The sequence below is a fragment of the Herbidospora galbida genome, from assembly GCF_005233835.1.
Taxonomy (GTDB): domain Bacteria; phylum Actinomycetota; class Actinomycetes; order Streptosporangiales; family Streptosporangiaceae; genus Herbidospora; species Herbidospora galbida.
The window spans coordinates 56556-110795 of the sequence record NZ_SZQA01000032.1 but is presented as its reverse complement, the minus strand read 5'-3'; the positions used below and the strand labels follow the sequence as shown (position 1 = coordinate 110795).

General features: G+C 71.7%; 58 protein-coding genes, 1 pseudogene and 1 riboswitch (2 of these 60 running past the window's edge). Of the genes and pseudogenes, 31 read left to right on the top strand and 28 right to left on the bottom strand.

Going from position 1 to position 54240, the window contains the following annotated elements; all coding sequences use genetic code 11:
* A pseudogene (locus FDA94_RS28475) lies at positions 1-288 on the bottom strand (hypothetical protein) (its annotated part extends 117 nt beyond the left edge of the window); the annotation flags it as partial.
* Positions 289-759: 471 nt separating this feature from the next.
* Between FDA94_RS28475 and FDA94_RS28470 the strand changes: the two are divergent.
* Complete coding sequence (locus FDA94_RS28470; protein ID WP_137250146.1) at positions 760-1896, top strand: hypothetical protein; 1137 nt, start codon at positions 760-762, stop codon at positions 1894-1896.
* Here FDA94_RS28470 and FDA94_RS28465 read toward each other — a convergent pair.
* Together FDA94_RS28465 and FDA94_RS28460 are read right to left on the bottom strand one after the other, a co-directional pair.
* Positions 1893-2351, bottom strand: coding sequence for a hypothetical protein (locus FDA94_RS28465; protein ID WP_137250145.1), 459 nt, complete (start codon positions 2349-2351; stop codon positions 1893-1895). The two genes, FDA94_RS28470 and FDA94_RS28465, sit on opposite strands and share 4 nt — an antisense overlap.
* A 12-nt stretch (positions 2352-2363) precedes the next feature.
* Complete coding sequence (locus FDA94_RS28460; RefSeq protein ID WP_137250144.1) at positions 2364-3128, bottom strand: alpha/beta hydrolase; 765 nt, start codon at positions 3126-3128, stop codon at positions 2364-2366.
* Positions 3129-3251: 123 nt separating this feature from the next.
* Between FDA94_RS28460 and FDA94_RS28455 the strand changes: the two genes are divergently transcribed.
* The gene (locus FDA94_RS28455; protein WP_137250143.1) at positions 3252-3959 is read left to right on the top strand and encodes a lysophospholipid acyltransferase family protein; all 708 of its coding nucleotides are present in this window, start codon (positions 3252-3254) and stop codon (positions 3957-3959) included.
* A 51-nt stretch (positions 3960-4010) separates the two neighbouring features.
* Here the strand turns inward: FDA94_RS28455 and FDA94_RS28450 are convergent, their stop codons facing one another.
* Positions 4011-6377: a VIT domain-containing protein gene (locus FDA94_RS28450; RefSeq protein WP_137250142.1), complete on the bottom strand. Its 2367-nt coding sequence runs from the start codon at positions 6375-6377 to the stop codon at positions 4011-4013.
* Positions 6374-7006: a helix-turn-helix domain-containing protein gene (locus tag FDA94_RS28445; RefSeq protein WP_137250141.1), complete on the bottom strand. Its 633-nt coding sequence runs from the start codon at positions 7004-7006 to the stop codon at positions 6374-6376. Before FDA94_RS28445 ends, FDA94_RS28450 begins: the two co-directional genes overlap by 4 nt.
* Positions 7007-7114: 108 nt before the next feature.
* Between FDA94_RS28445 and FDA94_RS28440 the strand changes: the two genes are divergently transcribed.
* Positions 7115-7582, top strand: coding sequence for a Dps family protein (locus FDA94_RS28440; protein WP_137250140.1), 468 nt, complete (start codon positions 7115-7117; stop codon positions 7580-7582).
* Between the two features lie 138 nt (positions 7583-7720).
* On the opposite strand, the gene FDA94_RS28435 is transcribed toward FDA94_RS28440, so the two are convergent.
* On the bottom strand, positions 7721-10546 hold the full coding sequence (locus FDA94_RS28435; RefSeq protein WP_137250139.1) for a KAP family P-loop NTPase fold protein: 2826 nt from the start codon (positions 10544-10546) through the stop codon (positions 7721-7723).
* 151 nt (positions 10547-10697) lie between these two features.
* On the opposite strand from FDA94_RS28435, the gene FDA94_RS28430 reads away from it, so the two are divergent.
* Entirely contained in the window at positions 10698-11678 is a 981-nt protein-coding gene (locus FDA94_RS28430; RefSeq protein ID WP_137250138.1) for an alkaline phosphatase PhoX, read from the top strand.
* Positions 11679-11693: 15 nt separating this feature from the next.
* On the opposite strand, the gene FDA94_RS28425 is transcribed toward FDA94_RS28430, so the two are convergent.
* Genes FDA94_RS28425 through FDA94_RS28405 form a run of 5 tightly spaced genes read right to left on the bottom strand, consistent with a single transcriptional unit; the run spans position 11694 to position 16188 of the window.
* A complete protein-coding gene (locus tag FDA94_RS28425) occupies positions 11694-12446 on the bottom strand; it encodes an ABC transporter ATP-binding protein (RefSeq protein ID WP_137250137.1) in 753 nt (250 codons plus the stop codon).
* Positions 12433-13425 (bottom strand): taurine ABC transporter substrate-binding protein, encoded by a 993-nt coding sequence (locus FDA94_RS28420; protein ID WP_137250136.1) that lies wholly within the window; start codon positions 13423-13425, stop codon positions 12433-12435. The genes FDA94_RS28425 and FDA94_RS28420 overlap by 14 nt, the downstream gene beginning before the upstream one ends.
* Before the next feature lie 11 nt (positions 13426-13436).
* Positions 13437-14198 (bottom strand): ABC transporter permease, encoded by a 762-nt coding sequence (locus FDA94_RS28415; protein ID WP_137250135.1) that lies wholly within the window; start codon positions 14196-14198, stop codon positions 13437-13439.
* Entirely contained in the window at positions 14195-15259 is a 1065-nt protein-coding gene (locus tag FDA94_RS28410; RefSeq protein WP_137250134.1) for an LLM class flavin-dependent oxidoreductase, read from the bottom strand. The genes FDA94_RS28415 and FDA94_RS28410 overlap by 4 nt, the downstream gene beginning before the upstream one ends.
* 17 nt (positions 15260-15276) lie before the next feature.
* A complete protein-coding gene (locus FDA94_RS28405; protein ID WP_137250133.1) occupies positions 15277-16188 on the bottom strand; it encodes a bifunctional helix-turn-helix transcriptional regulator/GNAT family N-acetyltransferase in 912 nt (303 codons plus the stop codon).
* Positions 16189-16276: 88 nt separating this feature from the next.
* Here FDA94_RS28405 and FDA94_RS28400 point away from each other — a divergent pair, with 88 nt between their 5' ends.
* Entirely contained in the window at positions 16277-17236 is a 960-nt protein-coding gene (locus tag FDA94_RS28400) for a lactonase family protein (RefSeq protein ID WP_137250132.1), read from the top strand.
* Between the two features lie 13 nt (positions 17237-17249).
* Here the strand turns inward: FDA94_RS28400 and FDA94_RS28395 are convergent, their stop codons facing one another.
* Positions 17250-18704, bottom strand: coding sequence for an FGGY family carbohydrate kinase (locus tag FDA94_RS28395; protein ID WP_137250131.1), 1455 nt, complete (start codon positions 18702-18704; stop codon positions 17250-17252).
* A 107-nt stretch (positions 18705-18811) separates the two neighbouring features.
* Here FDA94_RS28395 and FDA94_RS28390 point away from each other — a divergent pair, with 107 nt between their 5' ends.
* Positions 18812-19837: a 6-phosphofructokinase gene (locus FDA94_RS28390; protein WP_062342535.1), complete on the top strand. Its 1026-nt coding sequence runs from the start codon at positions 18812-18814 to the stop codon at positions 19835-19837.
* A 235-nt stretch (positions 19838-20072) separates the two neighbouring features.
* On the opposite strand, the gene FDA94_RS28385 is transcribed toward FDA94_RS28390, so the two are convergent.
* Entirely contained in the window at positions 20073-20909 is an 837-nt protein-coding gene (locus FDA94_RS28385; RefSeq protein ID WP_137250130.1) for an MHYT domain-containing protein, read from the bottom strand.
* A gap of 101 nt (positions 20910-21010) precedes the next feature.
* On the opposite strand from FDA94_RS28385, the gene macS reads away from it, so the two are divergent.
* From macS to thiI, 3 genes are read left to right on the top strand one after another with little or no spacing between them, the layout of a single operon-like run.
* Complete coding sequence (macS, locus tag FDA94_RS28380; RefSeq protein ID WP_137250129.1) at positions 21011-22117, top strand: MacS family sensor histidine kinase; 1107 nt, start codon at positions 21011-21013, stop codon at positions 22115-22117.
* Positions 22114-22764: a response regulator gene (locus FDA94_RS28375; protein WP_137250128.1), complete on the top strand. Its 651-nt coding sequence runs from the start codon at positions 22114-22116 to the stop codon at positions 22762-22764. Before macS ends, FDA94_RS28375 begins: the two co-directional genes overlap by 4 nt.
* 42 nt (positions 22765-22806) lie before the next feature.
* Positions 22807-24003, top strand: coding sequence for a tRNA uracil 4-sulfurtransferase ThiI (thiI, locus tag FDA94_RS28370; RefSeq protein WP_137250127.1), 1197 nt, complete (start codon positions 22807-22809; stop codon positions 24001-24003).
* Here thiI and FDA94_RS28365 read toward each other — a convergent pair.
* A complete protein-coding gene (locus FDA94_RS28365) occupies positions 23992-25179 on the bottom strand; it encodes an MFS transporter (RefSeq protein ID WP_137250126.1) in 1188 nt (395 codons plus the stop codon). The two genes, thiI and FDA94_RS28365, sit on opposite strands and share 12 nt — an antisense overlap.
* Before the next feature lie 11 nt (positions 25180-25190).
* Positions 25191-26237 (bottom strand): 3-deoxy-7-phosphoheptulonate synthase, encoded by a 1047-nt coding sequence (gene aroF, locus FDA94_RS28360; protein WP_137250125.1) that lies wholly within the window; start codon positions 26235-26237, stop codon positions 25191-25193.
* Positions 26238-26512: 275 nt separating this feature from the next.
* Here aroF and FDA94_RS28355 point away from each other — a divergent pair, with 275 nt between their 5' ends.
* Together FDA94_RS28355 and FDA94_RS28350 are read left to right on the top strand one after the other, a co-directional pair.
* Entirely contained in the window at positions 26513-27055 is a 543-nt protein-coding gene (locus FDA94_RS28355; protein ID WP_137250155.1) for a molybdopterin-dependent oxidoreductase, read from the top strand.
* A 28-nt stretch (positions 27056-27083) separates the two neighbouring features.
* On the top strand, positions 27084-27725 hold the full coding sequence (locus tag FDA94_RS28350) for a LytR/AlgR family response regulator transcription factor (RefSeq protein ID WP_246060206.1): 642 nt from the start codon (positions 27084-27086) through the stop codon (positions 27723-27725).
* A gap of 96 nt (positions 27726-27821) precedes the next feature.
* On the opposite strand, the gene FDA94_RS28345 is transcribed toward FDA94_RS28350, so the two are convergent.
* Entirely contained in the window at positions 27822-28658 is an 837-nt protein-coding gene (locus FDA94_RS28345) for a deoxyribonuclease IV (protein ID WP_137250124.1), read from the bottom strand.
* Between the two features lie 128 nt (positions 28659-28786).
* Here FDA94_RS28345 and uraD point away from each other — a divergent pair, with 128 nt between their 5' ends.
* From uraD to alc, 9 genes are read left to right on the top strand one after another with little or no spacing between them, the layout of a single operon-like run.
* Positions 28787-29260: a 2-oxo-4-hydroxy-4-carboxy-5-ureidoimidazoline decarboxylase gene (uraD, locus tag FDA94_RS28340; protein WP_137250123.1), complete on the top strand. Its 474-nt coding sequence runs from the start codon at positions 28787-28789 to the stop codon at positions 29258-29260.
* Complete coding sequence (gene uraH / locus FDA94_RS28335) at positions 29257-29598, top strand: hydroxyisourate hydrolase (protein ID WP_137250122.1); 342 nt, start codon at positions 29257-29259, stop codon at positions 29596-29598. The genes uraD and uraH overlap by 4 nt, the downstream gene beginning before the upstream one ends.
* 3 nt (positions 29599-29601) lie before the next feature.
* Positions 29602-30456 carry a factor-independent urate hydroxylase gene (pucL, locus tag FDA94_RS28330; RefSeq protein WP_137250121.1) on the top strand — a complete coding sequence of 285 codons (855 nt, stop codon included), beginning with the start codon at positions 29602-29604 and terminating at the stop codon, positions 30454-30456.
* Positions 30456-31310: an FAD binding domain-containing protein gene (locus FDA94_RS28325; protein WP_137250120.1), complete on the top strand. Its 855-nt coding sequence runs from the start codon at positions 30456-30458 to the stop codon at positions 31308-31310. The genes pucL and FDA94_RS28325 overlap by 1 nt, the downstream gene beginning before the upstream one ends.
* Entirely contained in the window at positions 31307-31780 is a 474-nt protein-coding gene (locus FDA94_RS28320; protein ID WP_137250119.1) for a (2Fe-2S)-binding protein, read from the top strand. The genes FDA94_RS28325 and FDA94_RS28320 overlap by 4 nt, the downstream gene beginning before the upstream one ends.
* Positions 31777-33105, top strand: coding sequence for an 8-oxoguanine deaminase (locus FDA94_RS28315; protein ID WP_246060205.1), 1329 nt, complete (start codon positions 31777-31779; stop codon positions 33103-33105). The genes FDA94_RS28320 and FDA94_RS28315 overlap by 4 nt, the downstream gene beginning before the upstream one ends.
* Positions 33106-33112: 7 nt before the next feature.
* On the top strand, positions 33113-34264 hold the full coding sequence (locus FDA94_RS28310) for a glycerate kinase (protein WP_137250118.1): 1152 nt from the start codon (positions 33113-33115) through the stop codon (positions 34262-34264).
* A complete protein-coding gene (gene allB, locus FDA94_RS28305; protein WP_137250117.1) occupies positions 34261-35541 on the top strand; it encodes an allantoinase AllB in 1281 nt (426 codons plus the stop codon). The genes FDA94_RS28310 and allB overlap by 4 nt, the downstream gene beginning before the upstream one ends.
* On the top strand, positions 35538-36479 hold the full coding sequence (gene alc / locus FDA94_RS28300) for an allantoicase (protein WP_137250116.1): 942 nt from the start codon (positions 35538-35540) through the stop codon (positions 36477-36479). Before allB ends, alc begins: the two co-directional genes overlap by 4 nt.
* Here the strand turns inward: alc and pknB are convergent.
* From pknB to thiO, 4 genes are all read right to left on the bottom strand, one after another.
* Complete coding sequence (gene pknB, locus FDA94_RS28295; protein ID WP_137250115.1) at positions 36476-38392, bottom strand: Stk1 family PASTA domain-containing Ser/Thr kinase; 1917 nt, start codon at positions 38390-38392, stop codon at positions 36476-36478. The two genes, alc and pknB, sit on opposite strands and share 4 nt — an antisense overlap.
* A 72-nt stretch (positions 38393-38464) precedes the next feature.
* A complete protein-coding gene (locus tag FDA94_RS28290) occupies positions 38465-39235 on the bottom strand; it encodes a thiazole synthase (RefSeq protein WP_137250114.1) in 771 nt (256 codons plus the stop codon).
* A gap of 5 nt (positions 39236-39240) precedes the next feature.
* Entirely contained in the window at positions 39241-39441 is a 201-nt protein-coding gene (gene thiS, locus FDA94_RS28285) for a sulfur carrier protein ThiS (protein WP_137250113.1), read from the bottom strand.
* A complete protein-coding gene (gene thiO, locus FDA94_RS28280) occupies positions 39442-40488 on the bottom strand; it encodes a glycine oxidase ThiO (RefSeq protein ID WP_137250112.1) in 1047 nt (348 codons plus the stop codon).
* A riboswitch (TPP riboswitch) is annotated at positions 40478-40592 on the bottom strand. Its footprint overlaps the gene before it by 11 nt.
* A gap of 124 nt (positions 40593-40716) precedes the next feature.
* Between thiO and FDA94_RS28275 the strand changes: the two genes are divergently transcribed.
* Genes FDA94_RS28275 through thiE form a run of 3 tightly spaced genes read left to right on the top strand, consistent with a single transcriptional unit; the run spans position 40717 to position 42985 of the window.
* Positions 40717-41886: an NAD(P)/FAD-dependent oxidoreductase gene (locus tag FDA94_RS28275; protein WP_137250111.1), complete on the top strand. Its 1170-nt coding sequence runs from the start codon at positions 40717-40719 to the stop codon at positions 41884-41886.
* 43 nt (positions 41887-41929) lie between these two features.
* Positions 41930-42304: an Rv2175c family DNA-binding protein gene (locus tag FDA94_RS28270; protein ID WP_062342571.1), complete on the top strand. Its 375-nt coding sequence runs from the start codon at positions 41930-41932 to the stop codon at positions 42302-42304.
* A 24-nt stretch (positions 42305-42328) separates the two neighbouring features.
* On the top strand, positions 42329-42985 hold the full coding sequence (thiE, locus tag FDA94_RS28265; RefSeq protein ID WP_137250110.1) for a thiamine phosphate synthase: 657 nt from the start codon (positions 42329-42331) through the stop codon (positions 42983-42985).
* Here the strand turns inward: thiE and FDA94_RS28260 are convergent.
* Positions 42982-44049 (bottom strand): polyprenyl synthetase family protein, encoded by a 1068-nt coding sequence (locus tag FDA94_RS28260; RefSeq protein ID WP_137250109.1) that lies wholly within the window; start codon positions 44047-44049, stop codon positions 42982-42984. The genes thiE and FDA94_RS28260 overlap by 4 nt on opposite strands.
* 129 nt (positions 44050-44178) lie before the next feature.
* Here FDA94_RS28260 and metF point away from each other — a divergent pair, with 129 nt between their 5' ends.
* Positions 44179-45099 carry a methylenetetrahydrofolate reductase [NAD(P)H] gene (gene metF, locus FDA94_RS28255; RefSeq protein WP_137250108.1) on the top strand — a complete coding sequence of 307 codons (921 nt, stop codon included), beginning with the start codon at positions 44179-44181 and terminating at the stop codon, positions 45097-45099.
* Positions 45100-45151: 52 nt separating this feature from the next.
* Here the strand turns inward: metF and FDA94_RS41205 are convergent, their stop codons facing one another.
* From FDA94_RS41205 to FDA94_RS28245, 3 genes are all read right to left on the bottom strand, one after another.
* A complete protein-coding gene (locus FDA94_RS41205) occupies positions 45152-45283 on the bottom strand; it encodes a hypothetical protein (RefSeq protein ID WP_269750654.1) in 132 nt (43 codons plus the stop codon).
* 71 nt (positions 45284-45354) lie between these two features.
* Positions 45355-45912, bottom strand: a complete 558-nt coding sequence (locus FDA94_RS28250; RefSeq protein ID WP_137250107.1) for a GNAT family N-acetyltransferase — start codon at positions 45910-45912, stop codon at positions 45355-45357.
* An 18-nt stretch (positions 45913-45930) separates the two neighbouring features.
* Positions 45931-46407, bottom strand: a complete 477-nt coding sequence (locus FDA94_RS28245) for a YbaK/EbsC family protein (protein ID WP_137250106.1) — start codon at positions 46405-46407, stop codon at positions 45931-45933.
* Between the two features lie 132 nt (positions 46408-46539).
* On the opposite strand from FDA94_RS28245, the gene FDA94_RS28240 reads away from it, so the two are divergent.
* From FDA94_RS28240 to FDA94_RS28225, 4 genes are all read left to right on the top strand, one after another.
* Positions 46540-47313: a L,D-transpeptidase family protein gene (locus FDA94_RS28240; protein WP_137250105.1), complete on the top strand. Its 774-nt coding sequence runs from the start codon at positions 46540-46542 to the stop codon at positions 47311-47313.
* Between the two features lie 334 nt (positions 47314-47647).
* Positions 47648-48109: an SAV_6107 family HEPN domain-containing protein gene (locus tag FDA94_RS28235; RefSeq protein WP_137250104.1), complete on the top strand. Its 462-nt coding sequence runs from the start codon at positions 47648-47650 to the stop codon at positions 48107-48109.
* A gap of 128 nt (positions 48110-48237) precedes the next feature.
* Positions 48238-48654, top strand: coding sequence for a winged helix-turn-helix transcriptional regulator (locus FDA94_RS28230; RefSeq protein WP_246060204.1), 417 nt, complete (start codon positions 48238-48240; stop codon positions 48652-48654).
* A gap of 132 nt (positions 48655-48786) precedes the next feature.
* Positions 48787-49350 (top strand): NADPH-dependent FMN reductase, encoded by a 564-nt coding sequence (locus FDA94_RS28225; RefSeq protein ID WP_137250103.1) that lies wholly within the window; start codon positions 48787-48789, stop codon positions 49348-49350.
* On the opposite strand, the gene FDA94_RS28220 is transcribed toward FDA94_RS28225, so the two are convergent.
* From FDA94_RS28220 to bldD, 4 genes are all read right to left on the bottom strand, one after another.
* Positions 49347-50231, bottom strand: a complete 885-nt coding sequence (locus FDA94_RS28220) for a universal stress protein (RefSeq protein WP_137250102.1) — start codon at positions 50229-50231, stop codon at positions 49347-49349. The two genes, FDA94_RS28225 and FDA94_RS28220, sit on opposite strands and share 4 nt — an antisense overlap.
* Before the next feature lie 6 nt (positions 50232-50237).
* Positions 50238-51461 (bottom strand): arginine deiminase, encoded by a 1224-nt coding sequence (locus FDA94_RS28215; protein ID WP_137250101.1) that lies wholly within the window; start codon positions 51459-51461, stop codon positions 50238-50240.
* A 37-nt stretch (positions 51462-51498) separates the two neighbouring features.
* The gene (locus FDA94_RS28210) at positions 51499-51717 is read right to left on the bottom strand and encodes a DUF3040 domain-containing protein (RefSeq protein ID WP_137250100.1); all 219 of its coding nucleotides are present in this window, start codon (positions 51715-51717) and stop codon (positions 51499-51501) included.
* Between the two features lie 103 nt (positions 51718-51820).
* Positions 51821-52315 carry a transcriptional regulator BldD gene (gene bldD / locus FDA94_RS28205; RefSeq protein WP_030450384.1) on the bottom strand — a complete coding sequence of 165 codons (495 nt, stop codon included), beginning with the start codon at positions 52313-52315 and terminating at the stop codon, positions 51821-51823.
* 390 nt (positions 52316-52705) lie between these two features.
* Here bldD and pyrR point away from each other — a divergent pair, with 390 nt between their 5' ends.
* The 3 genes in view from pyrR to FDA94_RS28190 are tightly spaced (each overlapping or abutting the next) and all read left to right on the top strand, a layout consistent with a single transcriptional unit that may run on beyond the window.
* A complete protein-coding gene (gene pyrR, locus FDA94_RS28200) occupies positions 52706-53278 on the top strand; it encodes a bifunctional pyr operon transcriptional regulator/uracil phosphoribosyltransferase PyrR (RefSeq protein WP_137250099.1) in 573 nt (190 codons plus the stop codon).
* Positions 53275-54189, top strand: a complete 915-nt coding sequence (locus FDA94_RS28195; RefSeq protein WP_137250098.1) for an aspartate carbamoyltransferase catalytic subunit — start codon at positions 53275-53277, stop codon at positions 54187-54189. The genes pyrR and FDA94_RS28195 overlap by 4 nt, the downstream gene beginning before the upstream one ends.
* Positions 54186-54240: the 5' portion of a dihydroorotase gene (locus FDA94_RS28190; RefSeq protein ID WP_137250097.1), read on the top strand. The gene runs 1235 nt beyond the window's last position; only the first 55 of its 1290 coding nucleotides appear in the window; its start codon is at positions 54186-54188; the stop codon falls past the right edge of the window. Before FDA94_RS28195 ends, FDA94_RS28190 begins: the two co-directional genes overlap by 4 nt.

Genomic DNA, 54240 nt, shown 5'->3' with positions numbered 1-54240 from the left:
GGTGCTGACGGCCGGACGGATCGCCGAGCGGGTCGCCGAGGGCGTCGGCCGCTCCGGCCGGGCCTCCCGAGAAGGACTGGGCGAACCCAGGTCGGCCGACCCGCCCCGCCGATCACCCGGCCATCCGGTCACCGAGAGACCCGTGTCGGAGACCAGGCCGCCGATCACGATCGCCAGCAGTGCCACGAGCGGGACGCCCGACCCGATCGACACCATCGTCATCAACCGGCGGCGGCGGCCGCTGTTGTCGAGAAAGACGGCTTTTGTCGGATATTTATCAGGAAGCACGAGTAAATGGTAGTGACACGGATAACCCGGTGATGACCGATCCCATTCGAGAAAGGGTGGCGATTCGGATAGCCGGGCGTTTCCGGGTACCGATCCGCGGTCTTACTTCGCCGGCCCCGGCCATCGTGCTTGTGCTGGTCAGAGGGCCAGGCTGGCGTGGAACGGATGCGCATTACGTCATGGTTTTGGCGGTATTCTCCGTGTCATTGCGCGAAATGGCGAATCCGTCGGTGGCGGAGACGATTCCGGGCGGAGACCCGTCCCCCAGGTGGGCGCCGATTCGGAGGCGCGGCCGACGGGGCGTCCGCGCCCCGCTGTCTCGCATTTGCCGAAGTCCTTCCCCGGACCTGGGCCGCTCTGGGGTTTGGGGTTGGCGATCTAGGCTCCGATGAGGGCTCTCGGGGGCGGTCTTGACCGGGGGAATTCCGTCCTATCGCCCGCGAGGGCCGCGCGTCCCCGTACGATTTGTTCATGCCCCGCCGCTTGATGCGGTGTGCGGTGCCGTTGTGTGTGTTCCTCGCCGGTCTGCTGGCCGGCCAGCTCCCGCTCGCACCATCGCTCGCGCACGTGTCCACCGCCTCCGCCTGGTCCGCGACCGTTCCCGAAGAGGTCGTGCGGCAGGCGTCGTCGGCGCGCCTGGGCCGGGACGCCGCGCTCGCCGACGTCAGCGGGGTGTCCGGCACGGCCGTGTGGGCCGTCGGGCAGACCGGGCTCTGGGACGTCTGGCGCAACCGCGGCATCGTCACCCGGTGGAACGGCGCGTCCTGGGCCGAGGTGCCCACGCGGGGCGACGCCACCGGGGCCGGGCCGCTGCGGTCGGTCAGCGCGGTCTCCGACAACGAGGTCTGGGTGGTCGGCGACGGCCACGACGGCGTGCCCTACGTCGGGCGGGGCGGCGGCAGCGGCATCGACCGCGTCGTGGTGCCCCAGGTCCGGGCGGGCGACTGGCTGCGCGCGGTGGCGGCCGAACCCGGCAAGGCGGTGATCGTCGGCAGCCGCGGCGGGCGGGTGCTCGTGGTGACGAGCGGGCCCGCGTGGAAGGTGCACGAGGGCCCCGACGGCGTCCTGCACGGCGTCGCGCTGCACGGCAAGGACGGCTGGGCCGTCGGCAACAACGGCGACGAGCCGCTGATCCTGCGGATGGCGGGCGGCGCCTGGAAGCCGGTGAGCCTGCCCGGCATCGAGGGCGGCTACCTGCGCGACGTCTACATCACCAGCGCCAGGCGCGCGGTCGCCGTGGGCGGCGTGTTCACCGAAGACGGCACCACCGTCCCGCTGATCCTGCGCTGGGACGGCAAGAAGTGGCAGCGCGAGACCCTGCCCGACGGCGAGGCCGAACTCTACGGCGTGACCGGCGACGGCAAGGGCGGCTACTGGGCGTCGGGCTACGACGCCGAACGCCCCGGCGAGGCCTTCCTGCTCCGCTACACCGACAAGAAGTGGAAGCCGCTGCGCGGCGACGCCGGCGCCGGCGACCGGTCGGTGCGGCTCCAGTCGGTCGTCCGGGCCGACGACGTGACGATGGCCGTCGGCCACGTGCTCGCCGACGACCATTACAGCGATCTGGTCGAGACCTTCGGCCCGGTGGCCGACTCGCCCGTCCGCTAGATCACGGCGCCGTCGTCCCAGCCCGAGTCGTTCGGGGGGCCGTCGCCCATGCGGACCACCAGGGCCACGAAGCCGCCGATGAACGAGGCCACCGCCGTGAAGACGATCCACGGGTCCATCGGGAGCTTCAGCATCGCGGCCAGCAGCAGGTAGGCCGGCCCGCCGAACAGCGCCGTCCAGGCCACCCGGGTCACCAGGTCGGCCTTCGGCAGCGGCGGCGGGGGCGGCGGGATGTAGTGGTCGTGGTCGTGGTCTTCGCCCTCGTCGCCGGACGGTTCCTCGCGCGTCTCGTCGCGGGGCTCGTCGGACTCCTCGGGTTCGGGCGTCGGCTCCTGGCCGTCCGGGACGTTCTCCCGGTCGGGCCATGGCCGGTCGGCCGGATCGTCTCCGGCGGTCTCGTTGAATGAGGCGACGATTTGACGCCAGACCTCGTCTTCGTCACTCTGCGGCGTCACATCGATCCCAGGTCACAGGTCTTTGGTCAAGGGTACCGAGGCGTGCGCGCGGACGAAGTCGAGGCTCCCCGAGAAGATGAGCGGGGCGTCGTTGTCGAGCGTCGCCACGTGATAGCTGTTCACGCACTCCCGGATTTCCAGGTTGTCTCCCATTCTGTCGCGCAGGAACGCCACGCTGGCCGCTTTGACCACATGATCTTCCGGAGACCTGTAGACGAGCACCGGCTGGGTGATCGCCGACAGCTGCGACTGGGTGAGCCGCCACAGTTTCGGCAGCGTGGCGGCCGCCTTCACGGGAGTCCTCGCGTACGCGAGCTCGGTCGCCCCCGCCTTCTTGATGTCGTTGGCCACCCCCGCCACCGAGGGCAGCACCCACTTGAGGACGGGCGCGAAGTTGAGCGCCGGGTTGTCGTTCACGACCGACGGGTTGACCAGCACCAGGCCCCGCACGGCGGGGCCGTGGACCTCGGCCAGCCGCAGGCCCATGCAGCCGCCCATCGACAGGCCCATCACGAAAACGTCCGCGCACTTGGACTTCAGCACCGTGAAGGCCCGGTCTATTTCGGCGTACCAGTCTTCCCAGCGCGTGCGGTTCATTTCCTGCCAGGTGGTTCCATGCCCCGGCAACCGGGGCAGTGAGACCGTCAGCCCGGCATCCGCGAGGTGTTCACCCCACGGGCGCAGCGACTGTGGCGTCCCCGTGAAGCCATGGCAGAGCAGCACCCCGACCGGTCCGCCCTCGTGATGGTAGGGCTCCGCGCCCGGCAACAACGGCATGGCACCTCCCGTGGGAAATATGCCCGATAGTCGCACGTTAAGCCGTAGTCGTGCGAGGGGAGTGAGCGTGGCAAGATGACACGAACAGATGGCATAGGCAATGCCGAGAGAAGGAGCCCCTGAGTGTTCTACTGGGTGGTCAAGGCCATCCTCTGGCCCTTCCTCCACTTCGTCTTCCGCCCGTGGGCGGAAGGGGTGGACAACGTGCCCAAAGAGGGGCCGGTCATCCTGGCCGGAAATCACCTGTCGTTCGCCGACCACTTCTTCGGGGCGCTGTTCCTGCCCCGCAAGGTCATCTCCCTCGGCAAGTCCGACTACTTCACCGGTTCCGGCCTGAAGGGCCTGGTCAGCCGGGCGTTCTTCTCCGGGGTCGGCACCGTCCCGATCGACCGTTCGGGCGGCAAGGCCAGCGAGGCCGCGCTCAACACCGGCCTGCGGGTGCTGGGTGAAGACAACGTCCTGGGCATCTACCCCGAGGGCACCCGCTCGCCCGACGGCCGCCTCTACAAGGGCAAGACCGGCGTGGCCCGGCTCGCCCTCGAGTCGCGGGCGCCGGTCATCCCGTGGGCGATGGTCAACACCTTCGAGATGATGCCCCCCGGCCGCCTCATCCCCAAGCTCGGCATCCGTCCCGGCGTCCGCTACGGCAAGCCGCTCGACTTCTCCCGTTACTACGGGATGGAGAACGACTTCCACGTGCTGCGGGCGGTCACCGACGAGATCATGTACGCCCTCATGGAACTCTCCGGTCAGGAATACGTCGACAAATACGCGGCCAGCGCGAAGGTCGAAATGGTCCGCGCCGCGAAGGCGGCCAAAGAAGGCTCGTGATCTACTTTGTAAAGGGCCCGGACTTCTCGAAGTCCGGGCCCTTTACCGTGGTCAGCGCTTCCAGAACGGCTTCGGCTCCGGGGCGCCGCCCGCCAGCCGGGTCAGCAGCTCCTCGGTCTTGGCCCAGCCGCGGGCCAGGTCGAAGTCGGCCCGTTCGGCCCATTCGAGCTCGCTGGCCAGCGCCGTCAGCTCGTGGTGCCCGCCGACCATCTGGGCGGCCACCCGCAGCCGGCTGGCCAGGTCGGCCAGGTAGCGGCGGCGCTCGTCGTCGGGCCGCCCCTTCGCCCGGGCCAGCCGGGTCAGCTCACCCTGCAGCAGCGGGACGATCCCGCTCAGGTCGGTCTGCGGCGCCTGCTCCCGGCCCGGGTGCGGCATCATGCGGTCGGCCCCTCCCGCGCCGAACGCCCGGCGCAGCCGGCTTCCGGGCTTGGGCGCCGGTGCCGAGCGCGGCGCCGGCATGGGCGGGGACATCGGCGCCGGCATCGGCGGGGGACCGCCGGGCGCGGCGGGCGGCGGGGGCGGGGCGCTGAACCCGAGGCTGGCCTGCGCCATCATGGGCATCGCGCCGCCGGCGGCGGTCAGGTGGACGGACGAGGCCGTCTCCCAGCCCGCCGGGGTCTCCACCGGCTGGATCACCTCGTGGACGGGCGGGCCGTCGCCGACCACCCGCGCGTCGACCGCCACGAACGCGGTGAACCGGCACAGCACCCCGAACGCCAGCGACGTCTCGACGATGCGCTTCTCCAGGGTGTGCTCGCCGATCGTGTACCTGTCCTCCAGCCGCCGCAGCTCGGCGCGGGCCCAGATCGACCGGACGGCCGGGTTGGCCGTCTCCCGTGCGGTCACGGTCTGCGACCAGGGGGCGGCCGCGTGGCCGCGTACGGAGATCGAGGCCTGTGCCGAGGCCGCGCGGTAGCGGCCGTGGGCGGTGAGCGGGACGCCGGGGAACAGCGAGCCGACGTGGGTGACGTCGGAGACGGTCAGGCCCTCCGGGTGGAGGGTCACGTCGGTGACCAGCGGGGCGCCGATGCGGCGGTGGATGTGCTCCATCGCGGCGTCGAGACGGTCCTCCGACTCGACGAGCTCGCACCGGCCGCCGCCGAGCAGCGCCAGGCGGCCCAGGAAACCGGCGTTGACCGCCTGGTCGATGCCGACCGTGTGGACGCGGACGTCGCCGGTGAGGCGGGCGCCGACGCGCTCGATGATCTGGTCTTCGTTGCCGACCTGGCCGTCGGTGACCATGACCAGCACCCGGTCGCGGCCGTCATCGGCCAGCAGGGCCAGCGCGGTCTCCAGCGGCTGGAGCATCTCGGTGCCGCCCCGGGCCTCCAGGCGGGCCAGGTGCTCGATCGCGCGGTAACGGGTGCGGTCGGTCGCCTCGGCCAGGCCCGGGAACGGCTGCTCGGCGACGTGGTCGAACGAGATGACCGCGAACCGGTCGCCGGCGGTGAGGGTGTCGACGATCCGGGCGGCGGCCCGGCGGGCGGCGACCATCTTCCAGCCCGACATGCTCCCCGACCGGTCGAGCAGCAGCACCACGTCGCGCGGCGTGCGCCGCCGCTCGACCTCGGGCGGCAGGACGGTCAGCGCGAAGGTGCCCTCCTCGCCCTCTGCGTCTGGGGTGAGCGTGAGGGAGGTCGACTCGGCGTAGCGGAAGCGGAGGACGAAGTCGCGGTCGAGCCGTTCGCCCGGCCGGACCGTGAGGGTGTCGCCCTCGCGGTCGACGTCGTGCAGGCTGCTCTGGATCTCGGTGATGTCCAGCCCGGCCGGGTCGACGGTCGCGCTCAGGCCGAGGCGGACCGGGCTCGGGAAGCCCGGCAGCAGCACCGGCGGCGTGATGCGGGAGGCGTCGGGGACCGCGTCGGTGTCGGGTTCGACGCCGGCCCCGGCGGCCGCGCCGTCGAGGGGGGCGCCCGGGATGTAGCGCGGCGCCACGACCAGCGGGAAGCGGAACTCGGCGGCGCCGTCCTCGTAGGGGAGGGGCTGGCTCAGGTCGAGGTGGACGGTCACCCGCTCGCCCGGCACGATGTTGCCGACCCTGATGGCGAAGACGTCGGGCCGGTCCTCCTCGGCGATGGCGGCCCGCCTGCCCTCCCGGAGGGCCTGCGTGTAGTCGGCCCTGGCCTGGCCGCGCTCCTTCAGCACGCCCTCCACCACGTGCCCGTCGGCCTCCATGCGGAACGCGGTGACGGCCGCGCGCGGCGGCAGCGGGAAGACGTAGGTGGCCTCAAGGGGCACGTCGTGCGGGTTGCGGAACCCCTGCACGACCTCGACCCCGGCGGTGAGCGCCGAGATCGAGGCCCGGACGTCGACCGACTCCAGGGGCAGGTTGCCCTTCTCGGTCTCCAGGGCGCCGAACCCCGCGTCGGGAACCGGCAGCACCTCATCGGGCCTGATCGGCGTGATGGGAACGGTCATGACGGGATCCCTTCGGTGAAGCCAAGGTCGGTCAGGAGGTCGATCAACGGCTGGGCGGCGCGGGCGACGGCCGCGAGTTCGTCGTCGGTGAGCGGGCGGGTCAGGAACAGCGCCGCCTCCGGGGTCAGGGCGACGCCGTGGAAGGTGGGCGGGAAGGCCGCGCGAGCCGGTGCCCCGACGGGTGCGGCGGCGGGCGCGGCGGTCCAGAACCGGGGCCGGGATTCGGCGCCGGCGGCCGGCGCGGACAGCGGACGGTTCGGCGAACAGCCCCCCGGCACGCCGGTGTCGGGGGCGGAGCCGTTGGACGCGCTCAGGGAGGCCGTGCCGCCGGCGGCCAGTTCGGCGAGCCGGTCGTCGGTCGCGCCGAGCAGTTCGCGCTGGATGGCCGCATTGGACACTCCTTCGGCCTGGCGGCGCTTGACCGCCACGAGCTGGAGCAGGTGCCGTCTGCCGTAGAGGGCGATCCGGCCGCGGCGGGCGAGCGGCGGGTCGAGGAGGCCGATCGTCGTGTAGTAGCGGATCAGGCGTTCGTTCGGCACGTCGCTGACCCGGCCGTTGGCAGGCGCCAGCCCGGCGAGCGCGGCGGTGGCGCGCTCGGCCAGTTCGGCGATGGTCCAGGTCTCGTCCATGCCTCTACAGTGACACTGTCATGATGACACTGTCAACTGGGGAATATGGGCGATTCGTCCGCTGTTGTGCGGAATAGACCGACTTATCTGGGAGGGAGATCCGCTTTCATGGCTTCGATCACCAGCCTCTTGAGCGCGGAGGACAAGAAGGTCACGGCTGAGGCGTTGCAGGGATCGCTCGTCGACTTGCTGGATCTGTCGTTGCTGGGCAAGCAGGCCCACTGGAACATCATCGGCAGGTCGTTCCGGTCGCTGCACCTGCAGTTGGACGAGATCGTCAGCCTCGCCCGCGACAGCGCCGACAGTGTGGCCGAGCGCGCGGTCGCGGTGGGCGTCAACCCCGACGGCCGGGCCCGGACGCTCGCCGAGCACACCCACCTGCACCAGTTCGAACCGGGCTACCTGGACGACGGCAAGGTCATCGCCGCGATGACCGACATCCTTGAGTCGATCGTGCGCCGCATGCGCGAGCGCATCGAGGTGACCGAGAAGCCCGACCCGGTCAGCCAGGACCTCCTGATCGGCATCTGCCGCGAGCTGGAGAAGCAGCACTGGATGATCCAGGCCCAGCGCTGACCCCCCGACCGAGACGGCCGCCGCGCCTGATCACGTGATTGGCTGGATCCTTTCAGGAGCGGCGGCGCCAACCTGGGTCACCGGGAACCGATGCCGCGGTCTTTCGAGACCGCGGCATCGGTGTGTCTACAGGGGCGTTCACAGCAGGCGTCTGGCCAGGTCGGTCACCGACGGCGGGGCGGCCAGCAGGACCCTCAGCGGGTCCCATCGCGGGCCCGGTTCCAGGCCCGCGCCGGCCAGCGCCTCGTCCCACCGGCCCCCCTCGTGGGCGGCCTCCTCCAGGTTCCCGAGCACCGTCCCGCCCGACAGGCGCGACAGCAGGTGCGGCCAGCGGACCGTCAGGGCGGCCAGCTTCGCCACCTCGGCGTCGGAGGCGGCGCGTTCCCCGGCCAGCCGCTGGCGGTAGGTGACGAACGAGTAGAACCGGAAGACGTTCACGTAGCGCTTGAGCTCGCGCGGGTTCGAGGCCGTCAGCACCGGCAGCGCGCCCCGGATGGCGCGGTAGGCGTTCTCGTCGCTGTAGAGGTCGTCGAACACCCGGTCGGCGGCCAGGCGGGTCTCCGCCCACAGGCCGCCGAGCGCCGAGGTCTCGCCCTCGGCCACGGCGACCGTGTCCTGGGCCGCGCGGGCCGCCTCGTCGAGGGTGTCGACCCGCGCGCCGGAGCCCCGGATCTGCCGCTCGATGCGGGCCACCATCGCCAGGTCGACCGAGGGGCGGGCGGGCGCGGCGACCGGCGCGCGGCGCTGGGCCGGGATGTCCATCAGGGCGCGCACGTATTCGGGCAGGCGGGCGTCCTCGTCGAGCAGCGGCACCCGCAGCGGGAGCTGCACGATCTTCTCCAGGAACCGCCAGCCGAGGTCCTCGCGCAGGTGGGCCGGCATGCTCTCGGCCAGGTCGCGGTAGGCGACCTCGACGTGCGCGGCCACCACCTCGGGCTCCATGGCCAGCACGAACACGCAGTTGGGGAACTCCCCGGCCAGGAACAGGTTGATCGCCTCGATCACCTGGGCGACCGCGCCCGAGGAGCACCGGTCGAGGTCGTCCACGAAGACCACCAGGGGGCGCTCCGAGGTGGCGACCAGGTCGAGCACGTGGCCCATGTCGGTCTGGACGAGATGCAGGAAGCCCGTCCGCGCCCCGTAGCCCGGCCCGTCTCCGCTCAGCGGGTCGGGGGCCCGGACCAGCGACGCGAAGGCCGACTCGGCCGATTCGGTGAGGAAGCGCGCCAGCCGTACGGCGGCCGCGAAGACCGCGGCCACCGTGCCGCCCGAGGCGAGCGCGCCGGCCGCCCCGTCCAGGAACGGGAGCAGGGGCGCGGCCAGCAGGGACGCGCCCGACAGCAGCAGCGTCAGGACCAGCCCCAGCACCGCCGGGCCGAGCCGCATGAGCGCCAGATGGTAGGCGCGGCGACGGACCGCCTCGCGGTCGACGCGGGCCAGGTTGAGCCGCAGCCAGAAGCGCTCCCGCTCGGCGCGGGGGAGCCGGTCGGTGATCTGGGTGATGATCTCGTGGGCGAGCCCGGCCCAGACCTGCTCGTCGTTCTGGTACATCCACGGGTTGAACCAGACCGTCGGCCGCCAGCTCCCGGAGGCCGCCTCGACCGGCGCCGGTTCGCCCTCGGACTCCTTCGACAGGGCGCGGACCTCGGCGTTCGTCACCCCTTCGGAGGTCCGGTCGCCCGGCCACAGCCGCGCCAGCAGCCGGATCAGCCTGGCGGGCGGACGGGCCGGCAGGCTCCGGGGCAGCCGCAGCTCGCGGGCCTTCCCGGCCGGGGCGCCCGGGTCGAGTTCCTCCTGGATCATCCGCATCAGCGAGGTCTTGCCGGTGCCCCACGGGCCCTTGACCCCGATCGTCAGCGGCGGCCGGGTCTCGGCGTGCCGGATGAACGCGGCGATGGCCTCGGCGTAGACGCCGTGGCCGAGATGGTCGTCGACGGTCCACCGGTCGGGGGTCAGCCGGGCCCGGGGGCGGGTGGCCCGGCGGCGGGCCCGCCAGCGGCGCAGCGCGCCCGGCAGGGTGGCCCGCTCGTCGTCGTCGAGCCGGGCCCGGCCGAAGACGGCCACCGCCGGGTGGCTGAACGGCTCGCCCAGCAGACCCCACTCGGCGAGCTCGGTGCGGCCCTTCCTGGTGCCGCCGAGCACCTCGGCGACCTCGCCGGTCAGCCGCTCTCCCTCGGACAGCAGGCTGCCGCGGCGCAGCAGCAGCTGCGCCTCCACCGACAGGTGCTCGTCGTAGATCCGGGCGACCGCCTGCTCGGCCGACTTCGGCCGGGGCCCGCCCAGCATCGCGGCGGCCCGCTCGAACACGGTGGGCAGCGTGCCCGGCACGGTCCCCCGCACCGCCACCGCCACGTCGAGCGCCTCCGGCGAGGTCAGCAGGTGGGGCAGGAACTCGGCGTGCTCGCCGAAGGCCGCCAGGGCGTGGGCCAGCAGGTCGGCGACCGAGACCACGCCGTCGCCGCCGAGGTCGGCGTCGAAGGTCAGCAGCCCGTCGGCGACCACCTCGGTCAGCGACGGCGCCCCCGGCCGCACCTCGGCGCCCAGCGCCAGGCCCGTGGTCAGCGCGGCGGCGGCGATCCCCGGCGGGGTCAGCAGGGCGCTCACGGTCTGCTCGTCGGGGGAGGCGCTGCCGATCCACCCGAAGTCGACGATCATCAGCACGGCCGAGGCGGTGGTCTCCCCGACCGAGGCCCCGAACCGCTTCACCAGCGTCGCGAAGTCGGCCCCCGACCAGGTCGCGGTCGACGGCCAGCGCACCAGCAGCAGGTCGCCGGGGCGCCCCGAGGCGAGGAACGCGGCGAGCCGCTCGTGGTCGCGCCGCCCCGACGGACAGGTCTCGACGGCATAGCCGGACGATCTGAGGGCACTCGCGAGCCGGCGGCCCGGTGGATCCTGGTCGAGGAAGACGAGGGCGCGGCGCGAGGTGATCGCGGGCGCGAGCACGTCGCCGGGAGGAAGGGGCATGGCCGATCACTTTAGAAATGGTCCAGCTCTCCGCCGCCCGTGGTTTGGGCAAGTTTTGGCCTGGGACCCGCGCCGATTCCCCGTAAGTTCACGTCACTCGGTTCGACTGGCCCCGCCTGCCGCGCGTAGCGTGATTTGTGAGGGAGGTTCCATGGCTGCCGGTTCGGGGAGGTTCGCGGCCCTGATGAGAACACCTGGTGATCCGGCCATCGAGCTGGCCGAGGGTTTCACCAGCCGCGTGGTCGGCCGCACGGGCGAACGGGTCGGGGGCCTCACGTGGCACCAGGCGCCCGACGACGGCGCGTGCTTCGCCGACGGCGACGGCTGGATCTACGTCTCCAACTCCGAGATCCCGCTCCTCGGCGGGGTGTCGGCGCTCCGGTTCGGCCCCGACGGGTCGATCCGCAGCGGCTACCGCATCCTGTCGGGCACCGACAGCAACCGCGCCGGGGGCGCGACGTCGTGGAACACCTGGCTGTCGTGTGAGGACACCTGCCGCGGCCGGGTCTTCGAATGCGACCCCTACGGCCACTTCGCCGCCATGCCGCGCCTGGCCATGGGCCTGTTCCGGCACGAGAGCGCCGTGTGCGACGAGGTCGGCCAGGTGGTCTACCTGACCGAAGACCACCCCGAGGGGTGCCTCTACCGGTTCCGCCCCGACGACTGGCGCGACCTCACGACCGGCGTCCTGGAGGTCATGGTCGGCTCCGGCGCCGGGAAGGTCACGTGGTCGCGGGTGCCCAACCCCGCCGCCACCGACGCGCCCACCCGCGACCAGGTCGAGGGCGCGGTGCGCTTCGAGCGGGCCGGGCGCTGCTCGACGTCGGGCGGCTTCTGCTACTTCTCGACGGGCGACGACCGGGTGTGGTCGTACGACCCGTCGGCGGGCGAGCTCTCGGTCCTCTACGGGGCCGACCCGAGGCTGCTGGCCGGTGCGGGCGACCTGTTCGTCACCCGCGACGGCGAGATCAACATCATCGGCGACGACGGCGCGGTCACCCCGCTTTTGCGCGTCGACGGCCCCGAGAAGTCGATCACCGGCCTGGCCTTTTCGCCCGACGGCGAGCGCCTCTACTTCTCCTCCCGCGAGGGCGGCATCACCTACGAGGTGACCGGGCCCTTCAAGAGCTGATCTCCCGGTACGTCCTCACGCCGCGCGCGCCGAGGCGGCGTCCCTGATGGCGGCCTCGACCTTCTCGCGCAGGCCCTCGCTCACCCGCGCGTCGAGGGAGATGCGGCCGGGCGGCCCCGCCAGGGCGATGACCCGGGTGCCCAGCGTGCTCGCCTCGGTGACGTCGTGGGTGATGAACAGGACCGTCACCCCGGTGCTCCGCCACAGGTCGCGGATCTCCTCCTGCATGCGTTCGCGGGTGAAGGCGTCGAGCGCGCCGAAGGGCTCGTCCATCAGCAGGACCTTGGGCCGGGGCGCGAGCGCCCGCGCGATGGCCGCCCGCTGCCGCATGCCGCCCGACAGCTCGTAGGGCTTCAGCCGGGCCGCGTTCTCCAGCCCGGTCATGGCCAGCAGCTCGGCGACCCGCTCCTTCCTGGCCGCCTTGGGCAGCCGCCGCAGGCCGAAGGCGATGTTCCCGGACACCGAGAGCCAGGGGAACAGCCTCGGCTGCTGGAAGACCACGCCCCGGGAGGGCCCGGGGCCGCGCACCGGCGCCCCGTCGGCCAGCACGGTCCCCGCCGTGGGCGGGGCGAACCCCGCCACCAGGCTCAGCAGCGTGCTCTTGCCGCAGCCGGAGGGGCCGACCACGGTCAGGAACTCCCCGGCGGGGATGGCCAGGTCGATCGGCCCGAGCGCCGGGCGGTCGCGGTAGACCCGCGTCACCGCCCGGAGCTCGATCGCCGGCGAGTGAGCCGGGGTCTCGTCGTCCCCGGGGTCAGGGGAGGGCATGGGGCAGCAGGCCCTTCTGGAAGACCGTCAGTTCCGGGACCGCGTCGAGCTGCTTCTGGCCCACCAGGAACTCCGCCGCGCTGCGCAGGTTCTCCGCGAGCTTGCCGGGCGCCTCCGCCGTCCCGAGGTAGTCGGGGGAGCGCTGCTCGGCGGCGTCGAGGAGGACGAGCTGGCCCAGCTGGCGGCCGGCCTCGGCCGGGTCGAGGTTGAGCTGGCGGCCGATGGCCGCCGCCGCTGCCGCCGCGTCGGTGCGGGTCAGCTTGACCGCCCGGTCCTGTTGCTTGAGCCACTCCTGGAGGATCTCGGGGTGCTGGTCGGCGAACTCGTTGCGGACCACCGCCAGGTCGGCGGTGAGCTTGCCCTTGCCGGCCAGCTCGCGGCTGGAGGCCAGGACGGCGCCGTCCTTCTCCAGTTCGGCCAGGACCGGCGTCCAGACGTAGGCGGCGTCGATGTCGCCGCGGACCCACGCGGCCTGGATGTCCGGCGGCTGGAGGTCGATGACCTTGGCGTCGGTCACGCCGGCCTCCTGCAGGACCGCCAGGAGGCTGTAGTGGGCGGTCGAGGCGAACGGGGTCGCGATCGTCTTCCCGGCCAGGCCGGCGACCGAGGTGATCTCCTTCTTGGCGACCAGGGCCTCGTTGTCGCCGATCACGTCGAAGATCCACGGCACGCGGTAGGGGATGTTGAGCGGCGCCGACAGGCCCCGGGTCACCGGCGAGCTGCCGGCCAGGCCGATGTCGATCGCCCCCGCGATCATGGCCGTGTTCACGTCACCTCCGGAGTCGAACTTGCTCCAGGTGATCTCGGTGCCGGGGAGCGCCTGCTCCAGCCACTTCTGGTCTTTGACGATCAGGTCGCCGTTGGGGATGAGCTGGTAGCCGATACGCAGGACCGTCTTCTTCTCTCCCGGCGCTTCGGCCGGGGAGGAGCAGGCGGCCGCGGTGACCAGCACCAACAGCGCCGCGAGGACGCGTTTCACAGGGGGCTCCTTCAGATGTGACGGCCGCGCCAGGGCACGAGCCGTCGGTCGAGCGTTTGCAGCAGGTAGTCGATGAGCAGGCCGGACAGGCCGATGACGATGATCCCCAGCACGACGACGTCGGTCTGGTTGTAGCGCTGGGCGTCGCGGACCATGCCGCCGATGCCGGGCACGCCGTTGACGGTCTCGGCGGCCACGACGGTCGTGTACGCCACTCCGACCGCCACCCGCACCCCGGTCACGATCTCGGGCAGGGCGCTGGGCAGCACCACCCGGTAGGGGATCTCCCAGGGGCGGGCGCCCAGCGAGCGGGCGGCGTTCAGGTAGTCGTCGTGGACGCCCCTGACGGCGTCGGCGGTGGCCACGGCCACGGGCGGCAGCGCGGCGAGCAGCAGCAGCCACACCTTGGGCTCCTCGCCGATGCCGAACCAGATGACGAGCAGGCTCAGGTAGGCCAGCGGCGGCAGCGTGCGCACGAACGTGACCAGCGGGTTGAGCAGCGTCCGCAGCACCGGCACGACCCCGATGAGCAGCCCGAGCACGATGCCGCCGCCGATGCCGTAGAGGCAGCCGAGGACGATCCGGCGCAGGCTGGCCAGCAGGTGCCCGGCCAGAGTGTGGCCGCTATAGCCCTCGGTGGAGGTGCGCAGCAGCTGGTCCCAGACCGCGACCGGCTCCGGCACGAACACCGGCGGCCAGATCTTCAGCCACGCCACGACCTGCCAGACCGCGAGCAGGAAGAGGACGGCCCCGAGGCGCAGGGCGAGGTTCATTTGAGCAGCGGCAGCAGGAACTCGCCGGCCCGGATCGACTCCTCCAGGTGCGGCCAGCCCGACAGGATGAACTCGTCGAGACCGAGGGCGGCGTACTCGCGGATCAGCCGGGCGACCTCGGCGTACGACCCGACGAGAGCGGTTCCGGCGCCCTCGCGGACCAGGCCGACCCCCGCCCACAGGCCGGGGGAGATCTCCAGGTCGTCGGCGCTGCCGCCGTGCAGCCCGGCCATGCGGGCCTGGCCGACGGAGTCCATGCGGGCGAAGCGGGCCTGGGCGGCGGCGATCCGTTCGGGGTCCATGCCCGACAGCAGGTGCCGGGCGTACGCCCATGCCTCGTCGGCGGTGTCGCGGGCGATGACGTGGAGGCGGATGCCGTAGCGCAGGGTGCGGCCGGTCTCGGCGGTGAGCTTGCGCATGCGCTCCAGGCGCTCGGCGATCATCGCCGGGGGCTCGCCCCACATCAGGTAGACGTCGGCGTGCTCGGCCGCGACCTTCTCGGCCGCCGGGGAGGCGCCGCCGAAGTAGATCTCCGGCAGGTTCGCCAGCGGCCGGGCCAGGCCCGCGTTCTCGACCCGGTAGTGCTCGCCGGTGAAGGAGAAGGGCTGGCCCTCCCAGGTCCGGCGCAGCACGTGGAGGTATTCGGCGGTCCGCGCGTAGCGCTCGTCGTGGTTCAGGAAGTCGCCGTAGGCGCGCTGCTCGGCGGGGTCGCCGCCGGTGACGACGTTGAGGCGCAGCCGCCCGCCGCTGATCTCCTGGAACGCCTCGGCCTGCTGGGCGAGCAGGGTCGGCAGGGTGAAACCGGGCCGGAAGGCGACCAGCAGGCCGATCCGGTCGGTGGTGGCCGCCACGGCCGCGCAGGTGACGAGCGGGTCGGGGCAGCCCAGACCGACCGGGGTGAGCACGGCCTCGAAGCCGGCCGACTCGGACGCCTGGGCGACCTGGGTGAGGTATCGGAGCGTGGGGTGCCGGACCGGCGCCGCGCCGGCCGCCACCGTGGTGGTCGCCGGGCGGACGTAGTGGCCGTCGCCCGAGGTCGGGAGGAACCAGTGGAACCGCATGGCGGGAGCATATTCCGCTAATTCCCATCAGTAAAGCGGGGAATGTCCCGCTCCCAGATCTCGTCCGTGAAATCCTCGCCCCGCTCGGTGCCGGTGACCTCGAATCCGGCCTTCCGGTAGATCCGCCGGGCGGCGGTCAGCACGTCGCGCGTCCACAGCCGGATCCGCGTGTATCCGGCGTCGGCGGCGAACCGCAGGCACTCCTCGACCAGCCGGGCGCCCACCCCGCGCCCGCGCGCCCAGGGCTCGACGAGCAGGAGCCGCAGCTGCGCCGTCTCGTCGTCCTTGCGGACGCAGAACACGCACCCCGCCGGGCGGCCGTCGATCTCGGCGATCCACCCGGCCTGCCCGGGGTCGTCGCGCTCGTCGAGGAAGTCGGCGCAGATCCGCGCCACCAGCGCCTCGAAGTCGGGCCCCCAGCCCTGCTCGCGCGCGTAGATCGCCGCGTGCCGCTGCACCACCCAGCCGAGGTCGCCGGGCCGGGGCGGCCGGATGACCACGGCGCCGCTCTTGGGCCCGCCGCCGAGGATCTCCCTGATCGCGGCCATGCTGCCCAGCAGGCGCGCCTGGTCGGCCCCGTCGAGCAGCCCGGCGACCTGGGCCGCCGACTTCTCGTCCAGGTCCGTGTACGTCCTGCGCCCGGCCCCCGTGAGCGACACGACCTGGCGGCGGGCGTCGTGGCCGGCCCGTTCCCGGGTCACCAGCCCGTCGGTCTCCAGCCGGGTCAGCAGGCGGCTGAGGTAGCCCGCGTCGAGGCCGAGCGCCCGCCGGATCTCCCCGGTCTCCAGGGGGCCCGGGGCCTGGCCCAGTTCGTACAGGACCCTGGCCTCGGTCAGTGAATAGGGCGAGTCGTGCATACCGGGACCGAGCACGCCGATGACCTCGGTGTAGAAGCGGTTGAACGCGCGGACCTCCGCGATCGGGTCCATTGCTCTCCTCAAGTGAATCGTTGACTGAGGCAACGATAAGCCCGATACGCTAGGGTTCGTAACCCGCCAGCCTTCTCGAAGGAGCGACGTGAGCACGGTCTACATCGGGGGTTACACGTCCGACACCGGAGGGGCGGGGGCCGGCGTCACCGTCGCCGCCCGCGCCGAGACGGGCGCCCTCACCGAGGTCGGCACGGCCGCCGCCTCAGGCCCTTCGTTCCTCGCCGCCCACCCGACGCTCCCGATCCTCTACGCCGTCGGCGAGGCCGACCCCGGCACGATCACCGCCTTCGGCGCCGACGGCCCCGACGGCCCCGAGCGCCTGGCGACCCGGTCGAGCGGCGGCGACTCCCCGTGCCACGTGGCCGTCGCCGACCGGTGGCTGGCCGTGGCCAACTACGGCGACGGCATGGTGGCCCTGCACGCGCTCGACGACGAGGGCCTGTTCACCGGCCCGCCGCTGCTCTTCCCCGGCTTCGGCTCGGGCCCCGACTCCGACCGCCAGCGCGGCCCCCACGCCCACCAGGCCACCTTCGAGGCGGGCGTCCTCTATGTCACCGACCTGGGCGCCGACCAGATCCGCCAGTGGCGGGTGCGGGCCGAGGTCACCGAGCTCGAACCCCTCGTGCTCACCCCCGGCACCGGCCCGCGCCACCTGGTGAGCGCGCGGACCGGCTGGTTCGTCACCGGAGAGCTCGACGGCCAGGTCCACGCCTTCGACCCGAAATGGCACCCGATCGGGCAGTTCGCGGCGAGCGGGCGCGACAGCGCCAACTACCCGTCCCACATCCAGCTCCACCGCGACCGGCTCTACGTCGCCAACCGGGGCCCCAACACGATCAGCGTGTTCGACCCCGAGACGTTCAAGATGGTCGCCGAGGTCGACTGCGGCGGCGACTGGCCCCGCCACTTCGCGATCGAGGGCGACGATCTCTATGTCGCCAACCAGCGCTCGGGCGGCGTCGTCCACTTCCGGCTGGCGGGCGGCGTGCCGGAGCCGACCGGCCACGTGCTGGCCGTGCCGACCCCGACCTGCGTGCTCCTCTGAGGACGCGCCGCCGTCAGCGTGCGGCCCAGCCCCGCGCCCGGCTCACCGCGCGCAGCCAGTCGTCGTAGGCGCGCTCGTCGCGGGGGCCGGGCTCGAACCGCTTGTCGAGCTGCCAGGTGTGCTTGAGCTCCTCGCGCGTCGACCACACCCCGGCGCCCAGGCCGGCCAGGAACGCCGCGCCGAGCGCGGTGGTCTCCTGGACGACCGGGCGCTCGACCGGGATGCCGAGCTGGTCGGCCTGGACCTGCATGAGCAGGTCGTTGGAGCTGCCGCCGCCGTCGGCCTTGAGCACGGTCACCTCCTCGGACATGGTGGCCACGATGTCGCGCACCTCGTAGGCGATGGCGTCGAGCGTGGCGCGGGCCAGATGGGCCTTGGTCGTGCCCCGAGTGAGGCCGGTGATCGTGCCCCGGGCGTCCGGATCCCAGTGCGGCGCCCCCAGGCCGGTCAGGGCGGGCACGAACACCACGCCGCCCGCGTCGGGCACCGAGCGGGCCAGCTCCTCCGACTCGGCCGCCGTCCCGATGAGGCCCAGCCCGTCGCGCAGCCACTGGACCGCCGCGCCGGTCACGAAGATCGCGCCCTCCAGGGCGTAGGTCAGCTCGCCGGAGGGCTCCTGCCAGGCGACCGTGGTCAGCAGCCCCGCGTCGGAGCCCACCGCCTCGTGGCCCGTGTTGACCAGGACGAACGAGCCGGTTCCGTAGGTGCACTTGACGTCGCCGACCTCGAAGCAGGTCTGGCCGAACAGGGCCGCCTGCTGGTCGCCGGCCATGCCGGAGATCGGCAGGTCGAGGCCGAGGAAGTGGTCGGGATCGGTGCGGGCGAGCTCGCCGTAGTTGGGCACCACCTCGGGCAGCGCGTCGATCGGCACCCCGAACAGGTCGCACAACTCGGGCGACCAGGCGCCCGCGTGGATGTCGTAGAGAAGAGTGCGGGAGGCGTTCGACGGGTCGGTCACGTGGCGGGCGCCGCCGGTCAGCCGGGCCACCAGGTAGCTGTCGACCGTGCCGATCGCCAGGTCCTTCGCCGCCCAGGCCTCCGGGTCGTGCTCGGCCAGCCAGGTCAGCTTGGTGCCGGTGAAGTAGGGATCGAGCCGCAGGCCGGTGAGTTCGGTCACACGGGCCTCGTGACCTTCGTCACGAAGACGGGCGCAGATGCCGGAGGACCTGCGGTCCTGCCAGACAATGGCATGACGCGGCGCGTCGAGGGTGGCGGCGTTCCACAGCACCGCCGTCTCGCGCTGGTTGGTCAGGCCGACGCACCGCACAGTGGTGCTTGCCCTCGCCAGAGCGGTGCGGCAGGCTGCCAGCGTCGCGCGCCAGATGTCGTCGGGCGCGTGCTCGACCCAGCCGGGTTCCGGGAACCGCTGCTCGAACTCCTGGTATCCGCGCGAGTCGATGTGGCCGTCCTCACCCACCACGAGTGCGGTCACACCGGTCGTACCAGCGTCTATCGCCAAAACCGCCACGGCGCCTCACTTTTTGGTCTAGACCATTGTTGCGCCGTCACGGCAGAATGCCACCGTCGGCGTCCAGACACAGTCTGGCCGCGCTATCTCATATGGAGGAACCCGACATGCGTATTGGAGTGCTCACCGGCGGCGGCGACTGCCCCGGTCTGAACGCCGTGATCCGGGCCGTGGTCCGCAAGGGCGTCACGGTCTACGGTCACGAGTTCGTGGGGTTCCGCGACGGCTGGCGCGGCCCGCTCGAGGGCGACACGATGCCCCTCGACGTTCAGTCCGTGCGCGGCATCCTGCCGCGCGGTGGCACCATCCTTGGCTCCTCGCGCACCAACCCGATCAAGATCGAGGGCGGCGTCGAGCGCATCAAGGAGAACCTTGCCGCGCAGGGCGTCGACGCCCTCGTCGCCATCGGCGGTGAGGACACCCTTGGCGTCGCCAAGCAGCTCTTCGACCGTGGCGTGAACGTCGTGGGCGTGCCGAAGACGATCGACAACGACCTCAACGCGACCGACTACACCTTCGGGTTCGACACCGCGGTGAACATCGCGATGGAGGCCATCGACCGCCTCCACACCACCGCCGAGTCGCACCACCGCGCCCTGATCTGCGAGGTCATGGGCCGCCACGCGGGCTGGATCGCGCTGCACGCCGGCATGGCCGCCGGGGCCAACGTCATCCTCATCCCCGAGAAGCCGTTCGACATCGACAAGGTCTGCGAGTACGTCGAGTCGCGCTTCAAGACCCGCTACGCCCCGATCATCGTGGTCGCCGAGGGCGCCCACCCGATTGACGGCCAGATGGAGCTGCAGGCCGGCGAGCTCGACGCGTTCGGCCACGTCCGCCTCGGCGGCATCGGCGACCGCCTCGCCCAGGAGATCGAGAAGCGCACCGGCAAGGAGGCCCGCACCACGGTCCTCGGCCACATCCAGCGCGGCGGCACCCCGACGGCCTACGACCGTGTGCTGGCCACCCGCTTCGGCCTCGCCGCGATCGACGCCGTCCACGAGGGCGACTTCGGCAAGATGGTCGGCCTCCAGGGCACCGAGATCGTGCGCAACGGCCTCGACGCCGCGACGGCCGAGCTCAAGACCGTGCCCGTCCACCGCTACGCCGAGGCCGAGGTCTTCTTCGGCTAAGCGAGACGCGGACGGCCGAAGGCCGGCCGTGGCTCGCGCCGGGGAATCTGCCTGATTGGCCGCGACGCGGACGGCCGAAGGCCGGCCGTGGCTCGCGCCGGGGAATCTGCCTGATTGGCCGAGACGCGGACGGCCGAAGGCCGGCCGTGGCTCGCGCCGGGGAATCTGCCTGAAAGAACGAGATACGGCCGGCCGACGGCCAGCCGTATCAAGAGGTCCTGATGCGCCGCGCGGGTTACCTGCGCGGCGTGAACAGGTCGTCGCCGTCGGGCCTGTGCTGTGGCGCGGGCTGCGGCGGCGTCGCCGGGGTGGTCCTGCGGTGCTGCAGGCGCTCCAGCAGTTCGGAGTCCTCGCGCATCTCGCGCGCCGAGGGCGAGAGCAGGATGGCGAGCAGCAGGCCCACGGTGATCAGGCTGATGCCCGCGATCAGCGGCAGCAGGAAGTCCATGGCGCTGGCGCCCTGGGGGACGTTGTCGCCGGGGGCGACGCTGAGGGCGTACATGCCGGTGTAGTGCATGCCCGTGACGGCCACGCCCATCATGAGGGCCGCACCGGTGGTGGCCAGGGGGCCCTCGACCTTCAGGGTGAACCAGAGGGCGACGGTGGCCGCGACGATCGCTATCAGCACCGACAGGGCCACCATCAGCGGGTCGTAGACCAGGGTGCCCGACATGCTCATCGCGAACATGCCGAGGTAGTGCATGGCGCCGACGCCGGTGCCGGCCAGCAGGCCGCCCGCGAGCAGCCGGGGGAGTCCGTCGCCCCGTGAGACGACGTGGAGTCCTCCGTAGACGACGGCGACCGCCACCACCGCCGAGACGGCGGTCAGCCCGACGTTGAAGCGGATCTCGCTGTCCACGTCGAAGCCCATCATGGCGATGAAGTGCATCACCCAGATGCCGGTGCCGCCGATGGCCAGCGCGCCCCCGCCCAGCCAGCGGTAGCGCGAGGCCCCCTGTGCCGACCGGGCCCGGGACGTGAGGATGAGGCCGAGCAGTGAGCCGACGACGGACATCAGGTAGGCGAGGAGAGGAGTCAACGCTCCGTGCGAGAAGTGACTGATATGGGACATGCGTGCTCCTCGTTGTGGTTGCGGCAAAATTATTGCACCGCTCCATACGCACTATTTGTCCCTTTCGGGAGTTCATGTGACGTTCGTTATGTAGTCGTGTGATGACCATCGAGACGCCCTTCTGGCGGGCGATCGCCGTCTACCGGTTCTGCTCGCTCGGCTACGCCGCCGTCCTGGTGATCGAGGCCGACAGTTACGGCAATCCGGGCCCCGCCTGGTCGGTGCTCGCCCTCATGACCGCCTGGACGGCACTCGCCACCTACGCCTACTCCCGCGAGCGCCTGCGCGGCTGGCCGCTGCTGGTCGCCGACCTGGCCGTGACCGCCGCCTGCCTGCTGTCGTCGATCTGGGTCCAGGGATTCGACGGACCGCGCGGCGCCATGCCGATCACCGCGACCTGGGTGGCCGCCCCGGTGGTCGCCTGGGCGGTCTACTCGGGCCGCCGCGCCGGCGCCGCCGCGGCCGCGGTCATCGCCGTGCTGGACGTGTGGCTCCGCGGCGTCGGCGTGCTCGACCTGAACACCGTCCCGGTCAACGGGGCGGTGCTGCTGTTCCTGGCCGGCGTCGTGATCGGCCACGTCGCCCGCCTGGCCAAGCAGGCCGAGGCCCGCATGCAGCGCGCGGTCGAGATCGAGGCGGCCGGACGCGAACGCGAGCGCCTGGCCCGCGGCATCCACGACTCGGTCCTCCAGGTCCTGGCGCTGGTCCAGCGCCGGGGCGCCGAGATCGGCGGCGAGGCGGCCGAGCTGGGCCGCCTGGCGGGCGAGCAGGAGGCGGTACTGCGCGAGCTGGTCCGCACCGCGCCCCGTCCCGCCACGGCCGAGTCGGCCGACCTCAGCGACTCCCTGCGCCGCCACGCCTCGGCCACGGTCACCGTCGCCACCCCCGCGACCCCCGTCGAGCTGCCCGCCCGCACGGTCGAGGAGCTGTCGGCCGCCGTCGGCAACGCGCTCGACAACGTGCGCCGGCACTGCCCCGACGGGACCCGCGTGTGGATCCTCGTCGAGGCCGAGGACGGCGCCGTGACGGTGACCGTCCGCGACGACGGCCCAGGCATCCCCGAGGGCCGTCTGGAGGAGGCCGAGCGGCTGGGCCGCCTGGGCGTCTCGCAGTCGATCAAGGGCCGGGTGGCCGCCCTGGGCGGCCGGGTCACGATTGCCTCCTCCCCTGATGGCACCGAGATCGAGATGGTTATCGTGGCGCCATGAGCGTGCGCGTCATGGTCGTCGACGACCACCCGATGTGGCGGGAGGGCGTGGCCCGCGACCTCGCCGAGGCCGGCTACGAGATCGTGGCGACCTGCGGCGAGGGCCGCCAGGCGCTGCGAGTGGCGGCGGCCGTCCGGCCCGACGTGGTGGTGCTCGACCTCCAGCTGCCCGACCTGCGCGGGGTCGAGGTGGCCCGGGGCCTCGGCGCCTCGGAGCAGCCGCCCAAGGTGCTGGTGCTGTCGGCCAGCGCCGAGCACGACGACGTCCTGGAGGCGGTGAAGGCGGGCGCGTCGGGTTACCTGGTGAAGTCGGCGAGCCAGGCCGACTTCCTGGAGGCCGTGGCCCGCACGGCCCAGGGCGACGCCGTCTTCACGCCGGGCCTGGCCGGGCTCGTGCTGGGGGAGTACCGCCGCCTGGCGGCCCAGCCGAAGGCCGCCGAGGAGGGCCCCCGGCTGACCGACCGCGAGACCGAGGTGCTGCGGCTGGTGGCGAAGGGATTGTCGTACAAGCAGATCGCCGAACGGCTCGTGCTGTCGCACCGGACGGTCCAGAACCACGTGCAGAACACCCTGAGCAAGCTCCAGCTGCACAACCGCGTCGAGCTGGTCCGCTACGCGATCGAAAAAGGTCTGGCCGACCTCGACTAGAGTTAAAAGGTTCCCGCCAGTCTTTCCCGAAGGACCACCGCCATGACCATGACCGCTCTGGGTGAGCCCTGTGTGCTGCTCAAACTGGGCGAGATCGTCCTGAAAGGAAAGAACCGGGAGCAGTTCGAGGTCCGGCTGCGCGCGAACATCAAGTACGCCCTGTCGGGCTTCGAGATCGACCTGCGCCAGCGCCACGGCGTGATCGCCCTGTTCCTGCCCGACGGCACCGGCGTCGAGGTCGCCGAGGCGGTCGCCAAGCGGGTCAGCGAGGTGCCCGGCATCGTCCTGGTCCACCTGGCCTGGCGGGTCGCCAAAGACCCCTCGGTCGTCACCAAGGCCGCGCTCGAACTGGTCAGGGAGACCCCCGAAGTGGCCCGCAAGGCCAGCTTCGCGGTCCGCTCCCGCCGCCGCGACAAGCGCTTCCCGATGACCTCGGCCGAGCTCGACCGGCACGTCGGCAGCGAGATCAACGACACCTACGGCCTGCCGGTCAGCCTGAAGAACCCCGAGCTCACCGTGTCCATCGAGGTCGACCGCGACGAGGTCTTCGTCTACGTCGACAACCGCCCCGGCCAGGGCGGCCTCCCGGTCGGCACCAGCGGCCGGGGCCTGGCGCTGCTGTCGGGCGGCATCGACTCCCCGGTGGCCGCCTACCGCATGATGCGCCGCGGCCTGCGGGTCGACTTCCTGCACTTCTCGGGCATCCCGTTCACCACGACCGAGTCGATCTACAAGGCCTACGCGCTGGTCCGCCGCCTCGACGCCTTCCAGGGCCGCTCGCGGCTGTGGGTGGTGCCGTTCGGCAAGGCCCAGCAGTCGATCCGCACCTCGGGCAGCGACCGCCTGGCGATGATCGCCCAGCGCCGCCTGATGCTGAAGACCGCCGAGGAGGTCGCCCACCGCCACAAGGCGACCGCCCTGATCACCGGCGACTCGCTCGGCCAGGTGTCGTCGCAGACGATGGCCAACATCGCGGCCCAAGACAGCGCGACCGACCTGCCGATCCTGCGGCCCCTGATCGGGCTCGACAAGATGGAGGTCATCGCCGAGGCCCGCCGCATCGGCACGCTGGCCATCTCCGAGCTGCCCGACGAAGACTGCTGCACGATCCTGGCCTCCCGCCAGCCCGAACTGGCCGCCAAGATCGAAGACCTGAAGCTGATCGAGAAGCGGCTCGACGCCGAGGAGCTCGCGGTGCAGCTGGCCGACTCGATCCAGGCCTACAAGCTAGAGGCCTGACCGCCTCAGCGGGCTGACCAGCCCGCCCGCCACGACCAGCAGCAGGCCGGTCCCCATGACGGCCACCACGGCCGACACCCCCTGCCCGGCCGCCGCGAACGTCGCCAGGGTCGCCCCGACCGGCCCCAACGCGAAGTGGATGGTCCAGAACGCCGCCGTCACCCGGCCGAGCAGGTGGGCCGGGGTGATCTCCTGCCGCAGCGACATCGAGCAGATCGCCCCGACCGAGATCGCCAGGCTGAACACCGCCATCAGCGCGCCGATCCCGGCCACGCCCGGCGCGAGGGCGATCAGGGCCGCCGCCAGCCCGGCCAGCGCGGTCGACCACAGCCACGTCGGGCCGAACCCGAGCCTCCTGCGCACCCGGGCCACGGCCAGAGATCCGGCGATCGTGCCGATCGCGCCCGCGCCGAGCACGTAGCCGACCACCGCGTCGGGCTGCGCCAGGTCGTCCTTCAGGTGGAAGACGACCAGGTCGTCGAGGCCCGCGGTGAGGAAGATGAGTGCCGTCAGCAGGATGGTCATGGTGCGCAGCACCGGGTTCCCGAGCAGGAACCGCGCGCCGGCCAGACGACCGCCGGTCTCTTCCTTCGTGTACGGCCGCAGCCTGATGAACCGCAGCCCGAAGGCGGAGACCAGGAAGGTGACCGAATCCAGCCCGATCGCCGCGGCGGGCCCGAACGCCCCGGAGACGACGCCGGCCAGCGCGGGCCCGGCCACCCCGGCGACGGCGAAGGTGCCGTAGAGGACGCCGTTGGCGCGGGTGATGTCGCCGGCCTCCACGATCGACGGCAGCACGGTCACGTAGGCCACCGAGAAGACCATCCCGAGCGAGGCCGCCAGCGGGACGATCACGTACATGGGCCAGACCACGGGGGACAGCCACCACAGGACCGGGATCAGGCCGTACAGGAGGAAGCGGCCGACGTCGCACACGACCAGCACGCGCCGCCGGTCGAACCGGTCGACGATGCCCCCGGCGAAGGTGCCAGTCACGACGGAGGCGACGCCCGTCAGCGCGGTGAGGACGCCCATCTGGGCGACGGACCCGGTCGCGTGCAGGGCCAGCAGCGGCACCGCCACGGTCGAGAACGCGTCGCCCAGCACGGACAACGTCTGAACACCAAGCAGTGAGACAAAGTTCTTGTTCTTCTGAAGATCCCCCGAAAACGCCACGGGGGCGCAGGTTACACCGCCACGGACTCCCCGGCCAGGTTCGCGGCCTGGGTGCGCCCGAGCAGCGGCGGGAAGTCGCGCATGATCCTCGCGAGCTCCTCCAGGTCGCCGTCGACCAGGGCCTGCGGGCCGTCGCAGAGCGCCTGCTCGGGGTGCGGGTGGACGTCGATGATCACACCGTCGGCGCCCACCGCGACGGCCGCCCGGGTGAGCGGCAGCACCAGGTCACGCCGCCCGCCCGAGTGGGACGGGTCGATGATCACCGGCAGGTGGGAGAGCCGCTGCGCCACCGGCACCGCCGACACGTCGAGGGTGTTGCGGGTGGCCGTCTCGAAGGTGCGGATGCCGCGCTCGCAGAGCACGATGTCGAGGTTGCCGCGCTGGGCGATGTACTCGGCCGACATCAGCCACTCCTCGATCGTCCCGCTCATGCCGCGCTTCAGCATGACCGGCTTCCCGGCCGCGCCGACCGCCTGCAGGAGCGCGAAGTTCTGCGTGTTGCGGGTGCCGACCTGCAGCATGTCCGCGTACGACGCCACGAGCGGCACGTCGTGGGCGTCGACCACCTCGGTCACGATCGGCAGCCCGGTCTTCTCCCGGACGTCCGCCAGGATGCGCAGCCCCTGCTCCCCGAGGCCCTGGAAGGCGTACGGCGAGGTGCGCGGCTTGAACGCGCCGCCGCGCAGCAGGGTGGCCCCGGCGGCCTTGGCCATCTGGGCGGCCTCAAGGGTCTGCTGCGGCGTCTCGACCGCGCACGGCCCCGCGATGAGGGTGACCGTGTCGGGCCCGATCGGCACCCCGCCCACTCTCACCGTCGACCGGACGGGATGGTTGTCGCGGCTCACGAGCTTGAAGGGGGTGGACACGCGCATCACGTCGGCGACGCCGCGCTGACCGCGCAGGTTGAGGCTGGCGAACTGCTCTACGTCGCCTATCAGCCCGATGATCGTGCGGCTCACGCCGCGGGACACGAACGCCTCACCACCGGCCGACGCGACCAGCGCGACGACTTCGGTGATGTCTTCCTGGGTGGCCTCGGGGGCCATGACGATGACCATGATTTCTCCTTAACATGCGAAAAGCCCCGGGTCCTCTATCGGACCCGGGGCTTTTCGACCGCCTTTGGCTGTTAGCGCACAACCTCATGGCGAGCGGTCCTCACGGGTCCGTCGCCATACCAAAACGAGAGTGCGCCAAGCATGGTCGAAATATATCGCACAACCCTGATGCGGGCGCACTGCGGGGCGGGTGACAGGATGGGCGGGTGCCGGAGACGTCCGAGGAGGAGAACCGGCTGCCCCCGGGTCAGTACGTCCCGCGCGGCAGGCCCGTGATGCATTACGGCAGGGTGCCGACGTTCCGGCCCGCGACCTGGCGCCTGCAGATCTTCGGGGCCACCGCGTCCGGCGAGCAGCACTTCCTGACCTGGGACGACTTCGGCCAGCTGCCACGATCGACGGTGCTGGCCGACTTCCACTGCGTGACCAAGTTCTCGATCATGGGCAACGAGTGGACCGGGGTGCCCGCCTCGGCGTTCCTGGCCGCAGTGCCCCCGGCCGACGGGGTCGGCCACGTGATGATCTGGGCCGAGTACGGCTACAGCGCCAACGTCCGCATGGGCGACTTCGACCGCGACTCGACCCTCTTCGCGACCGAACTCGACGGCAAGCCGCTCAGCCCCGAGCGCGGCTACCCCGTCCGCGCCGTGGTCCCCCACCTGTACGCCTGGAAGAGCGTCAAATGGGTGCGCGCCATCGAATACCTGACCGAAGACCGGCGCGGCTTCTGGGAGGACCGGGGCTACCACAACGTCGCCGACCCCTGGCGGGAGCAGCGCTACTCATACCAGGAGGACCCGGGCGAGGGCCCGCCCTAGCCCGGCCGGGAGGTCTAGTCTCGCCCGGGTGTGCTGCTTCGACGTGCCCTTCCGGCTCACCCCCGAGGCCGCCCGCGCGGCCCTGCCCCACCTGGAGCGGGCCGTCGGCGCCCCGTTGACCATCACCTCCACGACCGAGGTCCTGGCGGGCCGGCCCGACGGCTGGGACGCGGCGGTGGCGGCCATGCGGGGGAGGCCTCCGGCCGGGGCGGCGCCCCTGACGGTCATGGGCACGGTGGCGGGAGCACTGGTGGCCCACGGCCGCGCCCACGACCTCCGCAACGCCGCCCGGTGGCTGTCCGACCAGCTCGAACTGGATCACCTGCGGAAGAAGGCCGCCCAGGAGTCGATCCCCGTGGAGCTGGGCGGGCGCACCCGGTTCATCGATCCCGGCGCCGTCTGGTTCGCCGAGGCGCGCGGCGACTACGTCCGCCTCCGGACCGCCGAGGGCGGATACCTCGTGCGGACCTCCATGGCCGCGCTGGAGCAGCGGTGGGCGGGGGCCGGGTTCATCCGGGCGCACCGGAGCACGCTCGTCAACGCCCGTCACGTCAGCGAGCTGAGGTTCGCCGACGGGCGGGCGCTGCTGCTGGTCGGGACCGAGACGCTGCCGGTCTCGCGCCGGCACACCCGCGAGGTCAGGGAGCGGCTGACCGCTCGTCGCGCCTGACACGCCGTCTGTCGTGATCAGCCGGTGTGGCGCTGACCTGGGAAATAGGGTTGCGCTCACGGATCCGGTCGTTCGGGGGACGGCCGGATCCGCCCGCTATCCGCGCAGCTTCTTCAGCAGGTCGATGTCTTCGCGGTGCTTGTCGGCCTTGCCGGGCGTCTCGATGCACAGCGGCACCCCGGCCACCGCCGGATGGCGCATGATCTCGGCGAACCCCTGGGCCCCGATGTGACCGGCGCCGATGTTCTCGTGGCGGTCCTTCTTCGCGCCGAGCACGTCTTTGGAGTCGTTGGCGTGGATCAGCTTCAGCCGGCCCGGCGCGACGGCGTGGAGGGCGTCGAAGGTCTCGCGCACGCCCTCGGGGGTCGACAGGTCGTGGCCGGCGGCGAAGGCGTGGCAGGTGTCGAGGCAGACGCCCGCCTTCGGGTGCCACTCCAGCGCCGACAGGTAGGGGCCGAGGTCCTGAACGGTCGCGCAGAGCATCTGGCCCTGCCCGGCCATCGGCTCCAGCAGCAGGTCGGGGCCGTCGTCGGGGATCTCCTCCAGCAGGGGGAGCAGGTGGTCGCGCAACTGCCGGAAGGCCGCCTCACGCGGCTGGCTGACGGCAGAGCCGGTGTGGACGACCACGCCCAGCGCCCCGACCTCGCGGCCCCGCCGCAGGGTGTGGCGGACCGAGGCGATCGAGTTCTCCAGCGTCGCCTCGGTCGGCGAGCCGAAGTTGATCAGATAGTTCGCGTGGACGTAGACCGGCAGGTCGGCCGCGCGCAGCTTGGCGTCCTCGGCGGCGTTGCCCTCGTTGAGGGCCCAGCCGCGGGGGTTGGTGACGAAGACCTGGGCCATCTCGGCGCCGATCTCGGCGGCGTACCGCAGCCCTCCGGTGGCCAGGCCGCCGGCCACCAGGACATGGCCGCCGATCGCGTTTCCAGTGCTCATAGTGGCATCAGGTTACCCGGGGGTTTCGCCGGTTTGTGGCAACGTACAAACCATCGGCCGCTCATGGACGGGGCTTTGGGAGCTCCCGCTGCTGGATTCGGCCGGGGCCGCGTTGTGTACTGGCGACCATGCGTGAACCGAGCCGCGACGACCTGCTGGCGTGCTGCGCGTCCACCCGCTGGGCCGACGGCGTGGCCGGGCGGCCCTACCCCGACCTCGCCGGTCTCCTCGACCGCAGTGACGGGGTGCTGGCCATGCTGAACTGGGCCGACGTCGAGGAGGCGCTGGCCGCGCACCCCCGGATCGGCGACCGGCGGCAGGGGGGCGACCGGGAGTCGGCGTGGTCGCGCGACGAGCAGTCGGGGACCGCCAGCGCCGAAGAGGACGTCCTGCGGCGCCTGAGGGCGGGCAACGCGGCCTACGAGGAGCGGTTCGGGCACGTGTACCTCGTCTGCGCGACCGGGAGGTCGGCCCCCGAGATGCTGGCGATCTTGGAGGATCGTCTGGGCAACGTACCGGAGAAGGAGCGGATGGTCGTGCGCGACGAGCTCGGGAAGATCGTCCGGCTGCGGCTGGCCAAGCTGTGGGAGGAGGGCGCGTGACCCTGTCCACCCATGTGCTCGACACCGCGCGCGGCTGCCCGGCCGCCGACGTCCACGTGCGGCTGGCCCGCCGGGCCGCCCACGGGTACGTCGCCCTCGCCGAGGCCCGCACCGACAAGGACGGCCGCATCAGGGAGTGGACGCCGCTCGGCCGCGAGTGGACCGGCACGCTGGAGGCGGCGACCTACCGGCTGATCTTCGACACCGGCGGCTACCTGGGAGACGACGCGTTCTTCCCCGAGGTCACCGTCGTCTTCACCATCGCCGACGCCGAACAGCACCACCACGTGCCGCTGCTGCTCAGCCCGTTCGGCTACTCGACCTATCGGGGGAGTTAGACAGTGTTCACGCTCGGCCCCAACCGCTACGGCAAAGCCGAGACCCGGGTCGTGCGGGTCACCCGGAACGGCGACGCCCACCAGATCAAGGATCTGAACGTCAGCACGTCCCTGTCCGGCGACATGACCGACGTCCACCTGACCGGCGACAACGCGGCCGTGCTGCCGACCGACACGCAGAAGAACACCGTCTACGCGTTCGCCAAGAAGCACGGCGTCGCCGCGATCGAGGAGTTCGCCCTGCTGCTGGCCCGCCACTTCGTCGACTCGCAGCCCACGATCGGCCACGCCCGCGTGGAGATCGAGGAGTACGCCTGGGAGCGCCGCGGCGGCCACTCCTTCGCCCGCAAGGGCCAGGAGGTGCGCACCTGCCTGGTCCACTACGACGGCGAGCGGGCCACCGTGGTCTCCGGGCTGACGGATCTGGTCGTCCTCAACACGACCGACTCGGAGTTCTGGGGCTACCTCAAGGACGCGTACACGACCCTGCCGGAGACCCGCGACCGCGTGCTGGCCACCGCCGTGACCGCCCGCTGGCGGCACGACGGCGAGCCCGGCGACTGGGAGGCCTCGTACGCGACGGCCCGGGAGGCCCTGCTCGACGCCTTCGCGACCACCTACAGCCTGTCGCTCCAGCAGACCCTCTACGCCATGGGCGCCCGGGTGCTGACCGACTGCCCGGACGTCTGCGAGGTCCGCCTCGAACTGCCGAACAAGCACCACTTCCTGGTCGACCTCGACCCGTTCGGCCTCGACAACGACGGCGAGGTCTACTTCGCCGCCGACCGCCCCTACGGCCTGATCGAGGGCGCCGTGCTGCGCGAGGACGCGCCCGGCGCCGGAAAGGCGTGGGACTGATGGACTTCCTGCGTGCGACCACCTGGGCCGAGGCCCTGCGGATGAAGGCCGACCGGCCCGACGCGACGCCGGTCCAGGGCGGCACCGACGTCATGGTCGAGATCAACCTCGACAAGGGCCGCCCCAAGGCGCTGCTCGACCTCACGCCGGTGGCCGAGCTGACCGAATGGTCGGTCGAGTCCGGGAACATCAGGATCGGGGCCGGGGTCACCTACACCCGGATCATCGCCGAGCTGGCCGACCGGCTGCCCGGCCTGGCCCAGGCGTCCCGCACGGTCGGCTCCCCGCAGATCCGCAACCGGGGGACCGTGGCCGGCAACCTCGGCGCGGCCTCCCCGGCGGGCGACAGCCACCCGCCGCTGCTGGCGTCCGGCGCGATCGTCGAGGCCGAGTCGGTCGACGGGACCCGGATGATCCCGGTCGGCGACTTCTACACCGGCGTGAAACGCCACGCCCTGGCCTCGCACGAACTGATCCGGGCGATCCACGTGCCGGTGAAGCGGGGCCCCCAGTACTTCTCCAAGATCGGCACCAGGAACGCGATGGTCATCGCGGTCTGCTCGTTCGGCATCGCCCTGAACGCCGAGGACCGGACGGTCGGCACCGGCATCGGCTCGGCCGCCCCGACCCCGCGCCGGGCCGTCGAGGCGGAGGCGTTCCTGGCCGGGAACTGGCCGGCCGGGGACCTCGACCCCGCCGTGGCGAAGCGGTTCGGCGAACTGGTCGCCGCCGCCGCGGCGCCCATCGACGACGTCCGGGGCAGCAGCGGCTACCGCGTGCACGCCCTGGCCGTCATGGCCCGCCGCACGCTCGGCTGGGCCTGGCAGGAGCTCAGGAACGGGGGAAGGTCATGAGGGTCAACGTCACCGTCAACGGCGCGCCGATGACCGCCGACGACGTCTGGCCGGGGGAGAGCCTGCTCTACGTCCTGCGGGAGCGGCTCGGCCTGCCGGGCGCGAAGAACGCCTGCGAACAGGGCGAGTGCGGCTCCTGCACGGTCTATCTCGACGGCCTGCCGGTCTGCGCCTGCCTCGTGGCGGCCGGCCAGGCCGAGGGCCGCGAGGTGCTGACCGTCGAGGGGCTCGCCTCCGGTGAGGAGCTCGATCCGGTGCAGGAGGCGTTCGTCGAGTGCGGCGCCGTCCAGTGCGGGTTCTGTACGCCCGGACTGATCGTCCAGGCCCATTCGCTGATCGCCGGGCACGACGGGGTGCCCGCCGACGCGGAGATCCGCGAACACCTGGCGGGCAACCTGTGCCGGTGCACGGGCTACGAGAAGATCCTGGACGCGGTCCGCCTGGCCGCCCGCCGGAAGGCCGGTTCGTGATCGTCATCGAGAACGCCTACGTCGCCCCGGTGGTGGGCGCGGAGATCCCCGACGGCCACGTCGCGATCGAGGGCAACCGCATCGCGTCGGTCGGCGCGGGCCCTTACCAGGGCGAGGCCGACCGGATCGACGGGCGCGGCTGCCTGGTCACCCCCGGGCTGGTCAACACCCACCACCACCTCTACCAGTGGGCCTCCCAGGGCATCGCCCCCGACGGCACCCTGTTCGAGTGGCTGGTGGCCAGCTACCCGGTCTGGGCGCGCATGGACGCCGAAGTGGTCCACGGCGCCGCGACGGCGGGTCTGGCCTGGCTGGCGCTGTCGGGCTGCTCGACGTCCACCGACCACCACTACGTCTTCCCCAAGGGCCGGGGCGACCTGTTCGCCGCCGAGATCCAGGCCGCCGCCGAGGTGGGCCTGCGCTTCCACCCGTGCCGGGGTTCGATGGACCGGGGCCGGTCCCTGGGCGGCCTGCCGCCGGACGAGGTCGTCGAGACCCTCGACGAGATCCTGGCCGAGACCGAGGCGGCGGTACGCAAGTACCACGATCCCCTGTTCGACTCCATGTTGCGCGTGGCCGTCGCGCCCTGCTCGCCGTTCTCGGTCAGCGGCGACCTGATGCGCCAGGCCGCCGCGCTGGCGCGAGACCTGAACGTCCGCCTGCACACCCACGGCGCCGAGACCCTCGACGAGGACGACCACTGCAAGGAGCAGTTCGGCATGCTCCCGGTCGAATACCTCGAATCGCTCGGCTGGCTCGGCCCCGACGTGTGGATCGCGCACAGCGTCCACCTCACCGACGCCGACATCGCCCGCTTCGCCGAGACGGGCACCGGCACCGCCCACTGCCCCTCGTCCAACGGCCGCCTCGGCGCCGGGATCGCCCGGGTCAGCGAACTGCTCCGCGCGGGCGCGACCGTCGGCCTCGGCGTCGACGGCCCCGGCTCGGCCGAGTTCATCCCGCTCGCCGGGGAGATCCGCCAGGCGATGCTCATGCAGCGCGCCCGCTACGGCCCGCAGGCGCTGACCGCCCGCCAAGCGCTGGAGATGGCCACCCTCGGCGGCGCCCGCTGCCTGGGCCGCGAGAACGAGATCGGCTCCCTCGAACCCGGCAAGCTCGCCGACGTCGCGGTCTGGCGGGTCGACGGCCCCTACGCGGCCGCCGCCGACCCGATCGTCGCCCTCGGCTACGGTCAGACCCCGCCGCTGGCCAGGCTGATCGTCAACGGCGTGACCGTGGTCGAGGACGGCGACCTGCGGACCGTCTCCGGCGAGGCCGCCGGAGCGGCGGGGGCGCGGGCACACGCCAGACTGCTTCGGTCATGATGACGGCATGAAGGATCACAGCGTCGGTCACGTCGTCATCGCACCGGACAAGTTCAAGGGCTCGCTGACCGCCCCCGAGGTCGCCCATCGCGTCGCCGCCGGGCTCGGCGACGTGCCGGTGGTGCTCCTCCCCGTTGCCGACGGCGGCGACGGCACCGTGGACGCGGTCGCGGCCTGCGGTTTCACCCGAGTCGAGGCCGAGGTGACCGGGCCGACGGGGCAGCCGGTCCGGGCCTCCTACGCCGTCAAGGGCGAGACCGCCGTCGTCGAGATGGCCGAGGCGTCCGGGCTGCGCCGCCTGCCCGGCGGGCTCGAACCCCTGACCGCCACCAGCTACGGCACCGGCGAGCTGATCGCCCACGCCCTCCGCGGCGGCGCGACCAAGATCGTGCTCGGCCTGGGCGGCAGCGCCTGCACCGACGGCGGCACCGGCCTGGCCCGCGCCCTGGGCGCCCGCTTCCTCGACGCCTCCGGCGCCGAACTGCCCCTCGGGGGCGGCGCGCTGACGGACCTCGCCACGATCGACCTGTCCGGCTTCGACGCCGGATCCGCCGAGTACGTCGTCGCCTCCGACGTCGACAACCCGCTGCTCGGCCCGCACGGCGCGGCCGCCGTCTACGCCCCGCAGAAGGGCGCCGACGCCGGCCAGGTGAGGCTCCTGGAGACCGGCCTCGCCCGGCTCGCCGCCGTCGCCGTCCACACCCACGGCCTGACCGGCTCGGTCGAGCACGACGGGATCGTCCGCGCGATGGGCGTGGCCGGGCAGCCCGGCGCCGGAGCGGCCGGGGGCGTCGGCTTCGCCGCGCTCGCCTTCCTGAACGCGTCCATCCGGCCCGGCATCGCCTACCTGCTCGGCCTGCTCGACTTCGAGACCCACGTCGAGGGCGCGCGGCTGGTCATCACCGGCGAGGGCTCCCTCGACGAGCAGTCGCTGCGCGGCAAGGCCCCGGTCGGCGTCGCCAACGCGGCCATGCGGCACGGCGTGCCCGTGATCGCGGTCTGCGGGCGGCGTACGGTCGCCGGCGACGACCTGCGCAAGGCGGGGATCGAGGCGGCGTACGCGCTCACCGACATCGAGCCCGACCCCGAGATCTGCATGGCCCAGGCCGGGCCGCTGCTGGAGCGGCTCGTGGCGAGTGTGGTGAAGGAGCATCTGTGACGGTTCTGGTGCGGTCACGCCGGGTGGTGACCCCCGAAGGGGTACGGCCACTCGGGGTCGACGTCGTCGAGGGGCGGATCGCGGGGCTGGTGCCGTACGACGCCGGCGGAGGGCTCGACCTCGGTGACGTCGCGCTGCTGCCCGGCCTGGTCGACACGCACGTCCACGTCAACGAACCCGGCCGCACCCACTGGGAGGGCTTCGCCACGGCCACCCGGGCGGCGGCGGCCGGGGGCGTGACCGCCGTGGTCGACATGCCGCTCAACTCGCTGCCGCCGACCACGACCGTGCCGAACCTGGAGATCAAGAAGAAGGCCGCCCGGGGCCAGATCGCCGTCGACGTCGGCTTCTGGGGCGGCGCGATCCCCGGCAACCTGGGCGACCTGCGTCCCCTCTGGGACGCCGGGGTGTTCGGCGTGAAGTGCTTCCTGTCGCCGTCGGGCGTCGACGAGTTCCCCGCCCTCGACGGCGACGGGCTCACCCTGGCGCTGCGCGAACTGGCCCGCTTCGACGGCCTCCTGATCGCCCACGCCGAGGACCCCTGGACCCTCACCGAGCCGACCGGCCCCTCCTACGCCGAGTTCCTCGGCTCGCGCACCCCCGATGCCGAGGTCAGGGCGATCGAGACGGTGATCGCGGTGGCCCGCGAGACGGGCGCGCGGGCGCACATCGTGCACGTCTCGGCCGGGGACGCGATCCCCGTGCTGCGCGCGGCCCGGTCGCAGGGGGTGCGGATCACCGCCGAGACCTGCCCCCACTACCTGACCCTCAGCGCCGAGGAGGTCACCGGCACCGCGTTCAAGTGCTGCCCGCCGATCCGCGAGGCGGCCAACCGCGACGCGCTGTGGGCCGGGCTGGCCGACGGCACCCTGATGGGCGTCGTCTCCGACCACTCCCCGTGCCCGGCCGACATGAAGAGCCCCGACGACTTCGCCATGGCCTGGGGCGGGATCTCCTCACTCCAGCTCGGCCTGCCGGTCATCTGGACCGAGGCGTCGGCGCGGGGCCACTCCCTGGAGGACGTCGTCAGGTGGATGGCTCGCGGGCCCGCCGACTTCGCGGGGCTGTCGTACAAGGGGCGGATCGAGGTCGGGGCCGACGCCGACCTGGTGGCCTTCGACCCCGATGCGGCCTTCGTCGTCGAGGCCGGCGACCTGGCCCACAAGAACCCGGTGACCGCCTACCAGGGGCGGGCGCTGCGGGGCGTCGTACGGCAGACCTGGCTTCGCGGTGCGGCCCCCGGCCACGGCCGGTTCCTGACGAGAGGTGCCCGATGACCTTCCGCCACCTGCCCGACCTGGCCCTGCGCGGCAACGGCGGCTCGGTGATCGCCGCCAACGACGAGGCGTTCGCCGAACGCCAGGCGCTGATCCTGCCGCACCGCGCCCAGTTCCACACCCACGACTTCGGCGCCAAGGGCCAGATCTACGACGGCTGGGAGACCCGCCGCCGGCGCACCACCGGGCACGACTGGGCGATCGTGCGGCTCGGCATGCCCGGCGTCGTACGCGGCCTGGTGATCGACACCGCCTGGTTCAAGGGCAACTTCCCGCCCTACGCCTCGGTCGACGCGTGCGCGGTCGACGAGCCGCTGGCCCACCACGAGCTGACCGGCTGGACCGAGATCCTGCCCAAGAGCCCGCTGGGCGGCGACCGCGAGCACGAGTTCGCCGTCGACGACCCGAACCGCTACACGCACGTGCGGCTCAACATCTACCCCGACGGGGGAGTGGCCCGGTTCCGGGTGCACGGCGAGGTCGTGCCCGACCCCCGGTTCCTGCACGGCCTCACCGTCGACCTGGCCGCGCTCGCCAACGGCGCCCTGGTGATCGACTGCTCCAACCAGTTCTACAGCTCGCCCAACAACGTCATCGCCCCCGGGCTGGCCCGCCACCAGGCCGAAGGCTGGGAGACCGCGCGCCGCCGCGACGACGGCAACGACTGGCTGGTGGTCCGCCTGGCCGGGCGCGGCACGGTCGCCGTCGCCGAGATCGACACCACCCACCTGGTCTTCAACGCCCCCGGCTGGGCGTCGCTCTCGGGCCGCGACGGCGACGGCGACTGGTTCAGCCTCCTCGGCAAGACCCGCCTCCAGCCGGACGCACAGCACCGCTTCCGCCTCGACAGCGAGCGCCCGGTGACCCACGTGAAGTGCGACATCTACCCCGACGGAGGCCTGGCCCGGCTACGCCTGCTCGGCCATCTGCTGGGTTAGTACCACAGATTGATCGTGCTGCCCGCGGGCACCTGGCCGAGCGGGTTCTGGCCGCGCACGCGCTTGCCCGCGCCGTCACCGCCGGGACGGCCCCGGGAGAACAGCTTGTGGACCTGCACCCGGAAGCCGGCCGCCTCTAACTCGCGCTTGGCCTCGTTGACGTCCTTGAAGCGCACGTCGGGGACCGGCACGAAGTCGGGCGCGGCGACCGACGGGTCCTGCTCCCAGGGCCACTTCCAGCCGGTGTCGGGGCCGCGCGAGACGGTCAGGCAGACCCGGGCGCCCTTGTCGACCTCGGCGCCGGCGATCGGCTCCTGGGCGATGACGGTGCCCTGCTGGGTGTCGTCGACGACCTCGTTGACGCAGCTCGGGTCGAAGCCGTTCTCCCGCATCAGCGCCTCGGCCTGGTCGCGCGGCATGTTGACCACGTCGGGCAGCAGCAGGCCCATGCTGACGGCGAGGATGACGTTGGAGCCCTTCTCGACCTTCTTGCCGACGACGGGGTCGGTCTTGATCACCAGGCCGCGCGCGATGGTGTCGCTCGGGGTGCGGCGGACGCGGGAGACGTTCAGCCCGGCGTCGGAGATCGCCACGCGGGCGTCGGCCTCGGTCTTGCCCTCGACCTTCGGCACGGTCACCATCTCGGGGCCGCGCGAGGCGATGATCGTGATGACCGAGCCGCGCTCGGCCTCGACGCCCTTGACCGGGCTGGTCTCCAGCACCATGTCCTTGGGCACCTTGGCGTCGTAGCGGCCCTCGGCGATCTTGATGGTGAAGCCGTTGCTCTCGGCGAGCTGGCGGGCCGCCTCGACGTTGCGCTGCACCAGGTCGGGCACGATCGCGGTGCGCGGCGTCGTGAAGTACCACCCGCTGAACGCGATGCCGCCCACCATCACCAGGGCCAGCGCGACGATGCCCCAGTTGACCCGGAACCCGCGCCGCGACCTCGGAGGCGTGGTCGGCGGGATCTGGATGGCGGGCTGGATCATCGTGTGGGAACCCGTGTGGAACGCCTGCTCGACCTGCGCGGGGCGCGGCGGCGCCGAGTGGCGCCCGGTCGTGGCGGCGGGGAGGGTGCGGTGCACCTCGACGGCCGCCACCAGCATCGCGTTGGCGTCGCGCGGCCGGTCGGCCGGGTCTTTGGCGGTGGCCGCGGCCACCAGCGCGTCGAGCGCCGGGGCGATGTCGTAGGAGAAGGACGACGGCGCGGGCACCGACTCGTGGACGTGGCGGTAGGCGACCGACACCGGGCTCTCGCCGCCGAACGGCTGACGCCCGGTGAGCAGCTCGAACAGCATGATCCCGGCGGCGTAGACGTCGGCGCGGACGTCGGCCTGGCCGGTGGTGACCTGCTCGGGGGCCATGTAGCCGACCGTGCCGATCATCACGCCGGAGCGGGTCTGGTTGCCGCCCTCGATGGCCCGGACGAGACCGAAGTCGACGACCTTGACCCGGCCGTCTTCGGTCATCAGCACGTTCTCGGGCTTCACGTCGCGGTGGATCAGCCCGGCCAGGTGGGCGCTGCCGAGCGCCGCCAGCACCGGGATCATGATCTCCAGGGCCTCGCGCGGCGCCAGCGGCCCCCGCTCGTCGAGCACCGCCCGCAGCGTCTTGCCCGGGAAGTATTCCATCGACAGGTAGACGTGGTCGCCGTCGGTGCCCTGGTCGAAGACGTGCACGATGTTGGGATGCGACAGCGAGGCGACCGATTTGGCCTCGCCGATGAAGCGCCGGACGAACTGCGGGTCCTCCGCGAGCGACCGGTGCATCACCTTGATCGCGACCATGCGGTCGAGCCGGACGTCCAGAGCCAGATAGACGGACGCCATGCCGCCCCGGGCGATCCGGGACTCGACGCGGTAGCGACCGTCGAGCGTATGCCCGACGAGCGGATCGGAAAGCGTCGTGTCCACGGCCTCGAGTTTACGGGTGATTTGCCACATGCTGAGTGCAGGAATCCCAAACCGAGACCGAAACAGGAAGGTTTACCCGTCTTGGAACGGTCGCCCCGGCGAGGACGCCTCAGCATATCGCCGACGCGGAATTCGGCCCGCCAGAAACGCCCGGCGCCCGGCCTCGACCGCGCCGCGCATCGCCGACGCCATCAGGTCGGGCTTCTGCGCCCTGGTGACCGCCGTGGCCAGCAGCACCGCTGAGCAGCCCAGTTCCATGGCCAGGGCGGCGTCGCTCGCGGTGCCGATGCCGGCGTCCAGGATCACCGGCACCTGAGCCGATTCGACGATGAGCTCGATGTTGTGCGGGTTTCGGATGCCCAGACCCGATCCGATCGGCGACCCGAGGGGCATGACGGCCGCGCAGCCCGCCTGCTCCAGCCGCCGGGCCAGGATCGGGTCGTCGCCGATGTAGGGGAGGACGAGGAACCCGTCGGCCACCAGCCGTTCGGCCGCGTCGAACGTCTCGATCGGGTCGGGCAGCAGCGTGCGTTCGTCGGCGATGACTTCGAGCTTTACCCAATGGGTATGGAGCGCCTCCCGGGCGAGCCGCGCGGTCAGCACCGCCTCACCCGCCGTGAAACACCCGGCGGTGTTCGGCAGCACCTTGATGCCGCGGTCGCGCAGCACGTCGAGGACCGACCCGCGGGCGGCCGGGTCGAGCCGGCGCATCGCGACCGTGGTCAGCTCGGTGCCCGAGGCCACCAGGGCCCGGTCGAGCACCTCCAGCGACGGCGCGCCGCCGGTGCCCATGATGAGCCGCGAGCCGAACTCCTCGCCGCCGATCAGCAGGGGATCGTCCATGTCCTTCAGCCTCCCTGGACCGCGGTGAGCACTTCGACCCGGTCGCCGTCGGCCAGCACGGTCGCGTCCCACGCGCCCCTGCTGACCACCTCGTCGTTGACGGCCACCGCGATGCCGGTGGCCTGGGCGGTCAGTCTGTGCACGGCTTCGCCGACCGTCGCCCCGTCGCCGAGGTCGTGGGGGTCGCCGTTGATGGTGATGCGCATCTAGATCCTCGCGGGGGAGCATTCGGGCATGAGATCGGCTTCGCCGAAGAGACCGGCCACGACGGCGTCGGCCGTCAGCGGGGCGAGCAGCACGCCCGCCCGGTGGTGACCGGCCGCCACCCAGACGTCGCGGTGCCTGCCGACGTAGGGGAGGTTGTCGGGGGTGCCGGGCCGCAGCCCGGCGAACGTCTCGGCCAGTTCGAGCTCGGTGATCCCCGGTACGATCTCGCGGGCGTCGCGCAGCAGCTCGTAGACCCCGCCGGCGGTCACCCGGGTGTCGAACCCGAGCTCCTCCATCGTCGCGCCGACCACGATCTCGCCGTCGTCGCGGGGGACCAGGTAGACCTCCGAGCCGCGCACGGTGCCGCGTACACACGTGCCCAGGAAGCCGCGCGGGCCGCGCAGCCGCAGGATCTGCCCCTTGACGGCCCTGATCGGCAGCCCGGGGAGCAGGCTCGGCGACCAGGCCCCGGCGGCGACCACGACGTGGTCGGCCGGCAGGTCGTCGAGGGCGGTGACGCGCTCCCTGACGATCCGCCCGCCCGCGTTCTGGAAGGCCTTCTGCAGCGCCCGGGCCACCCTCCGGGGGTTCACCCACAGGTCGTCGCGGGCCAGCAGGCCGCCCCGGACGTTGGGCGAGAGCATCGGCTCGGCCTGGCGGCACTGCCGTCCGGTCAGCCGCTCCACGCGCAGCCCGAGCTTCTCCTCGAACGCGGCCAGCTCGTCGAGCTGGGCCAGGTCGTCGGCGTCGTAGGCGACCTCGATCGTCCCGTCGCCGCGCAGGTCGACGGGGATCCCGCTGGAGGCCTCCAGCTCGCCCGCGAAGCCGGGCCAGCGTTCGAGCGAGGCGAGGCCGAGCCGCAGCAGCGGTTCCTCGGTGTAGGTGACCTCGCTGACGGGCGCCAGCATCCCGGCGGAGGCATGGGTCGCCTGCCCGCCCGGGTCGGGGTCGGCCAGCGTGACGGTGAGGCCCCGCGTGGCGGCCCGCCAGGCGATCGACAGGCCGGCGATGCCGCCGCCGATCACGAACACGTCTGAAGCGTTCATCCGCGCTCCCTTCGCCGGCATGATCCGGATCAGGTTCGATAGCGGTCGGGAACCTGTGGAGTTCCCCTCTCAGCCCGGTCAGCCGGACTCCCGCGCGTCTTTGTCCAGAGTAATGCGAATTGATCTGATTCGCACAACACGGAATAGCCACGCTGTGCGAGCTACTTACTCAATTCGTTACCGAATCTCCATTGGCGGGTGGGCCCGTCGGCAATCTAGGGTCTACTCGTGGATCACGTCGTGGTGGTGGGCGCCGGGCTGGCCGGCGTCCGGAGTGTCGAGGCTTTGCGGGCCCACGGGTACCAGGGCCGGATCACCCTCATCGGCGAGGAACCCCATCGCCCCTACGACCGCCCGCCCCTGTCGAAGGCGGTCCTCCTCGGCGACGCCGACTCCACCGTGGTCGACTCCGACCTCGAGGCGCTCGACATCCGCCTCATGCTCGGCACCGCCGCCAAGGGCCTGCACGACGGCGTCCTGTCGACCACCGACGGCGAACTCGCCTTCGACGGCCTGGTCGTGGCCACCGGCGCCACCCCGATCCGGCTGCGCGGCGAGGGCCACCAGCACGTCCTGCGCACCATCGACGACGCCCTGGCCCTGCGCGCGGCGCTGGTCGAGGGCGCCCGCGTGGCCGTCATCGGCGCTGGCTGGATCGGCGCCGAGGTGGCCACGGCGGCGGCCCGCGCGGGCTGCCGGGTCACGGTCGTCGAGGCGGGCGACGCCCCCGTCGCGGCCGCGCTCCCGATCGGCCGCTACATGATCCCCTGGTACGCCGAGGCGGGCGTCGAGCTCGTCCTGGACGCCCCCGTCGGCAGCGTCGACCCCGACGGCCTGACCCTGATGAACGGCGGCAAGATCGAGGCCGACGTCGTGGTCACCGGCGTGGGCGTGCGCCCCAACGTCGCCTGGCTCGACGGCTCCGACGTGGAGCTCGACAACGGCGTGCTGGTCGACGAGCACCTGCGCAGCTTCGTGCCCAACGTGGTCGCCGTCGGCGACTGCGCCAACTGGTACAGCCGCCGCTTCGGCCGCCGCATGCGCGTCGAACACTGGGACACCGCCCTGGGCGCCCCCGACACCGCCGCCGCGACCCTGATGGGCGAGAACGCCGTCTACGACCCGGTGCCCTACTTCTGGTCCGAGCAGTTCGGCCGCATGGTCCAGTACGCCGGTCACCACCACGGCGCCCGCCTGGTGCTGCGCGGCGACCCCGAGACCGACGCCAAGTGGGCGGCCTGCTGGCTCACCCACGACCACCGGCTGGCCGCGATCCTCACAGTCGACAGACCGCGCGATCTGGTGCAAGGCCGACGTCTCGTCGAAGGACGGCAAAGGCTCGACGCCGGCCGCCTCGCCGACCCAAGCGTTACCCTTCGAGACTGCACCGTGGCGTAAACTGGGTGTTTCATGGTGGCGACCGTGTGGTAATGGTGGATTCGTGACGCTTACAGTTGCGCAGATCGACCGAGACACCGACCAGCTCGTGGGGGAGTGGCTCCCTCTCTCGGAAGTGGCGAAGAAGCTCCAGCTCAGCATCGGCAGGGCGAAGCAGCTCATCAAGGACAAGAAGCTCGTGGGCGCCCGCAGAGGCGGTGGCGAGCCCCAGATCCCGGCGGTCTTCATCGCCGGAGACGACGTCATCAAGGGCCTCCCCGGCACGCTGACCGTGCTCGCCGACGCGGGCTTCAGCGAGGTCGAGTCGATCAGGTGGCTCTTCACACCCGACGAGTCCCTGCCCGGCGCCCCGATCGACGCCATCAAGGCCGGCAGGCACACCGAGGTGAAGCGCAGGGCCCAGGCTCTCGGCTTCTAAGAACCCCATGGCATCGTGGGGCGGGTGACTGATCCCTCCCGGCGCAGACTCGCCGACTCCCGCCTGTACCTGTGCACCGACGGCCGCCGAGAGCGCGGCGACCTGGTCGAATTCCTCGACGCGGCGCTCTCCGGCGGGGTGGACGTGGTCCAGCTCCGGGAGAAGGGCCTGGAGGCCCGGGAGGAGCTCGCTCTCCTCGGGGTGTTCCGCGCGGCCTGTGACCGGCACGGCGCGCTCCTGGCGGTCAACGACCGCGCGGACATCGCCTACGCGGCGGGGGCCGACGTGCTCCACCTCGGGCAGGACGACCTGCCGGTGCCGGTGGCCCGGGAGATCGTCGGCGGCGAGATGCTGATCGGCCGCTCGACCCACGCGTTCGACGAGGCCACGGCGGCCTCGACCGAGCCGGGCGTCGACTACTACTGCTGCGGGCCGACCTGGCCGACCCCGACCAAGCCGGGGCGTCCGGCGCCGGGCCTGCCGCTGCTGGCGCACGCCGCCGGCGTGCCCGGCGACCGGCCGTGGTTCGCCATCGGCGGCATCGACCTGGGCAACCTCGACGAGGTCCTGGCCCAGGGCGCGACGCGGGTCGTGGTCGTGCGCGCCATCACCGAGGCCGCCGACCCGAAGGCGGCCGCCGGAGAGTTCGCCCGCCGACTCCGGGCCTGGTCGCGGGCCTAGTTGCGGCGCGTCGTGGCCGCGATGGCCAGCGCCTTGAGGGCCTCGCGGGCCTCGGCCTCGATGGGGGCCGCGTCGAGGACCGCGACGGCCTCCTTCACGTACGTCGTGATGAGCTCCTCGGCCGAGGCGAGGGCGCCGGTGTCCTCGATGACGGTCCGGAGGGTGGCCACGCCCTCGGCGTCGAGTTTCGGGTCGCCGACGAGGGCGCGTACCGACTGCGCCTGGGCGGGGGAGGCCAGCTCCAGGGTGCGCGCGATGAGCATCGTGCGCTTGCCCTCGCGCAGGTCGTCGCCGGCCGGCTTGCCGGTCTCGGCCGGGTCGCCGAAGACGCCCAGGACGTCGTCACGGAGCTGGAAGGCGATGCCGACGTTCTGCCCGTAGCCGGCGCAGACCTGGTCGATCCAGGCCTCGCGCGACTGTGCCGCCAGGATCATGCCGAGGCGCAGCGGGTGCTCGACCGAGTACTTGCCGCTCTTGAACAGGGCCACCCGCCGCGCGCTCTCGAAGGAGTTCTCGCCGTGGGCCTGGGCCAGCAGGTCGAGGTACTGGCCGTTCATCAGCTCGGTCAGCATGTGGTCGAAGACCGGCTGCGCGGACGCGAGGCTCTCGGCGGGCAGGCCGGAGTTGCGCCACAGCTCGCCCGACCAGATGAGGAGCAGGTTCCCGACCAGGATCGCCGCGCCCTCGCCGAACTGCACCGCCGACCCGTGCCACCCGGAGTCGACGTGGAGCTTCTCGAAGCGCCGGTGCGCCGAGGGCATGCCGCGCCGCATGTCGCTGGAGTCCATCACGTCGTCGTGGACGAGCGCGCTGGCCTGCAGCAGTTCGAGCGCCGACGCGGCGGAGATCACGCCGGGGTCGTCGGCGCCTCCGGCGGCCCGCCAGCCCCAGTAGCAGAAGGCCGGACGCAGCCGTTTGCCACCGGCCAGGAAGTCCCGCACCGTGCCCAGCACGGCCGCCAGGTCGGGGTCGTCGAACGCCGTCCGGCGGCGGTCGACGAAGCGCTGGAGGGCCCGATCCACCTCGGGGCGGATGAAGTCCAAAGGCGCGGTGGCATTTGTCATGTAATGAGGGTATCTGCAGGTGATCGATTCGTTCATCTGGCGGGGTGGTTGTGATGGATGAGTCGAGATTCGATCATCCCGTGAGGCGGATTCCGCCGCCTTTCCGGTGAGACTAGTAACCTTGGCCGCATGGCTCTGGGTCTCCCCTCACGCTTTCCCGACCGTGTCGCCACCGTGAGGGAGCTGCTCGCGGCGGGCGAGCGGTCGTTCTCGTTCGAGTTCATGCCCCCCAAGACACCCGAGGCGGAACGTCAGCTCTGGCGGGTGATCCGGGAACTGGAGTCGCTGAAGCCGACCTTCGTCTCGGTCACCTACGGCGCGGGCGGCTCCACCCGTGACCGGACCGTCGACATCGTCGAACGCATCGCCCACAGCACGACGCTGACGCCGGTCGCCCACTTCACCGCCGTCAACCACTCCGTCCGCGAGCTGCGCCACCTCATCGGCCGCTTCGCCGACGCGGGCGTGCGCAACATCCTGGCCGTGCGGGGCGACCCGCCCGGCGACCCGATGGGCGAGTGGATCGCCCATCCGGAGGGCGTCCACTACGCCGAAGACCTGGTCCGGCTGATCCGTCAGTCGGGCGAGTTCTGCGTGGGGGTGGCGGCCTTCCCCTACAAGCACCCCCGGTCGCCGTCGGTCGAGTCCGACGTCGACTACTTCGTGCGTAAATGCCGGGCCGGCGCCGACTACGCGATCACCCAGATGTTCTTCGAGGCCGACGACTACCTGCGGCTGCGCGACCGGGTCGCGGCCTCGGGCTGCGAGACGCCGATCATCCCGGGCATCATGCCGGTGATCAAGTTCGCCACGATCGCCCGCTCCGAGCAGCTGTCGGGGGCGCCGTTCCCGGCGAAGGTCGCCGAGCGGTTCGAACGGGTCAAAGACGATCCCGACGCCGTCTACCAGCTCGGGATCGAGCACGGCGTGGAACTGTGCCGCCGCCTCCTCGACGAGGGGGCGCCGGGCATCCACTTCATCACGTTCAACCGGTCGAACGCGACGCGCGAGGTCTACCAGGCGCTGATGCCGGCGGTCCCGGCGGTCTGAACACGAAAAAGGCGGGGCCGTCCATCGGTGGACGGCCCCGCCTTTCGCGCGCCTACGGCAGAGCGCACATCACGGCGTCGCGCCAGTCGTACTCCGCCCAGTTGTAGTCAGCGGAGTGGCCGCCGGTGATCTCGGCCAGCTCGCTCTCGTCGAGCGGGCGGGCGGAGGAGGCGAAATCGCTCATGTGAACCCCTTGAGTGAGGAGAACCTGTCACGTCCCACGCTGCCTGAGCGATCTTGCAACCGTCTTGAGGATCACTGCGGTCTCGGGGCGAGCGGGAGCCGGGCGCCGGCGATGGCGTAGAGCTCCGAGCCGCCCGGGAAGGCGAAGGCGGTCATCAGGTCGTAGAAGCCGAGGCTCGCGTAGAGGTGACGGGCCGCCGTCGGGGCGTCGTGGGTCGACAGGACGGCCGTGCGTTCCGGCCGCCCTTCGCACATCGCGTGGATCATGCGGCGGCCGATGCCCTTGCTCTGGTGGTCGGGGTGGACGTGGATCTCGGCCAGTTCCAGCGCGTCGCCGAACCAGTCGTCGGCCACCAGCGGCCCCGCGCGTTCGTAGAGGGCCCGTTTGACCACGTCGTGCCACCACTGGCCGTGGGCGCCGTGGAAGCCGTAGGCGAACCCGGCGATCTCGCCGGTCGCCGTCGTGGCCAGCACTCCGGTGAACCGCGGGTAGGTGGTGTGGTTGCGCATTATGGCCAGCCGCCCCGACAGCTGGTCGGGCGGGGGGCGCATGGCGGCGGTGTAGATGCCCAGGACCGTGCGCAGTTCCGAGGTGAAGCTCTCGGGCCCCACCCGGCGCATCTCGATCATCCCCTGCACCCTAGCCGATCACGCCACGTCGGCGGGCGTACCCCCGGTCAGGGCGACGAGCTCGTCGAACGTCGTCGGGAAGACCGTGTGGGGGTGGCCCGCGGCGGCCCAGACGACCGGGTGCTTGCCGAGCCAGGTGTCGATGAGGGTGCGCACCGGCGCCGGATGCCCGATGGGCGCCACCCCGCCGATGGGGTGCCCGGTGTGCTCGCGGACGAACTCGGGGCTGGCCCGGCGTACCTTCGCCACTCCGATCAGCGAGGCCACCAGGCCGGTGTCGACCCGGTGGGCGCCGCTCGTCAGCACCAGCAGCGGGGCGCCGTCGGCGTCGAACACGAGGCTGTTGGCGATCGCGCCGACCTCGCACCCGACCTGGGCGGCGGCTGTCGCGGCGGTGGGCGCCGCGTCCTCCAGGAGGACGATCTCTCCCGTAGCCCCATGGGCCCGGAGGATTCCGGCGATATGGACAGCGCTCGGCGGCAACTTTTCTGGCACGCGCCAACTCTAAACAGATCGGATGGGACATGGCGGGTTGATAACGACACCATGCCTCCCACTTGGACCAATCGACCCTTGGGTTATGGTCCATTGACCCGAGCTTGTGCACATTTGGAGGGGTTGGTAGCAATGGGGGTTCGGCAGCATCTCGCTGTCGCCGCCGCTGTGGTCACGGCGGGGGCCGTGCTGGCGATGTCACCGCCGGCCATGGCGGCGCCGGCGGCCGTGGCGCAGACCGTACAGACGGCTTCTGCCTGGGTCTCGCCCGGCAAGACGCTGAAGTTCGGCGCGAAGGGCAGCGTCGTCAAGGTCCTGCAGACGCGGCTGAGGGAACTGGGCTACCTGCCCGGGAAGATCGACGGCCGCTACGGCGGCTCCACGCAGTCGGCCGTCTGGGCCTTCCAGAAGGTCAACGGCATCAAGCCGACCAGCACCATCGCGTCGAAGACCTGGCGCGCCCTGGAGAGCCCCAAGCTCCCGAAGGTGCTGGTCCCGAACGGCAAGCCAACCCGCGCCGAGGTCAACCTGACGACCCAGATCCTGGTCCTGTACGTGAAGGGCCGGATCAAGCTGATCTCGCACATCTCCAGCGGCAGCGGCGTCCCCTACGTGGAGTACGCGACGTGGAACGGCACCCGCCAGAGGTTCTCCGGCGACGCCCGCACCCCGACGGGGAACTTCAAGACGACCTGGCGGCGTGACGGCTGGCACAAGTCCTACCTGGGCCAGCTCTACAACCCGATCTTCTTCAACGGCGGTATCGCCTTCCACGGCGCGCTGTCGGTCCCGCTCTACCCGGCCTCCCACGGCTGCGTGCGCCTCCCCATGCACGTGGCGGAGGTCCTCCCCGGCCTCCTCGGCAAGGGGGTGCCGGTCCACGTCCGCGGCAGGTTCCAGCGCTGACACCACCCGGTTCTCCGAAAAGGCTCCGCCGCCGGCGGGGCCTTTTCCTTATGTCGAACGGGCTTTCGAAGTTTCTTGACTTTGATATTGATCGAAACTATGTTCGATGAAGGTGGGAGCGGGACTCGCGGCTCGCTCTCACCGCGTGGGTCCGGGCGCCGGCCATCGGCGGAAGGGCGGGAGTCGCGGCCCCACAGCTTCGGGCCGGACGGGGAGAGGGGAAGCTCCTCGTCCGGCCGCCCGATCCGGCGGAAATGTCGGTGGGGTCTGCGACTGTTGACCCTGACCGGCGACGAGACCGCCGGTGGCCACTCGTTTAGGAGGCCGAACCACCATGACCGGACCGCAGCAGAACGGCCACGGGGCCGCCCCGACCGGGCCCGCCAGCGGGCCCAAGGTGTCGCGGACCGTCCTCGCGCATCTCACCGACGCACGCGCCTGCCTCGCCGACGCGGCACAGGCGGGCAACCCGGCCGACCGGTACATCCACGCCCACCTCGCCGCCCTCCGTTCGGCCGCGGCCATCCTCGCCGCCCGGCCCCAGCCGATCGACGGCCGTCGCCGCCGTCTGCGGAGCGCGTGGGAGCTCCTTCCCGAGGTCCAGCCCGAGCTGTCCCAGTGGGCCGCCTACTTCGCCGTCAGCGCCAAGAAGCGCGCCGCGGCCGAGGCCGGGCTGGTCCACCTGGTGAGCGTCCACGACGCCGAGGAGCTCGTCGCCGAGGCGACGGCGTTCGTGACCATCATCGAGTCCACCCTCGGCGTGACCACCCAGGAGACCCTGCCCATGGCGGGGTAGCGGAGGCGTCCGGATGCGTTTCCCCGCCGCATCCGGGCGCACACCCGTCCACCCCGTGATCTGGTCGGTTACCACTCCATACCTGAGGTAAGGTTCGGTAACCGAACAGTTACAGCGGGGGTGCCGTCATGTCCCATCAGGCCGAGGCCCAGCGCGTCATGCGTTCCATGGGGCGGCTGTGCCTCGAACACGACCCCGAGGTCTTCCGTTCCGTCCTCGACCGGGTCGGCGACAAGTGGAGCCTCATCCTGATCGGGCTGCTCGACACCGGCTCCATGCGCTTCACCGAGCTGCTGCACACCACGCCCGGCATCTCCCGCCGGATGCTCACCCTGACGCTGCGCAACCTCGAACGCGACGGCATCGTCAAGCGCACGATCTATCCCGAGATACCGCCCCGGGTCGAATACGAGGTCACCCCCTTCGGGCACACCCTCACCGCCCCGGTCATCGGCCTGGCCCAGTGGGCCGCCGACAACCAGGACACGATCGTCGCCAACCGCCGCGCGTTCGACGAGTCCCGGGCCGGCGACGAGCTCGGATAGCCGTGGTCGGTCCACTCGGTGTGACCCGGTTTAGTTGAAGTGACCGGTTACCGACGTGTACTCAGTACTCATCAGTTACTGAGCAGGTGGCGAGCCTGATCGCTCGCCGCCGCACGCGAGAGGACCTCTCCCATGACGCGCATCGGCATCATCATCGGCAGCACCCGGCCCGGCCGCAACGGCGAGCAGGTCGCCCGGTGGGTGTACGACCACGCCTCGCAGCGCACCGACGCCACCTTCGAGATCATCGACCTGCTCGACTACCCGCTCCCGCACTTCGACGAGCCCATCTCGCCGCTCATGGGGCAGTACAAGAACGACCACACCAAGGAGTGGGCCGCGAAGATCGCCTCCTACGACGGCTTCGTCATGGTGACGCCCGAGTACAACCACTCGACCTCGGGGGTCCTCAAGAACGCCATCGACTACCTGTTCGCCGAGTGGAACAACAAGGCGTTCGGCGTCGTCTCCTACGGGGGCGTGGGCGGGGCGCGGGCGGCCGAGCACCTGCGGCTGATCGGCGGGGAGCTCAAGCTCGCCGACGTGCGCACCAACGTGGCGCTGTCGATGTTCACCGACTTCGTCGACTTCTCCAAGCTGAACGCCAGCGACTACCAGGTCGCGACCCTCACCACCATGCTCGACGAGGTCGTCGCCTGGAGCCGGGCGCTGGCGCCCCTCCGCCAGGCCGGCTAGTGGGTCGCCGAGCGGGTGAGGAACACCACCGGGCAGGGGGCGGCCCGGAGGATCTTCAGCGACAGGTCGCCGACGAACACGCGGCGCAGGGGGCCGGCCGAGCTCGAACCGCAGAGCAGCAGCTCGCCCGGGATCCAGTCGGTCTCCGCCAGCGCCCTGGCGGCGTCCGGGCCGGCCACTACCTCGGTGGTGACGCCCCGGGGGAGGGCGGCGGTGCGGCGGGGGCTGCGGACCGCCGCGCGGAGGTCGTGTTCGTACCGGGCGTGGACCTGCTCCATCACGTCCTCCGGCACGCGGGGAGTGCCGCGCTCCTTCAGCAGGACCGTGATCAGGCGTAGCGGGACCTGCAGCTTCCCGGCCGCCCGGATCGCCAGCAGCAGCGCGTCTTCGCAGGCGGGGGACTTGTGATAGGCGAAGGTGATCCGGGTCAGGGTGGCCGGCGGGTCGGTCGCGTAGCCCTTCGGGGCGATGCCCACGGGGGTGCGGCTGCTGTGCAGGAGCTGGTCGGCGGTGCCGCCGACGGCGATGCGGTCGCGGGGGCCGTGCGGGGCCGAGCCGATGACGATCAGGTCGCCGTTCTCCTGGGCGGCCAGCCGGATCAGGCCCAGGCCCGCACTGCGGTGGACGGTGGAGGCCGCCTCGGCGTCGTCGAGGCCGGCCTCCTGCGCGGCCTTCTCGGCCAGGCTCAGGGCCGCCGACTGCTGCGCCCGCAGATAGGCCCGCCACGCGGCGTCGACCCTCCCTGGGCCGGGCGTCTCCCACACCGCCGGGCGCACGTTCGCCACGGTCACGTGCGCGCTCAGCGCCCGCGCGATGACGCCCGACAGGGCCAGGGCGTCGTCGCCCCCGCCGTCGGGGGCGAACCCGGTCACGATGTTCACGCCGGCTCAGATCCCGTCGCGCAGCAGAGGGCAGCTCATGCAGCGCGGGCCGCCCCGCCCCCGGCCCAGCTCGCTGCCCCTGATCGTGATGACCTCGATCCCGCTGGCCCGCAGGAAGTTGTTCGTGGTCGTGTTGCGCTCGTAGCCGATGACGACGCCGGGTTCGACGGCCAGCACGTTGCAGCCGTCGTCCCACTGCTCGCGCTCGGCGGCGTGCACGTCCTGGGTCGGGGTCAGCACCCGGATGTCGTCGAGGCCGAGGGCGCGGGCGATCGCGCGGTGCATCTCCTCCGGCGCGTGGTCGGTGACCTTCAGCTCCTTGTCGTTGTCACCGGGTTCGATCGTGTAGGACGGCAGCATCCCCAGCCCCGCGTACTTGGTGAACACCCCGACGTCGACGTTGGTCATCACGGTGTCGAGGTGCATGAACGCGCGGGCCTGCGGCAGGCGCAGCGCCACGATCACCGAGGCCGAACCGGCCGTGAACAGGTTCTTGGCGAGCATCTCGATCGCCTGCGGCTGGGTGCGCTCGCTCATCCCGACCAGCACGGCGCCCCGTCCGATCACCAGGACGTCGCCGCCCTCGATGGTGGCCGGGGCCATGGACGTGCCGGGATACCAGACGCCGAACCGCTCGCCGGCGAACATCGGGTGGAAGCGGTAGACGGCCTCCATGTTGACCGTCTCGCGGCGCCGGGCCCGTTTGCGCATCGCGTTGACCGAGACGCCGTCGTACACCCAGCACGAGGTGTCGCGCGTGTAGAGGTGGTTGGGCAGCGGCGGCAGGACGAAGTCGTCGGGGTCGAGGGAGTGGAAGAACAGCGACTTGGGCTCGCAGCCGAGGTCGAGGGTCTCCCGCTTGGTCAGCCCGCCGGTCAGGTGGGAGGCGAGGTCGGCGGCCGGCAGGGAGTCGAGGGTGTTGCGGATCGCGTCGGCCGCCATCGGGCCGAAGAAGCGCTCCTCGACGCTGCCGTCGAGGATGTGCTTGCGGGCCTCGGGGATCTCGGCCGTCTCGCGGAGCAGGTCGTGCAGCAGGGTGACCCGCACGCCCCGCTCGCGCAGGACCCGTTGGAACTCCTCGTGCTCCTCGACGGCCCGCGCCACCCACAGCACGTCGTCGAAGAGCAGATCGGCCATGTTGGTGGGGGTGAGCCGCTTCAGCGCCAGGTCGGGGGCGTGCAGCAGCACGTGGTGCAGGCGCCCGACCTCGGAGGCGACGGTGAACGTCATGCTCGGCGACCTGCCCGTCACCGAATGTGGTCAAACGCTAGTTGATAGCCATAAAGGGCATCAAAAACGCGGTAATCAGCACGATTCCGGCCACGGCCATGGCGGGGCGCCCGGTCATGAAGGCGGGGAGGATGGGGACCTCCCGGTCGGGGGAGGAGCCGTGTTCGGCGAGGTCCTGGGCGAGCTGGGGGTCGCTCCGGCGGAACTGCCGCGCGATCTCGTCGAGAGCGCGCCGCTCGGCCCGGGACAGCCTCATGTGATCTTCCTCCACTTGGGGAAACCGTGAAGGAAGTTTTAGCGCTATTTGTCCGAAATGACCAGCGCGATCACCCCGGCTCGCGGAAGGGGTGATCGCGGGATCAGAACGACTCGACGGCGCGGCGGGCCTCGGCGTCGAGGACGCCCCAGGCGATGAACTCCTCGGTCAGCTCGGCCGGGGACCGGTCGTATATGACGGCCAGCGACCGCAGGTCCTCCTGGCGGATGCTCAGCACCTTGCCGTTGTAGTCACCGCGCTGCGACTGGATGGTCTGCGCGTAGCGGGCAAGCGGACCGGCCTTGTCCTTCGGCAACTGGCCAAGGCGCTCAAGGTCGATCACGAGCTTCGGCGTGGGCAGCAGCGGGGAGGGCGCGGTGCCCCCGGGAAGCAGCTCGGACACCGGCACCCCGTAGAAATCGGCCAGTTCGGCAAGCTTCTGTACGGTCACCGCACGGTCGCCACGCTCGTAGGAGCCCACCACGACGGCCTTCCACCGGCCGCGGGACTTCTCCTCCACCCCGTGCAGCGACAAGCCCTGCTGTGTTCGGATCGCGCGCAGCCGCGCGCCAAGCGACTTGGCGTAGTCAGACGGCATCGTTTGGGCCCCCGGCTTTCTATGTCTGTTCTTACTTGATTGTGTGCCCACGTCCCGTATGCCCGGTTCACCGGGTGCGGCACCTGGGGGCAGGTACCAACGGTGACCGTTGCGTCGGGTTTTACCCAGGAAGGTCGAGAGTTGTGGTTACGGACAGTGACGGTAAAGCCGTCACAGTCAAAGGTCAAGTCGATTGGGAAAAGATGGCGAAACCGTGCTCTCGGCGAGAACCGAGCATCCTTCGGATTTCGGGCGCTCCGTGCCGCTCGGCCTCCTACCTGCCATGGGACCCGTCCCCGCTGGCAGCGGCAGGGGGCCTGGTAGGGTTTCGGTGGCCAGACACCCTTTTAAGACCCGTCCCGTGAGGCGGGAAAGGCGGTGAACTTTCCCATGACGCATGCCCAAAATCAGGTAGCCAGGGCAGTGCTCGAAGGGCCGGACATCCACCGGGCCCTCACCCGGATAGCCCACGAGATCCTCGAACGGACCCGCGGCGCCTCCGACGTCGTCCTTCTCGGCATCCCCACCCGCGGCGCCACCCTCGCCCATCGCCTGGCCGAGCGCGTGGCCCAGTTCGAGGGTGTGAAGGTTCCGGTCGGCTCGATCGACATCACGATGTACCGCGACGACCTCCGGCTCGGCCCGGCCCGCCCCCTCGGGAAGACCGACGTCCCGGCCGGCGGCATCGACGGCAAGACCGTGGTCCTGGTCGACGACGTGCTCTTCTCCGGCCGTACGGTCCGGGCCGCGCTCGACGCCCTGGGCGACATCGGCCGCCCGAAGGCGGTCCAGCTCGCCACCCTGGTCGACCGGGGCCACCGCGAGCTGCCCATCCGGGCCGACTACGTCGGCAAGAACCTGCCGACCGCCAAGAGCGAGAAGGTCAAGGTCCTGCTCTCCGAGATCGACGGCCGCGACGCCGTCGAGCTGCTCAAGAACGAGCCTGAGGGGGCGGGCAAGTGAAGCACCTGATCTCCGCCGGAGACCTCTCCCGCGACGAGGCCCTGCTCATCCTCGACACCGCCGAGGAACTGGCCCGCGTCTCCGGGCGCTCCATCAAGAAGCTGCCGACCCTGCGCGGCCGGACCGTGGTGAACCTGTTCTTCGAAGACAGCACCCGCACCCGGATCTCCTTCGAGGCCGCCGCCAAGCGCCTGTCGGCCGACGTCATCAACTTCTCGGCCAAGGGGTCGAGCGTCTCCAAGGGCGAGTCGCTCAAGGACACCGCGCTGACCCTGGAGGCCATGGGCGCCGACGCCGTGGTCATCCGCCACGGCGCCTCCGGCGCCCCCCACCGGCTCGCCAACTGGGTGCGCGGCAGCGTGCTGAACGCCGGTGACGGCACCCACGAGCACCCCACCCAGGCGCTCCTCGACGCCTTCTCGATGCGGCAGCGCCTGGGCCGCCTGGAGGGCCTCAAGGTCGCCATCGTGGGCGACATCCTGCACAGCCGGGTGGCCCGGTCGAACGTGCTGCTGCTGTCGACCCTGGGCGCCGAGGTGACCCTGGTCGCGCCGCCCACGCTGCTGCCGGTCTCGGTGGAGCGCTGGCCGTGCCAGGTGTCCTACGACCTCGACGCCGTCCTGCCCAAGGCCGACGTCGTGATGATGCTGCGCGTGCAGCTCGAACGCATGAACGCGGCCTACTTCCCCAGCGCCCGCGAGTACAGCCGCCGCTACGGCCTCGACCGCGACCGCTTCGCCAAGCTCCACGACGACGCGATCGTGATGCACCCCGGGCCGATGAACCGCGGCATGGAGATCTCCGCCGAGGTGGCCGACTCCCCCCGCTCGACCATCGTCGAACAGGTCGGCAACGGGGTGACCGTGCGGATGGCCGCGCTCTACCTGCTCATCGGAGGCGAGAACCAGTGATCGTGATCAGGAACGCCCGCATCCTGGGCGGCGAGCCGCGCGACATCCTCA

Excerpts from the sequence above, each read along its gene's own strand:
- FDA94_RS28470 (WP_137250146.1), top strand. The coding sequence starts at position 760 with ATGCCCCGCCGCTTGATGCGGTGTGCGGTGCCGTTGTGTGTGTTCCTC.
- FDA94_RS28460 (WP_137250144.1), bottom strand. The coding sequence starts at position 3,128 with ATGCCGTTGTTGCCGGGCGCGGAGCCCTACCATCACGAGGGCGGACCG.
- FDA94_RS28450 (WP_137250142.1), bottom strand. The coding sequence starts at position 6,377 with ATGACCGTTCCCATCACGCCGATCAGGCCCGATGAGGTGCTGCCGGTT.
- FDA94_RS28445 (WP_137250141.1), bottom strand. The coding sequence starts at position 7,006 with ATGGACGAGACCTGGACCATCGCCGAACTGGCCGAGCGCGCCACCGCC.
- FDA94_RS28440 (WP_137250140.1), top strand. The coding sequence starts at position 7,115 with ATGGCTTCGATCACCAGCCTCTTGAGCGCGGAGGACAAGAAGGTCACG.
- FDA94_RS28435 (WP_137250139.1), bottom strand. The coding sequence starts at position 10,546 with ATGCCCCTTCCTCCCGGCGACGTGCTCGCGCCCGCGATCACCTCGCGC.
- FDA94_RS28430 (WP_137250138.1), top strand. The coding sequence starts at position 10,698 with ATGGCTGCCGGTTCGGGGAGGTTCGCGGCCCTGATGAGAACACCTGGT.
- FDA94_RS28425 (WP_137250137.1), bottom strand. The coding sequence starts at position 12,446 with ATGCCCTCCCCTGACCCCGGGGACGACGAGACCCCGGCTCACTCGCCG.
- FDA94_RS28415 (WP_137250135.1), bottom strand. The coding sequence starts at position 14,198 with ATGAACCTCGCCCTGCGCCTCGGGGCCGTCCTCTTCCTGCTCGCGGTC.
- FDA94_RS28410 (WP_137250134.1), bottom strand. The coding sequence starts at position 15,259 with ATGCGGTTCCACTGGTTCCTCCCGACCTCGGGCGACGGCCACTACGTC.
- FDA94_RS28405 (WP_137250133.1), bottom strand. The coding sequence starts at position 16,188 with ATGGACCCGATCGCGGAGGTCCGCGCGTTCAACCGCTTCTACACCGAG.
- FDA94_RS28390 (WP_062342535.1), top strand. The coding sequence starts at position 18,812 with ATGCGTATTGGAGTGCTCACCGGCGGCGGCGACTGCCCCGGTCTGAAC.
- FDA94_RS28385 (WP_137250130.1), bottom strand. The coding sequence starts at position 20,909 with ATGTCCCATATCAGTCACTTCTCGCACGGAGCGTTGACTCCTCTCCTC.
- macS (WP_137250129.1), top strand. The coding sequence starts at position 21,011 with ATGACCATCGAGACGCCCTTCTGGCGGGCGATCGCCGTCTACCGGTTC.
- FDA94_RS28375 (WP_137250128.1), top strand. The coding sequence starts at position 22,114 with ATGAGCGTGCGCGTCATGGTCGTCGACGACCACCCGATGTGGCGGGAG.
- thiI (WP_137250127.1), top strand. The coding sequence starts at position 22,807 with ATGACCATGACCGCTCTGGGTGAGCCCTGTGTGCTGCTCAAACTGGGC.
- aroF (WP_137250125.1), bottom strand. The coding sequence starts at position 26,237 with ATGGTCATCGTCATGGCCCCCGAGGCCACCCAGGAAGACATCACCGAA.
- FDA94_RS28355 (WP_137250155.1), top strand. The coding sequence starts at position 26,513 with ATGCATTACGGCAGGGTGCCGACGTTCCGGCCCGCGACCTGGCGCCTG.
- FDA94_RS28345 (WP_137250124.1), bottom strand. The coding sequence starts at position 28,658 with ATGAGCACTGGAAACGCGATCGGCGGCCATGTCCTGGTGGCCGGCGGC.
- uraD (WP_137250123.1), top strand. The coding sequence starts at position 28,787 with ATGCGTGAACCGAGCCGCGACGACCTGCTGGCGTGCTGCGCGTCCACC.
- FDA94_RS28325 (WP_137250120.1), top strand. The coding sequence starts at position 30,456 with ATGGACTTCCTGCGTGCGACCACCTGGGCCGAGGCCCTGCGGATGAAG.
- FDA94_RS28320 (WP_137250119.1), top strand. The coding sequence starts at position 31,307 with ATGAGGGTCAACGTCACCGTCAACGGCGCGCCGATGACCGCCGACGAC.
- FDA94_RS28310 (WP_137250118.1), top strand. The coding sequence starts at position 33,113 with ATGAAGGATCACAGCGTCGGTCACGTCGTCATCGCACCGGACAAGTTC.
- alc (WP_137250116.1), top strand. The coding sequence starts at position 35,538 with ATGACCTTCCGCCACCTGCCCGACCTGGCCCTGCGCGGCAACGGCGGC.
- FDA94_RS28290 (WP_137250114.1), bottom strand. The coding sequence starts at position 39,235 with ATGGACGATCCCCTGCTGATCGGCGGCGAGGAGTTCGGCTCGCGGCTC.
- thiS (WP_137250113.1), bottom strand. The coding sequence starts at position 39,441 with ATGCGCATCACCATCAACGGCGACCCCCACGACCTCGGCGACGGGGCG.
- thiO (WP_137250112.1), bottom strand. The coding sequence starts at position 40,488 with ATGAACGCTTCAGACGTGTTCGTGATCGGCGGCGGCATCGCCGGCCTG.
- FDA94_RS28260 (WP_137250109.1), bottom strand. The coding sequence starts at position 44,049 with ATGACAAATGCCACCGCGCCTTTGGACTTCATCCGCCCCGAGGTGGAT.
- metF (WP_137250108.1), top strand. The coding sequence starts at position 44,179 with ATGGCTCTGGGTCTCCCCTCACGCTTTCCCGACCGTGTCGCCACCGTG.
- FDA94_RS41205 (WP_269750654.1), bottom strand. The coding sequence starts at position 45,283 with ATGAGCGATTTCGCCTCCTCCGCCCGCCCGCTCGACGAGAGCGAGCTG.
- FDA94_RS28250 (WP_137250107.1), bottom strand. The coding sequence starts at position 45,912 with ATGATCGAGATGCGCCGGGTGGGGCCCGAGAGCTTCACCTCGGAACTG.
- FDA94_RS28240 (WP_137250105.1), top strand. The coding sequence starts at position 46,540 with ATGGGGGTTCGGCAGCATCTCGCTGTCGCCGCCGCTGTGGTCACGGCG.
- FDA94_RS28235 (WP_137250104.1), top strand. The coding sequence starts at position 47,648 with ATGACCGGACCGCAGCAGAACGGCCACGGGGCCGCCCCGACCGGGCCC.
- FDA94_RS28230 (WP_246060204.1), top strand. The coding sequence starts at position 48,238 with ATGTCCCATCAGGCCGAGGCCCAGCGCGTCATGCGTTCCATGGGGCGG.
- FDA94_RS28225 (WP_137250103.1), top strand. The coding sequence starts at position 48,787 with ATGACGCGCATCGGCATCATCATCGGCAGCACCCGGCCCGGCCGCAAC.
- FDA94_RS28215 (WP_137250101.1), bottom strand. The coding sequence starts at position 51,461 with ATGACGTTCACCGTCGCCTCCGAGGTCGGGCGCCTGCACCACGTGCTG.
- FDA94_RS28210 (WP_137250100.1), bottom strand. The coding sequence starts at position 51,717 with ATGAGGCTGTCCCGGGCCGAGCGGCGCGCTCTCGACGAGATCGCGCGG.
- bldD (WP_030450384.1), bottom strand. The coding sequence starts at position 52,315 with ATGCCGTCTGACTACGCCAAGTCGCTTGGCGCGCGGCTGCGCGCGATC.
- pyrR (WP_137250099.1), top strand. The coding sequence starts at position 52,706 with ATGACGCATGCCCAAAATCAGGTAGCCAGGGCAGTGCTCGAAGGGCCG.